The sequence below is a fragment of the Eubacterium sp. AF17-7 genome (assembly GCF_003461285.1).
Lineage (GTDB): Bacteria > Bacillota > Clostridia > Lachnospirales > Lachnospiraceae > Eubacterium_U > Eubacterium_U album.
In genome coordinates this window covers 1-57,671 of sequence record NZ_QTWU01000010.1, presented here as the reverse complement: position 1 = coordinate 57,671, position 57,671 = coordinate 1, and the positions used below count along the sequence as shown (strand labels likewise).

The 57,671-nt window shown below is 39.2% G+C and carries 56 protein-coding genes (1 of these 56 running past the window's edge); 37 read left to right on the top strand and 19 right to left on the bottom strand.

The features are described 5' to 3' along the window. The 4 genes from DWW96_RS09515 to DWW96_RS09500 form a co-directional block, all read right to left on the bottom strand. A protein-coding gene (locus DWW96_RS09515; RefSeq protein ID WP_147339821.1) for a hypothetical protein crosses the window boundary here: on the bottom strand, nt 1-679 show its 5' portion. It extends 371 nt beyond the left edge of the window; 679 of the gene's 1,050 nt are visible here — the first part of the coding sequence; its start codon is at nt 677-679; its stop codon lies off the left edge, out of view. Next, a complete protein-coding gene (locus DWW96_RS09510; RefSeq protein ID WP_117910223.1) occupies nt 669-4,979 on the bottom strand; it encodes a SpaA isopeptide-forming pilin-related protein in 4,311 nt (1,436 codons plus the stop codon). The genes DWW96_RS09515 and DWW96_RS09510 overlap by 11 nt, the downstream gene beginning before the upstream one ends. A 173-nt stretch (nt 4,980-5,152) precedes the next feature. Then, nucleotides 5,153-6,322, bottom strand: coding sequence for a CAP domain-containing protein (locus DWW96_RS09505; protein ID WP_117910222.1), 1,170 nt, complete (start codon nt 6,320-6,322; stop codon nt 5,153-5,155). A gap of 549 nt (nt 6,323-6,871) precedes the next feature. Then, entirely contained in the window at nt 6,872-7,063 is a 192-nt protein-coding gene (locus tag DWW96_RS09500) for a hypothetical protein (RefSeq protein ID WP_117910221.1), read from the bottom strand. A gap of 461 nt (nt 7,064-7,524) precedes the next feature. Between DWW96_RS09500 and DWW96_RS09495 the strand changes: the two genes are divergently transcribed. The 18 genes from DWW96_RS09495 to DWW96_RS09415 all read left to right on the top strand — a co-directional run bounded on the left by DWW96_RS09495 (nt 7,525) and on the right by DWW96_RS09415 (nt 26,217). Next, nucleotides 7,525-8,493, top strand: coding sequence for a DUF6017 domain-containing protein (locus DWW96_RS09495; protein WP_015529214.1), 969 nt, complete (start codon nt 7,525-7,527; stop codon nt 8,491-8,493). A 24-nt stretch (nt 8,494-8,517) separates the two neighbouring features. After that, a complete protein-coding gene (locus tag DWW96_RS09490; RefSeq protein WP_015529213.1) occupies nt 8,518-8,736 on the top strand; it encodes a DUF5348 domain-containing protein in 219 nt (72 codons plus the stop codon). 94 nt (nt 8,737-8,830) lie between these two features. Next, nucleotides 8,831-9,313: a PcfB family protein gene (locus tag DWW96_RS09485; protein WP_107572487.1), complete on the top strand. Its 483-nt coding sequence runs from the start codon at nt 8,831-8,833 to the stop codon at nt 9,311-9,313. After that, nucleotides 9,310-11,100: a VirD4-like conjugal transfer protein, CD1115 family gene (locus DWW96_RS09480; RefSeq protein ID WP_117443085.1), complete on the top strand. Its 1,791-nt coding sequence runs from the start codon at nt 9,310-9,312 to the stop codon at nt 11,098-11,100. Before DWW96_RS09485 ends, DWW96_RS09480 begins: the two co-directional genes overlap by 4 nt. Then, complete coding sequence (locus tag DWW96_RS14270; RefSeq protein ID WP_164468384.1) at nt 11,093-11,263, top strand: hypothetical protein; 171 nt, start codon at nt 11,093-11,095, stop codon at nt 11,261-11,263. The genes DWW96_RS09480 and DWW96_RS14270 overlap by 8 nt, the downstream gene beginning before the upstream one ends. A gap of 194 nt (nt 11,264-11,457) precedes the next feature. Then, complete coding sequence (locus DWW96_RS09475) at nt 11,458-11,673, top strand: Maff2 family protein (RefSeq protein WP_009906233.1); 216 nt, start codon at nt 11,458-11,460, stop codon at nt 11,671-11,673. 18 nt (nt 11,674-11,691) lie between these two features. After that, on the top strand, nt 11,692-12,561 hold the full coding sequence (locus tag DWW96_RS09470; RefSeq protein ID WP_015529210.1) for a VirB6/TrbL-like conjugal transfer protein, CD1112 family: 870 nt from the start codon (nt 11,692-11,694) through the stop codon (nt 12,559-12,561). A 21-nt stretch (nt 12,562-12,582) separates the two neighbouring features. After that, complete coding sequence (locus DWW96_RS09465) at nt 12,583-12,987, top strand: PrgI family protein (RefSeq protein WP_035394369.1); 405 nt, start codon at nt 12,583-12,585, stop codon at nt 12,985-12,987. Next, nucleotides 12,935-15,364, top strand: a complete 2,430-nt coding sequence (locus tag DWW96_RS09460; protein ID WP_054344400.1) for a VirB4-like conjugal transfer ATPase, CD1110 family — start codon at nt 12,935-12,937, stop codon at nt 15,362-15,364. Before DWW96_RS09465 ends, DWW96_RS09460 begins: the two co-directional genes overlap by 53 nt. 35 nt (nt 15,365-15,399) lie before the next feature. Next, nucleotides 15,400-17,304, top strand: a complete 1,905-nt coding sequence (locus DWW96_RS09455; RefSeq protein WP_117626719.1) for a CHAP domain-containing protein — start codon at nt 15,400-15,402, stop codon at nt 17,302-17,304. A gap of 31 nt (nt 17,305-17,335) precedes the next feature. Further along, nucleotides 17,336-17,605 (top strand): DUF4315 family protein, encoded by a 270-nt coding sequence (locus DWW96_RS09450; RefSeq protein WP_005933780.1) that lies wholly within the window; start codon nt 17,336-17,338, stop codon nt 17,603-17,605. Beyond that, entirely contained in the window at nt 17,595-18,320 is a 726-nt protein-coding gene (locus tag DWW96_RS09445) for a DUF4366 domain-containing protein (RefSeq protein ID WP_015529207.1), read from the top strand. The genes DWW96_RS09450 and DWW96_RS09445 overlap by 11 nt, the downstream gene beginning before the upstream one ends. Beyond that, complete coding sequence (locus DWW96_RS14450) at nt 18,317-18,502, top strand: hypothetical protein (protein ID WP_015529206.1); 186 nt, start codon at nt 18,317-18,319, stop codon at nt 18,500-18,502. The genes DWW96_RS09445 and DWW96_RS14450 overlap by 4 nt, the downstream gene beginning before the upstream one ends. A 15-nt stretch (nt 18,503-18,517) precedes the next feature. Continuing rightward, nucleotides 18,518-20,608, top strand: coding sequence for a DNA topoisomerase 3 (locus DWW96_RS09435; RefSeq protein ID WP_117910220.1), 2,091 nt, complete (start codon nt 18,518-18,520; stop codon nt 20,606-20,608). A 217-nt stretch (nt 20,609-20,825) separates the two neighbouring features. After that, entirely contained in the window at nt 20,826-24,698 is a 3,873-nt protein-coding gene (locus tag DWW96_RS09430) for an antirestriction protein ArdA (RefSeq protein ID WP_117910219.1), read from the top strand. A 3-nt stretch (nt 24,699-24,701) separates the two neighbouring features. Beyond that, entirely contained in the window at nt 24,702-25,646 is a 945-nt protein-coding gene (locus DWW96_RS09425; protein ID WP_117767613.1) for a hypothetical protein, read from the top strand. A gap of 2 nt (nt 25,647-25,648) precedes the next feature. Then, nucleotides 25,649-25,855 (top strand): transposon-transfer assisting family protein, encoded by a 207-nt coding sequence (locus tag DWW96_RS09420; protein ID WP_015529203.1) that lies wholly within the window; start codon nt 25,649-25,651, stop codon nt 25,853-25,855. After that, nucleotides 25,852-26,217 (top strand): cysteine-rich VLP domain-containing protein, encoded by a 366-nt coding sequence (locus DWW96_RS09415; protein ID WP_005933796.1) that lies wholly within the window; start codon nt 25,852-25,854, stop codon nt 26,215-26,217. The genes DWW96_RS09420 and DWW96_RS09415 overlap by 4 nt, the downstream gene beginning before the upstream one ends. Nucleotides 26,218-26,363: 146 nt before the next feature. Here DWW96_RS09415 and DWW96_RS09410 read toward each other — a convergent pair whose 3' ends face one another. The 5 genes from DWW96_RS09410 to DWW96_RS09390 all read right to left on the bottom strand — a co-directional run bounded on the left by DWW96_RS09410 (nt 26,364) and on the right by DWW96_RS09390 (nt 29,276). Next, complete coding sequence (locus DWW96_RS09410; protein ID WP_025579757.1) at nt 26,364-26,657, bottom strand: hypothetical protein; 294 nt, start codon at nt 26,655-26,657, stop codon at nt 26,364-26,366. Nucleotides 26,658-26,703: 46 nt separating this feature from the next. Further along, nucleotides 26,704-26,973 carry a helix-turn-helix domain-containing protein gene (locus DWW96_RS09405; RefSeq protein WP_015529202.1) on the bottom strand — a complete coding sequence of 90 codons (270 nt, stop codon included), beginning with the start codon at nt 26,971-26,973 and terminating at the stop codon, nt 26,704-26,706. Nucleotides 26,974-27,033: 60 nt separating this feature from the next. Next, on the bottom strand, nt 27,034-28,383 hold the full coding sequence (locus tag DWW96_RS09400) for a relaxase/mobilization nuclease domain-containing protein (protein WP_117910218.1): 1,350 nt from the start codon (nt 28,381-28,383) through the stop codon (nt 27,034-27,036). After that, nucleotides 28,344-28,673, bottom strand: a complete 330-nt coding sequence (gene mobC / locus DWW96_RS09395) for a plasmid mobilization relaxosome protein MobC (protein ID WP_015529200.1) — start codon at nt 28,671-28,673, stop codon at nt 28,344-28,346. The genes DWW96_RS09400 and mobC overlap by 40 nt, the downstream gene beginning before the upstream one ends. A 243-nt stretch (nt 28,674-28,916) precedes the next feature. Continuing rightward, nucleotides 28,917-29,276, bottom strand: coding sequence for a helix-turn-helix transcriptional regulator (locus DWW96_RS09390; protein WP_015529199.1), 360 nt, complete (start codon nt 29,274-29,276; stop codon nt 28,917-28,919). A gap of 160 nt (nt 29,277-29,436) precedes the next feature. Between DWW96_RS09390 and DWW96_RS09385 the strand changes: the two genes are divergently transcribed. From DWW96_RS09385 to DWW96_RS09335, 10 genes are all read left to right on the top strand, one after another. Further along, a complete protein-coding gene (locus DWW96_RS09385) occupies nt 29,437-29,616 on the top strand; it encodes a helix-turn-helix domain-containing protein (RefSeq protein WP_117626626.1) in 180 nt (59 codons plus the stop codon). A gap of 105 nt (nt 29,617-29,721) precedes the next feature. After that, complete coding sequence (locus tag DWW96_RS09380; RefSeq protein WP_015529197.1) at nt 29,722-30,504, top strand: ABC transporter ATP-binding protein; 783 nt, start codon at nt 29,722-29,724, stop codon at nt 30,502-30,504. Further along, nucleotides 30,494-32,644 (top strand): FtsX-like permease family protein, encoded by a 2,151-nt coding sequence (locus tag DWW96_RS09375; RefSeq protein ID WP_117626627.1) that lies wholly within the window; start codon nt 30,494-30,496, stop codon nt 32,642-32,644. The genes DWW96_RS09380 and DWW96_RS09375 overlap by 11 nt, the downstream gene beginning before the upstream one ends. A 16-nt stretch (nt 32,645-32,660) precedes the next feature. Further along, the gene (locus DWW96_RS09370) at nt 32,661-33,365 is read left to right on the top strand and encodes a response regulator transcription factor (RefSeq protein ID WP_054344404.1); all 705 of its coding nucleotides are present in this window, start codon (nt 32,661-32,663) and stop codon (nt 33,363-33,365) included. Beyond that, nucleotides 33,362-34,414, top strand: coding sequence for a sensor histidine kinase (locus tag DWW96_RS09365; protein WP_015529195.1), 1,053 nt, complete (start codon nt 33,362-33,364; stop codon nt 34,412-34,414). Before DWW96_RS09370 ends, DWW96_RS09365 begins: the two co-directional genes overlap by 4 nt. Before the next feature lie 2 nt (nt 34,415-34,416). Next, nucleotides 34,417-34,905: a hypothetical protein gene (locus DWW96_RS09360; RefSeq protein ID WP_015529194.1), complete on the top strand. Its 489-nt coding sequence runs from the start codon at nt 34,417-34,419 to the stop codon at nt 34,903-34,905. Nucleotides 34,906-35,428: 523 nt separating this feature from the next. Continuing rightward, nucleotides 35,429-35,869 carry a sigma-70 family RNA polymerase sigma factor gene (locus tag DWW96_RS09350; RefSeq protein ID WP_015529193.1) on the top strand — a complete coding sequence of 147 codons (441 nt, stop codon included), beginning with the start codon at nt 35,429-35,431 and terminating at the stop codon, nt 35,867-35,869. Then, nucleotides 35,850-36,107 (top strand): helix-turn-helix domain-containing protein, encoded by a 258-nt coding sequence (locus tag DWW96_RS09345; protein WP_006858660.1) that lies wholly within the window; start codon nt 35,850-35,852, stop codon nt 36,105-36,107. The genes DWW96_RS09350 and DWW96_RS09345 overlap by 20 nt, the downstream gene beginning before the upstream one ends. Before the next feature lie 418 nt (nt 36,108-36,525). Continuing rightward, nucleotides 36,526-36,729, top strand: a complete 204-nt coding sequence (locus DWW96_RS09340) for an excisionase (protein ID WP_009905235.1) — start codon at nt 36,526-36,528, stop codon at nt 36,727-36,729. A gap of 79 nt (nt 36,730-36,808) precedes the next feature. Further along, nucleotides 36,809-38,002, top strand: a complete 1,194-nt coding sequence (locus tag DWW96_RS09335) for a site-specific integrase (protein ID WP_107571888.1) — start codon at nt 36,809-36,811, stop codon at nt 38,000-38,002. A 122-nt stretch (nt 38,003-38,124) separates the two neighbouring features. On the opposite strand, the gene DWW96_RS14020 is transcribed toward DWW96_RS09335, so the two are convergent. From DWW96_RS14020 to dnaA, 10 genes are all read right to left on the bottom strand, one after another. Beyond that, nucleotides 38,125-38,316 (bottom strand): hypothetical protein, encoded by a 192-nt coding sequence (locus DWW96_RS14020; RefSeq protein ID WP_158562678.1) that lies wholly within the window; start codon nt 38,314-38,316, stop codon nt 38,125-38,127. Between the two features lie 142 nt (nt 38,317-38,458). Next, a complete protein-coding gene (locus DWW96_RS09330) occupies nt 38,459-39,208 on the bottom strand; it encodes a lysophospholipid acyltransferase family protein (RefSeq protein WP_243003059.1) in 750 nt (249 codons plus the stop codon). Next, entirely contained in the window at nt 39,195-39,752 is a 558-nt protein-coding gene (locus tag DWW96_RS09325; protein WP_117910217.1) for a Fe-S-containing hydro-lyase, read from the bottom strand. The genes DWW96_RS09330 and DWW96_RS09325 overlap by 14 nt, the downstream gene beginning before the upstream one ends. 117 nt (nt 39,753-39,869) lie before the next feature. Next, the gene (locus DWW96_RS09320; protein ID WP_117910216.1) at nt 39,870-40,712 is read right to left on the bottom strand and encodes a fumarate hydratase; all 843 of its coding nucleotides are present in this window, start codon (nt 40,710-40,712) and stop codon (nt 39,870-39,872) included. Nucleotides 40,713-40,866: 154 nt separating this feature from the next. Further along, nucleotides 40,867-43,416, bottom strand: coding sequence for a DNA gyrase subunit A (gyrA, locus tag DWW96_RS09315; protein ID WP_117910215.1), 2,550 nt, complete (start codon nt 43,414-43,416; stop codon nt 40,867-40,869). 16 nt (nt 43,417-43,432) lie between these two features. Beyond that, nucleotides 43,433-45,367, bottom strand: coding sequence for a DNA topoisomerase (ATP-hydrolyzing) subunit B (gene gyrB, locus DWW96_RS09310; protein WP_117910214.1), 1,935 nt, complete (start codon nt 45,365-45,367; stop codon nt 43,433-43,435). A 16-nt stretch (nt 45,368-45,383) separates the two neighbouring features. Beyond that, on the bottom strand, nt 45,384-46,472 hold the full coding sequence (gene recF / locus DWW96_RS09305) for a DNA replication/repair protein RecF (RefSeq protein WP_117910213.1): 1,089 nt from the start codon (nt 46,470-46,472) through the stop codon (nt 45,384-45,386). Beyond that, a complete protein-coding gene (locus DWW96_RS09300; protein ID WP_022089472.1) occupies nt 46,472-46,678 on the bottom strand; it encodes an RNA-binding S4 domain-containing protein in 207 nt (68 codons plus the stop codon). The genes recF and DWW96_RS09300 overlap by 1 nt, the downstream gene beginning before the upstream one ends. A 17-nt stretch (nt 46,679-46,695) precedes the next feature. Beyond that, complete coding sequence (gene dnaN / locus DWW96_RS09295; protein ID WP_117910212.1) at nt 46,696-47,808, bottom strand: DNA polymerase III subunit beta; 1,113 nt, start codon at nt 47,806-47,808, stop codon at nt 46,696-46,698. 325 nt (nt 47,809-48,133) lie between these two features. Further along, complete coding sequence (dnaA, locus tag DWW96_RS09290) at nt 48,134-49,516, bottom strand: chromosomal replication initiator protein DnaA (protein WP_117910211.1); 1,383 nt, start codon at nt 49,514-49,516, stop codon at nt 48,134-48,136. 516 nt (nt 49,517-50,032) lie between these two features. On the opposite strand from dnaA, the gene rpmH reads away from it, so the two are divergent. The 9 genes from rpmH (at nt 50,033) to DWW96_RS09245 (ending at nt 57,402) form a co-directional block, all read left to right on the top strand. Next, nucleotides 50,033-50,176, top strand: coding sequence for a 50S ribosomal protein L34 (rpmH, locus tag DWW96_RS09285; RefSeq protein ID WP_022089469.1), 144 nt, complete (start codon nt 50,033-50,035; stop codon nt 50,174-50,176). 49 nt (nt 50,177-50,225) lie between these two features. Continuing rightward, nucleotides 50,226-50,573: a ribonuclease P protein component gene (gene rnpA / locus DWW96_RS09280; protein WP_022089468.1), complete on the top strand. Its 348-nt coding sequence runs from the start codon at nt 50,226-50,228 to the stop codon at nt 50,571-50,573. 88 nt (nt 50,574-50,661) lie between these two features. Beyond that, a complete protein-coding gene (gene yidD / locus DWW96_RS09275) occupies nt 50,662-50,898 on the top strand; it encodes a membrane protein insertion efficiency factor YidD (protein WP_022089467.1) in 237 nt (78 codons plus the stop codon). A 10-nt stretch (nt 50,899-50,908) separates the two neighbouring features. Continuing rightward, nucleotides 50,909-52,165, top strand: coding sequence for a YidC/Oxa1 family membrane protein insertase (locus tag DWW96_RS09270; RefSeq protein WP_022089466.1), 1,257 nt, complete (start codon nt 50,909-50,911; stop codon nt 52,163-52,165). Between the two features lie 11 nt (nt 52,166-52,176). Beyond that, nucleotides 52,177-52,800: an RNA-binding cell elongation regulator Jag/EloR gene (jag, locus tag DWW96_RS09265; protein ID WP_117910210.1), complete on the top strand. Its 624-nt coding sequence runs from the start codon at nt 52,177-52,179 to the stop codon at nt 52,798-52,800. A gap of 169 nt (nt 52,801-52,969) precedes the next feature. Beyond that, on the top strand, nt 52,970-54,349 hold the full coding sequence (mnmE, locus tag DWW96_RS09260) for a tRNA uridine-5-carboxymethylaminomethyl(34) synthesis GTPase MnmE (RefSeq protein WP_117910209.1): 1,380 nt from the start codon (nt 52,970-52,972) through the stop codon (nt 54,347-54,349). A gap of 29 nt (nt 54,350-54,378) precedes the next feature. After that, nucleotides 54,379-56,259 (top strand): tRNA uridine-5-carboxymethylaminomethyl(34) synthesis enzyme MnmG, encoded by a 1,881-nt coding sequence (gene mnmG, locus DWW96_RS09255; RefSeq protein WP_117910208.1) that lies wholly within the window; start codon nt 54,379-54,381, stop codon nt 56,257-56,259. Between the two features lie 13 nt (nt 56,260-56,272). Next, the gene (gene rsmG / locus DWW96_RS09250; RefSeq protein ID WP_117910207.1) at nt 56,273-56,992 is read left to right on the top strand and encodes a 16S rRNA (guanine(527)-N(7))-methyltransferase RsmG; all 720 of its coding nucleotides are present in this window, start codon (nt 56,273-56,275) and stop codon (nt 56,990-56,992) included. Nucleotides 56,993-57,072: 80 nt separating this feature from the next. Further along, nucleotides 57,073-57,402, top strand: coding sequence for a hypothetical protein (locus tag DWW96_RS09245; RefSeq protein ID WP_022089461.1), 330 nt, complete (start codon nt 57,073-57,075; stop codon nt 57,400-57,402). Nucleotides 57,403-57,671: the final 269 nt, after the last annotated feature.

Here is a 57,671-nt window from a genome sequence, read left to right as displayed (position 1 = left end):
TGTCTCCAACTTTGTAATTTTCTTCATCTACGCCAATACTCTTTAGTATTTCACTCTCATATCCTTTTAAAGGATTATCTGAATTACCATCTATTTCATTTCCATTCCACTCATAGTAATTCTTATTTGATGATGTAAATGCGAAATCAATGTAACTTTTCTGCCAGCTGCTTGCTTTCAATTTTTTCATTCCTGTCTTTTTACAAACTGCTGTTACTCCGTTCGCACTAAATGATTTACTTGTTGGTGCACTCAATGCCTCATTCTTATTGTCAAAATCAAGATACCCTGTTACAAGTCTTCCTTTTTTTTCACTTACAGTTTCTTCATTTCTTTGTGTATCAATGAGCTGATATGTAACATCATCCTTTACAATTTCTTTCCGTGGTTCATATTCTTCATTATCCGTTTTCTTTGTTAATGTAATTTTTTTCTTTGTTTCCTCTTCTATTGCTTTCTTATCAATAACTTCATATATAATGTCTTGTAATTCATATTCTTTTCCATTTTCAGCAATCTTTTCTTCAGGATTGTTTCCCTTATCGTTTTCGTCATTGCTTGTATATGAATATTGTCTTGTAATTGTTTCAGCCTCACTGCCATAGGTGCCGATGGCACCCATGACAAATGTGGCAAATATTAAAAGGGGAAAAATTGAAACCTTTACATTATTTAACATTTCTTTCCTTTCTTAATTTGATTCCTGTATAGCCTGCACATGCTGCTGAGCCCATGAAACTCATAAGCCAGAACCATATATTACTCATGTCTCCGGTCTTTGGTGCTTTAGCTCCCGAATCACTCCAAGTTGGCGTTGATGGTGTTGCATCACCGCTTCTTTTATCTTTGATTTTGATAATCTGCTCTTTATCTGTGTCTTTTACCGTAAATTTAATTTTCTTAGCCTTGTCATATCCTTTAGGGGCTTTTGTTTCTTCAACTACATATGTTTTTCCGGCAATAAGTTTTCCTTTAATTGTCGCCTCGCCTTTTTTATTTGTTGTTACCTTTGCAACGATTTTGCCTTTAAGTTTAAATACAAACTCTGCTCCGGAAAGTCGTTTCTTTGATTTACTGTCAATCTTAATCAGCTTAACCTTTATCTGCTGATCAACCATATGCACCTGTTGAACAACACCTGTATCTGCAATGGTAAATTCAATGCTGTTTGCTGTAGCGAATCCATTAGCCGGAATTCTTTCTGTTAATATGTATGTTTTTCCAACAATTAATTTACCTTCAATCATGTGCTGTTCCTTACCTGAAGTCCATTCATCTATGACCATTCCTGTTTCCTTATCCTTAACATTAAGAATTGCTCCGACAAGTTCCTTTTTGCCTGTTACTCCGGTTTTAGAAATACTAACCTTAGTTGTATCATCAGCCATGATTATCTTATTTTCCTGATTTGTTCCATAACTTCCATCTGCATTTTTAATTACTGCGTCTGTCTTAATGTTACCTTCTGCGTCTTTACCTTCAACGAGCTTAAATGTAATACTTTCAGCTGTAACAAACCCATCAGCCGGTTTTGTTTCTGATAATGTATACTCTTCATCATGAAGTAAACCACGTACCACAAGATATCCTTCTGAATTAATTTCAGTTCTAAGATTTGAATAACCTAATTCATCTGCTTTATCAGTAACAACAATGCTTGTACTGTCTCCGGTAATCCAACTTATAATTACATTACCCTGCTTATCTGTAATATTCATTGTTGCACCGGGAAGTAAGCCACTGTCTGCAAGTTTAACTTTAAGGAACTCTGCTTCTGTAGATAGGTTTTCTTTTACCTTCTCTACAGTAATTTCCTTTGTGTTTTGATCCTTGTATTCCAAATGAACCGGTATCGGTTCTTCATCTATGTAATAACTGTTAGAAATCTTACTTTCCAAGAAATAATAATCTCCACTGTTAAGCCCCTTGTTATCCTTAGAGTCCTTATCGTATTTTTCACTCATAAGTGGAAGATCCATAGTAACCTTAGCAATGCCGTCCTTATCAGTCTTTACTGTTGTAAGAAGTGTATCTGCCTTTACAATCACTTCTCCATCAGCATTGTATATGTCATCTTTTGTGTATAAGTTAAACATTGTATTTGGAACTGCAATATTTGCTTTTGCATCTTTCTTTACAACCTTAAGTGCCGGTTTTGCTCTGTCATTTTTAACATTAAGTACACTGTCTTCGTCTGTATCTTTAGTGCTGTTGTAAACTACGTCTTTAGTTGAATCGTCCCACTTAAATTCAATGTCCCATGAATTTTTATCAGGTATAACAAGACCATAGAGTGTTTCTTCTTCCTTTACTGTATACTTGCCAAGTGGAAGATATATGGTTACTGCTCCATTTTCAGAATCAACTGTTGCAGTTGTGATGTCACTGCAGGTTTTGGTAAATTCTGCTCCCTCTCCGGTTACTATTGATGCTACTTTTTCTCCTTTATCAAACCAGTTAGTTCCCTGATTATCCTGAGTTACTATGTCCTCTGCGGCGTAAATGACAAACTTTTGTCCTTTGACATAATCAGTTTTAAAATTAAATTTGTTGTTTTCAGGTTCTGAAACATCATGACTAAAACTCTTTAATACTTCTCCTGACTTAGTTAAGGTAAATCTTCCTTTAGCTTCCTTATTAACGTACTCAATCGTAATTAACGCATGACTGTTTCCTTCGGAATCGGTATAACTTGTATAATTACTGTTCTTACTGTTAATTTCTACTTCAATATACTTATCCTTAATGTATAATCCTGAAGCAGAATCAACTTCATATATTTTGTATTTTCCTGGCTTTAATGCCTTAACAGTCATTACTTCACCGGATTCATCAGTCACATATGTATCTACATCAACAAGCTTGTTTCCATTTGAATACTGCTGAATTATCTGTGTTTCACTTCCATCTTCTCCAACCTTAAATATCTGATACTTTGTATTTGGTTTCAAAACTGTTTCAGAAGTATCTCCGTCTTTTTTAATAATCTTAATAAATGCCTCAAACGGCTTATTGTTATAAAGTTTTACATATGTCTTTCCGTTTAAATTTAAATCAGTAATGTCTTTAGCAATTTCAATTTCCTGATCGTCTATCATTTCCGTATCATTTCCACCTGTGGAGGTCTGATGAATAACATATGTTCCATAATAAAGATATCCGTCATGTGCATTAACTGATGTTCCACTTCCATCCTTACCAATTGTCAGAGTAGCTCTTTCATATTCATCACACGCTTCATAACTTCCTTTGCTTTTTAGATAAATCTGAAATTCTGCACCCTCTTCAAACTGTGCAGGTCCGGTCGAACCGTCTGTTGTTGTTTTAAATATCTGAACTTTTCCAAATGTAGGCTGTTCATATGCTTCAACCGTCTGTGTATTTGCTGTATACTCCTGAACATACTGTGTTGCATCTGCCTTAATTTCAAAAATCTGTCCTGATACAAAATAACCTTCAGGATTTTTTATTTCTTTTAAATAATATGTTTTTCCTGACTGAAGGTAATCTGTTTCGAAATGACCATTAACCACTGTGTAAGGTGATGCTACTTTCGTAGTTCCGTCTGCATTATATACAGTAGCTTCATAACTGCATGTCGGATTTCCATACAACTGATATACGGCACCATCTAATACAGCATCTCCATGAGCCTTTCCATCAGATGAATAATTATCCTTCTTAACTACATTTACAGATACTTTTTTGTAATTGTTTCTGATTTCAAGTCTTGCCTGAAACTGATCTTCAATGGCTCCCTCATCGTCTGCCCACCAACTGTTATTTCCGTTTATGCTAAGTGTAACCTTTTTGCCTGCAACATTAATACTGTCACCTGAAAGAGATGTTGCAGTAAAATATCCGTCATATATATTTGCATTATTAGCAGATATTTCTTCAATTTCATATGAACAGTTTGCCGCAGCCTTTTGGTCAATTGCATCGGCATATGCCAAATCCCACGCACTGTTTTCAGTCAAATCAGATGCAAACAGATATCCATTCTCTTTCAATTCAGCCTTAGCTGCTTTTTTGTCATCTGCACTCATTTTTTTCAAATCATCTGCACTGTAATAGTAGTAATCTTTTGACTGAATGTTATAAGTGAAGTAGCAGCTGATGTTACCGGATGAATCTGTATTTAATGTCATTTCCGTTACAGCATCTTCTCCGTTTTCTGCACCGTCCGTCATTCCATAGCCCTCAAATTTTTCTAATTCCTTTGTATTGAGTGCTGTAATTTTAAATGTCGCATTAGCTAAAGGAACCCTCGTTTCAGAATATTTTGTAAAATTAATTTTCTGCTTGTACTGTTCCTTAACATTTAATGGTATCGGTTCATAAGTTGGTTTATTTGTTGCCTTAATATAGAGTAACCTCTGTATGCTGTCCTTTTTGGAACTGGTTCCCGAATAAGTCCATGTTTTTATGGTTGCTGTAACTTCCCCACTGCCTCCAAAAATTTCACTGTATAATTGTTTTGCAGTATTACTGTCATAATATCCTGTATTGGTTCTCACCTGTTTGATAACACCTGTTAATTGTTCTTCTGAAGTCTGTCCTTCTTCAATAGCCCATATGAGTGTTTGAGAATAAACATATGCTTTATCAGATCGTTTTTTCGTCTGGTCAAACCAATATGCAACTCTTGCTTTCAGTGCTCTTCCTGTATTATTGCTTGAACTTGAAATTGTTTCTTCTTCGGATGATGTATATGAATATCCTGTATAACAAGATTTTCCAAGATCCATGCAAAATACTGCATCATTTCCAATTTTAATTTTATGCCACTGTCCGGACTCGCTTTTACTTCCAATATTAACGGTTCCCAGATTTCCAAGATTTGCAAATGCAGCCGTGCCTGTATCAGCTGCTTTAACATTCTTTAAATCCAAACTTCCTGCCGGAACAACTCCAATGATCAGCATTATTGCTAAAATCATCGCTATCGTTTTTCTTAACTTCCTTATGCATTTCATTTTCAACTCTTTCCTTTCTCGTATGATTATTGTTTTGTGACTTAGCAAAGGAGAGTCTCTCCCCTTTATCAGATATCGTTTTTCTTTCTTCATTTCTTACTCCTTTTATGCAATAAAAAAGCAGTCCATTTCTGAACTGCTTAAACTCTCTTTATTAACTTCTTATTATATAATTAATACAGAAAACTGTAATCTACTGTATAGCATTCTCCATCATTAGATTTATGAGTGCTTGCATTTTGTCGTGTATCGATAAAGATTGAACTCCATATTCTTCCTGAATCACTGTTACAAATACAAGCTATTGCACCAATCGTATAATCAGCATCAATAATATTACTATAATGCCCTGCCGATGATTTCCATGCCTTCATCACTTTCTTTGGTGTATTAAATGAACCAGCTATATTTTCTCCTGATGACAAACTTAACAATTTTGCACTTTTATCATCTGCTTTATTTTGTATAAATACATCATAAATATTATCTCTGAAATTCTCATGTGAAAAATATTCTTTTGTATACATATCATAGCATCTTCTTTTTGCTGCTTCATATATAACATCATTCCACTTTAGTTCTGGAACGCCTGCTAACTTTCTATAATTATTTTGAATTATAAAAGTCTCTTCAGATGCATATTTATCGTAAAATTCTTTATAATCTCCACCAATTTTTTTCTTACCATATGTATCTTTAACCGTAATGTTATACACTTTTGAATACTTTCCATACTCTTTTTCGACAGATACATTTTTATAAGTTCTCACTTTTAATTTTACATGTGAACCGCTTAATAATCCTGTAAGTATACACGAATTCTTCTTTGTTGTCTTAATTTTCGTCCAACATTTCTTTGCGACTTCATATCGATACACTTCATAACCTGTAACATTAGATAATTTTTTCCATGATATTTTTAAACCGTATTTGTATAGAATTTTTTCTTTACTATTCTTAAATGGTCTATACTTTTTAAAAACTGTTTTCTTTTTTAATCCAGTTACTTTTTTAAGTGTTACATTCTCAGAAAATTTTGTTGTTGATTCTTCTGTTGCCTTTTCACTTACAGTATTTTCATTATCTATAATAATTTCCTTTGTAGCTCTGTTTACAAGTCGTATCAAATTTCCATTATTATCAAAATAAGCTATTGTACCCGATTCCTCTGAACTGATGAATCTGTACCCTGTTGTTTTTTCATATCCACCTGCATATGTTATTACGTCTACCTTATTTCCATTTAAATCATATGTCTCTTGTGCTTTTACCTGACAGTTTAATATTAAACTAATTACAAAAATAAATGTAATTCCTGTTAGTATTTGTTTTAACTTATTCATGTAAATCCCTCCCTCACAATCGGTTGAAAATTCATATCGATGTGTTATAATGAACTTAAACAGAGAACTGAAAGCTGGGTGAAAACCTAGCCGCCGGTTGATTGTTAGTTACAAAAAATAACGTCCCACATCATTGCCGAGACAGGGGCGTTATTTTTTTGCATTAATGACAGCTAATACAAGTGTAATAACAGTGCAAATCATAATTACAAAGTTGAATAAATCTCCATATGTAACCATTGGCATCAGCTCCCTTCATATGTATTCCGGCAGCCGATATATCGCCCCTTCAGTTCCCCATCTAAGTTCACTATTGTTTCAATCTGAATCTTATCTAATTTCTGTTATCCAATTATAATATATTTTGGTGTTAAATAATAGGTATAGATTATCAGTTTAAACAATTCATTCTATTCTGTTTTCAATGTGCATTTATGTTAATTATTTCTTTGGCTTATCGTTTGTTACTTTCACTTCTTTATTATTACTTAAAAGTGCATCTATAACTTCCTGTTTTGTTAATTTACTGTTTCTCATTGCTTACTCCTTTTATTTCAACGAAAACTGCGCCTTCTCTGCGCTATATCGTTTTTCATTTTTTATCCACCCAAGATTGTACTCTTGTTGCAGTTCAAGAGATGTTATACCCACTGCTTCACATATTTCTTTTCTCGAAGCTCCAGTGCGTTGCATGTCTTCAATCAGAACTCTTTCGTCATATGATAATTTTGCTCTGGACATTGCTATCTCCTTCCAAATTTATATTTCTATTACATTACCGGAAATTAACGTATTCATTTTGTTTTAAATTAGTTGATTGTCTTGAAAAATGCTTGATTTGCAGGCATATTCGCAGGTTTGCAGATTGATTTTACTACTCATTTACTACTTTTAACGAATTGAGCCTTGATATGCAAAAAGCACCTGCGGACTGCCGGATAGACCGCTGCACCACCTTACGCGGCACGTCGAAAAGAAAAAATAAAATAAGCACCACCTATAAGGCGGCGTTTCTCACTCCTACACAGGAGAACAGGAACGCTGCTTTTTTTATGCCCTCGTGTTACGCAGTAAGGGCAAACAAAGCCTTGATTTATGCGGCTCTTAGAGCGTGGAAATGAGAAAGACAAGGGTTGATACCTTTTCCCTCAAAACCGCGTTTCTACTGCGTAACAAATCCAACGAAAAGGAGTGACGAAGCTATGGCAGTTTTCCGCGTGGAAAAGAACAAAGGTTATACCGTTATGAGCAACCACCATTTACGCAACAAGGAGCTTTCCTTAAAGGCAAAGGGCTTGTTGTCGCAAATGCTCTCACTTCCCGAAGATTGGGACTACACCCTTGCAGGACTGTCCCTTATCAACCGGGAAAAGATTGACGCTATCCGGGAAGCAGTACGGGAACTGGAAAATGCCGGATATATACAGCGTTCAAGGGAACGTGATGAGAAAGGATGCTTACGCGGTACAACGTATGTTATCTATGAGCAGCCGCCTAAGTTGGATTTACCTACATTGGAAAAACCAACATTGGATAATCCAACATTGGAAAAGCCTATGTTGGAAAAACCTACGTTGGAAAATCCAACGCAATTAAATAAAGAACTATTAAAGACTAACTTACCAACAAAAGAAAAATTAAATACAGATATATTAAGTACCCATTCCATTCCTTTCCATTCCCTAAATCCCTTTCCCTTAGAGGACGCGGCACAGCCGCCGGAACGGAAGCGAAAGGAAACGACAGACGCATATCGCGTGTATGAGGAAATCATCAAGGACAATATCGAGTACGACTATCTGATACAGGACAGATACCTTGACCGGGACAGGATAGAGGAAATCCTTGCCCTTATTCTTGAAACCGTCTGCACCAAACGAAGAACAATCCGTATCGCCGGGGACGACCACCCGGCAGAGCTTGTAAAAGCAAAATTTATGAAACTGAACAGCGAACATATCCGCTTTGTACTGGACTGTATGCAGGAAAACACCACCAAAATCCGCAACATCAAGCAGTACATGAAAGCTGCCCTTTTCAATGCCCCGTCTACGATTGGCAGCTATTACACGTCCCTTGTATCTCACGATATGTACGGCGGGCGCACTATCCAGTCGGCAAGAAGCAAGGGCATACCCGATTACACCTGCAACGAGGGCGAAAGCCTGTAAACCAACCTAAAGGAGGATTTTATGATGACACAGAGAACAGGAGCTTTGATTTTTGATGAAACCGCTGACCGCTACGACATTCGCTTTGACGTAAACGACTATTACGGGGGTTTGCATTGCGGCGACTGCATGGAGGTCTTTGTGCGGGGCAAATGGAAGCCTACCCGTATGGAGTACGGGGACAACTGGTATCTTGTAGGTATTCGGGCGGCAGACCTTTCCGGGCTGCGGGTACGGATTTAACAGGGCGGCGTGAAAGCGGACGCTCTTTTTTTCATGCCCGCCCCGCTTCCCGGCGGCGGGCATACCACCATAGAACACGAAAGGAGGACACCCATTGCAGGAGGAAACCAACGAAAAGACCATAGCCCTTTACATCAAGACCGGGAAGCTGACGGCGCAGCAGCTCCAAAAGGCTATGAAAGCCCTGCTTGCACAGATGAAAAAGCAGCATGACAGACAGAAAATCCCGCATGGAAAGCAGACCCTAAAGCAGCTTATGAAGCAGAACGCGGGCGTTTCCAACATTGAAATCACAAAGGACAATATCAAAGCCTTTGAGAGTACGGCGAAAAAATACGGGATTGACTTTGCCCTAAAGAAAGACAGCACCGAAACCCCGCCCCGCTATCTTGTGTTTTTCAAGGGACGGGACGCGGACGCACTGACCGCAGCTTTCAAGGAGTTTTCCGCAAAGAAACTGACGCAGGAACAAAAGCCCCCTATCCGAAAGCTGATTGTTTCCCTCAAAGAAAAGGCGGCGGCTCTGAACACACAGCGGGACAAAGTAAAAAACAAAGACAGGGGGATTGCAAGATGAACGCTATCAACTGGAAAAAACTGCTGCTTCCCAACATTCCCTATCTGTTCTTTGTGTATCTTTTTGATAAAGTCGGGCAGGCGGTACGCCTTTCGCCGGGGGCTGACCTGTCCGGCAAGGTGTTGTCGCTTGGGGAGGGATTTTCTATGGCTTTTGCAAACCCGCTTCCGAGTTTTGCCCCTATGGATTTGCTTATCGGTATTGCGGGGGCTGTCCTTATCCGGCTTATGGTGTACTTCAAAGGCAAGAACGCGAAGAAATACCGGAAAGGTATCGAATACGGCTCTGCCCGTTGGGGGACTGCCGAAGATATTAAGCCCTACACCGACCCGGTATTTCAGAATAACGTGCTGCTGACGCAGACGGAACGGCTTACCATGAACAGCCGCCCGAAGCAGCCGAAGTATGCAAGGAATAAAAATATCCTTGTTATCGGGGGAAGCGGCAGCGGAAAGACGAGATTTTTCGTGAAGCCCAACTTAATGCAAATGCACAGCAGCTACGTTGTAACCGACCCGAAAGGAACGGTTTTAGTCGAGTGCGGGAAGCTCTTACAGCGGGGCGGCTACCGGATAAAAGTGCTGAACACGATTAACTTCAAAAAAAGCATGAAATACAATCCCTTTGCCTATCTCCGCAGCGAAAAAGACATTTTGAAACTGGTAAATACCTTGATTGCCAACACCAAAGGGGACGGGGAAAAAGCCGGGGAGGATTTTTGGGTAAAATCGGAACGGCTCTTTTACTGCGCCCTTATCGGCTACATTTGGTACGAAGCCCCGGAGGAAGAAAAGAACTTCACGACGCTGCTTGAAATGATAAATGCGTCGGAAGCCCGCGAGGACGACCCGGAATTTCAGTCCCCCGTTGACCTTATGTTTGAACGGTTGGAGGAAAAAGACCCGGAACACTTTGCCGTCCGGCAGTATAAGAAATTCCTGTTATCTGCGGGAAAGACACGAAGCTCTATCCTCATTTCCTGCGGTGCGCGGCTTTCCCCTTTTGACATTAAGGAACTGCGCGACCTTATGGAAACTGATGAAATGGAGCTTGACACCATAGGCGACCGTAAGACCGCTCTGTTTGTCATTATCAGCGACACCGACGATACTTTTAACTTTGTGGTATCAATCCTTTACACACAGCTTTTCAATCTCCTTTGCGACAAGGCAGATAATGAATACGGCGGCAGGCTGCCCGTCCATGTGCGCTGTCTGTTAGACGAATTTGCAAATATCGGGCAGATACCGAAGTTTGAAAAGCTCATAGCCACCATACGAAGCCGGGAAATCTCCGCGTCGATTATCTTACAGTCGCAAAGCCAGTTAAAGGCAATCTATAAGGACAACGCCGATACCATAGCCGGCAACTGCGACACCACCCTTTTCTTGGGCGGCAAGGAGAAAACCACCCTCAAAGAAATGTCGGAAATCTTGGGGAAAGAAACCATTGACAGCTTCAACACTTCCGAGAACCGGGGGCGCGAGGTATCGCATGGGCTGAACTATCAGAAGTTAGGCAAGCAGCTTATGACGGAAGATGAAATTGCAGTCATGGACGGCGGGAAATGTATCTTGCAGCTACGAGGGGTGCGCCCGTTCTTCTCTGATAAGTATGATATTACAAAGCATCCCAACTATAAATACCTGTCCGACTATGACAAGAAAAATACCTTTGATATGGAAAAGCATTTAAGGCGCAGACCCGCCCTTGTGAAGCCGGACGAACCCTTTGACTATTACGAAATCAGTGAAGCAGATTTGCAGGAGGACACCGACCATGAATAGACGTATCCGAAAGAAAAAGGATAAGAAAATCACAGAAGCCATAAACGGGCTTATTTTCATTGCCGAGCGACGGGAGCAACAGCGACAGACAGCTATCCGGCAGTTTGTAAAACGGTGTGAAGCCCTGTATGAGCAGCAGCGAAAGGAGGAATTGACGCAGTAACAAAGAAACAGACAACTTACAGAATACGCGCCCCTACTGGAAAATCCATAACGCCCATACTTAAAAACTGAATACCGCCGCGCGGCAGACACATAGGCAGCGCGGGGACTTATGACCGCGGCAGTTACAAAACTGACCGCCGTTTTTTATGCCCTTTTATGGGGCAAGCCGCATTTGCGGCAGAAAGGAGCTTTATGGAATTTTTTAACTCTGCTATCGACGTATTACAGACCCTTGTTATCGCACTGGGCGCAGGCTTAGGCATTTGGGGCGTTATCAACCTCTTAGAGGGATATGGAAACGACAATCCGGGTGCAAAATCACAGGGCATTAAGCAGCTTATGGCGGGCGGCGGTGTTGCCCTTATCGGCACTATCCTTGTACCGCTTCTTTCCGGTCTGTTCGGATAAGTTTACGGAGGGTAGCCTATGGAGAGCATACTTGACGCGATTAACGAATGGATAAAAGAAATCCTTATCGGCGCGATAAACGGTAATCTGTCAACGATGTTCGGGGACGTAAACGAAAAAGTAGGCACCATTGCAGCGGAGGTAGGCAAGACCCCACAGGGGTGGAACGCGAACATTTTCAACATGATACAAAATCTGTCGGAAAATGTGATTGTACCCATTGCGGGGCTTGTCATTACCTATGTCCTCTGTTATGAGCTTATCAGCATGGTAACGGAAAAAAACAATATGCACGACGTTGACACGTTCATGTTCTTTAAGTGGTTTTTCAAAGCCTTTGTTGCCGTTTTCTTGGTAACGCACACCTTTGATATTACTATGGCGGTGTTTGATATGGCGCAGCATATTGTGTCCGGCGCGGCGGGGGTAATCGGCGGCGATACGAATATCGACGTAACCGAAGCCCTTGCCGCCATGCAGGAGGGACTAAAAGATATGGAAATCCCCGAACTACTGTTACTTGTCATGGAAACGAGCCTTGTAAGCCTTTGTATGAAAATCATGTCCGTACTGATAACCGTTATCCTCTACGGCAGAATGATTGAGATATACGCCTACTGTTCCGTTTCCCCTATCCCTTTTGCCACCATGACAAACCGGGAATGGGGACAGATTGGGAACAACTACCTAAAGGGGCTGTTTGCACTTGGTTTTCAAGGCTTCCTCATTATGATATGCGTCGGCATTTATGCGGTTTTGGTAGGCGAAATGGTCTTAGCGGACAACCTGCACAGCGCGATTTTTTCCCTTGCAGCCTATACCGTTATCCTCTGTTTCTCCCTGTTCAAATCCGGCGCACTGGCAAAATCTATATTCAACGCCCACTAAGGGCAGAAAGGAGGTTTTTTCTTGGCGTATGTACCTGTACCCAAAGACTTATCCAAAGTCAAAACAAAAGTCGCTTTCAATCTGACAAAGCGGCAAATCCTTTGTTTTTCAGTGGCACTTCTTATGGGACTGCCACTTTTCTTTTTGTTCAAAGACAGCGCAGGGACGAGCCTTGCGGCAATGGCAATGATTGTCGTCATGCTTCCCTGCTTTTTGGTTGCCATGTATGAAAAGCATGGGCAGCCCCTTGAAGTGGTTGTAAAGAACATCATTCAGACAAAATTGACCCGCCCCAAAGTGCGACCGTATCAGACGGAAAACCTGTATGCACTCTTGGAGAAACAGCGGGCATTAGAAAAGGAGGTATCAGCGATTGTCAAAAGGACAGACAAAAAAGACGCGGGAAGCCGCAGGAAACAGGCGTAAGCTGACCCGCGCGGAAAAGAAACAGATAGCGGCGGTTATCCGGCAGGCAAAGGGGGACGGCAAAGCCCACACCGCACAGCAGACCATTCCCTACCTTGCCATGTACCCGGACGGTATCTGCAAAGTGGCACAGCGGAAATATTCAAAGAGCATTGCCTTTGAGGACATCAACTATCAGCTTGCACAGGCAGACGATAAGACCGCCATTTTTGAAAACTGGTGCGATTTTCTCAACTACTTTGACGCAAGCGTGAACGTGCAGCTTTCTTTCATCAATCAAGGCTCACAGCAGGAACAGGCAGCGCTGGCAATCCATATCCCGCTGCAAAATGACGATTTTAACTCTATCCGCACTGAGTATTCCGATATGCTGAAATCGCAGCTTGCCAAAGGGAACAACGGGCTTGTCAAGCATAAGTACATCACATTTTCCATTGAAGCGGACAATCCGGCGGCAGCAAGGGCGCGGCTTTCCCGTATTGAAACAGACGTACTCAATAATTTTAAGGTGCTTGGGGTATCGGCGCACCCCTTATCCGGCTATGAACGCCTAAAGGTGCTGCATGGGGTATTCCACCCGGCAGGCGAGCCGTTCTCATTCTCTTATGACTGGCTGACCCCGACGGGGCTTACCACAAAGGACTTTATCGCCCCGTCCTCTTTCAAGTTCGGGGAGGGACGCTACTTTGCTATGGGGAAAAAGACGGGGGCGGTATCGTTCCTTGAAATCCTTGCCCCGGAGTTAAACGACCGTATCTTAGCGGATATGTTGGACTTGGAAACAGGCGTTATTGTCAATCTCCACATTAAAAGTATCGACCAGTCGGAAGCAATCAAGACCATTAAGCGCAAAATCACTGACCTTGACAAGATGAAGATTGAGGAACAGAAAAAAGCGGTTAGAAGCGGTTACGATATGGATATAATCCCGTCCGACCTTGCCACCTTTGGAAATGAAGCAAAGAACCTGTTGCAGGATTTACAGAGCCGCAACGAGCGAATGTTTCTTCTCACGTTCCTTGTGGTAAACATGACAGACACGAAGCGGAAACTGGAAAATGACATTTTCGCGGCGGCGGGCATTGCACAGAAATACAACTGCGCCCTGACCCGTCTTGACTATCAGCAGGAAGCGGGGCTGATGTCCTCTATCCCTTTGGGGGAGAACCTTATCCCGATACAACGGGGACTTACCACATCAAGCACCGCTATTTTTATCCCGTTCATCACGCAGGAGCTATTTCAGACCGGGTCTGCCCTGTATTATGGGCTGAACGCTTTAAGCAACAACATGATACTCTGCGACCGCAAGCAGCTTAAAAACCCGAATGGGCTTATCTTGGGAACACCGGGCAGCGGAAAATCCTTTGCGGCAAAGCGGGAAATCACAAACGCCTTTCTCATTACTGACGATGATATTTTTATCTGCGACCCGGAAGCCGAGTATTTTGCCCTTGTCAAGCGGCTTGGCGGGCAAGTGATACGCTTATCCCCGACCGGGAAAGGCATGGACGGCAAGCCCCAGTATGTGAACCCTATGGATATGAACCTTAATTACAGCGAGGACGACAGCCCCCTTGCACTGAAAAGTGATTTTATCCTGTCCCTCTGCGAGCTTGTCATTGGCGGCAAGGAGGGCTTGCAGCCCGTTGATAAGACCGTCATTGACCGCGCCGTAAGGAATGTGTACCGGGACTACCTTGCTGACCCCGACCCGGCAAAAATGCCTATCTTGGGCGACCTTTACGACGAGCTGTTAAAACAGCCGGAGCCGGAAGCTGCCCGCATTGCAGCGGCATTGGAGCTGTATGTTTCCGGCAGTCTTAACGTATTCAACCACAGAACGAATGTGGAGCTTTCTAACCGCCTTGTCTGCTTTGACATTAAGCAGCTTGGGAAGCAGCTCAAAAAGTTAGGTATGCTCATTGTGCAAGACCAGATATGGAACCGCGTTACCATTAACCGGGCAGAAAAGAAATCTACCCGCTACTATATGGACGAATTTCACTTGCTCTTAAAAGAGGAACAGACCGCCGCTTACAGTGTGGAGATTTGGAAGCGTTTTAGAAAATGGGGAGGCATACCCACAGCTATCACGCAGAACATTAAGGACTTGCTTGCTTCCCGCGAGGTGGAAAATATCTTTGAAAACTCTGATTTTGTCCTCATGCTCAATCAGGCACAGGGCGACCGGGCTATCCTTGCAAAGCAGTTAAATATCAGCCCACAGCAGATGAAGTATGTAACCCACACCGAAGCAGGCGAGGGACTTATCTTTTATGGGAATGTGGTGCTTCCCTTTGTAGACCATTTCCCGAAAGATACCGAGCTTTACCGCATTATGACGACGAAGCCGGAGGAAGTGAGCAGCCTATGAAACAGTTAAAACCACGCGATAAAATCACGCAGAAAATGACCCGCGACGGTGCGGTGGAAATCAATGAAACACAGCAGACTGCCGAGCGTATCAGCAGCCGGGAAGCAGACAGCGACTTTTCACAGCCGGACACCGCTACCGCAGAGCGTGTCATGGAACACCTTGACGCAGCCCATACCCGAAAGGCAAGCAAAAAGGCAGTCAAGAAAGCACAGGAAGCGGCTGTTTTGCGTACTTCCACCTCACGCTTGCAGTTTACCGACGAGGAACGGGAAACGCCAAAACTGCAACCCTACATCAAAAAATCGGAAAAAGCAGCCGACAAACTGGACGCAGCAAAGGCAGCTCTCCCGAAGCAGAAGAAACTTGTAAAAGAGCGCACCTTTGAGGAAACCGCCGGAAAGGCAAAGACCCGTTTACGCTTTGAAGAACAGGAAAAGCCGATACCCGGCGGCAAAGCCCACAGTAACCCGTTATCCCACCCCGCGCAGGAAGCGGGTATTTTTGTTCACAACAAAATCCATAGCGTCGAGAAAGATAATTCCGGTGTGGAGGGCGCGCACAAATCGGAGGAACTTGCCGAGCGCGGCGCAAGGTACGGGACAAGAAAATTAAAACAGGGCTACCGCAGCCATAAGCTGAAACCCTACCGGGAAGCGGCAAAGGCAGAACAGGCAGCGTTTAAGGCAAACGTCAATTTTCAGTATCACAAAGCCTTGCAGGAGAACCCGCAGCTTACAAGCAATCCCTTTTCACGGTTCATGCAGAAACAGAAAATCAAACGCCAGTATGCAAAAACCGTAAAGAAAAGCGGCGCAGCCACCGCCAAAGCTGCCGCCGGAGCGTCCCAAACAGCAGCAAAGAAAGCGGCTGCCTTTGCAGGACGACACCCGGCAGGCGTGATAATCGCTATCGCCGCGCTGCTTCTGTTCATCATGGTATCCGTAGGGCTTTCCTCTTGTGGGGCAATGTTTTCCGGCAGCATGAACAGCGTGTTAGGGACTTCCTACACGTCCGAGGACAGCGACCTTGTGGCAACGGAACAGAGCTATGCTGCAATGGAAAATGAGCTGCAACAGGAAATTGACAATATCGAAAGCACCCACAGCGGCTATGATGAATACCGCTATGACCTTGATACTATCGGGCATAACCCCCACGAATTAGCGTCGTACTTGACTGCCCTTTTGCAGAGTTACACCCCGCAGAGCGCACAGGCAGAGCTAAAACGGCTGTTCGGCTTACAGTACACCTTGACGCTGACGGAAGAAATCGAGATACGCACCACCACCGACGAGGAGGGCAACGAGGAAGAATACGAATACCGTATCTTAAATGTGAAACTGACAAACAAGCCGATTGCTTCCCTTGCGGAAGAACTGCTGAACCCACAGCAGTTTGAAATGTTCAAGGTGTACTTACAGACACAGGGCAACAAACCGTTGATTTTTGGCGGCGGCTCTCCCGACGGAAGCCCGTCCGAGGATTTAAGCGGCGTGGAGTTTGTAAACGGCACACGTCCCGGAAACCCGGAGCTTATGGAGCTTGCAAAACAGCAGGTCGGAAACGTGGGCGGCTACCCTTACTGGTCTTGGTACGGCTTTAACAGCCGCGTGGAATGGTGCGCCTGCTTTGTGTCATGGTGCTACAATCAAGCCGGAAAAAGCGAACCCCGCTTTGCGGGCTGCGAATGGCAGGGCGTTCCTTGGTTCCAGTCAAGGGGACAATGGGGCGCACGCGGCTATGAGAATATCGCACCGGGCGACGCTATCTTTTTCGACTGGGATTTAGACGGCGTTGCCGACCATGTGGGGCTTGTGCTTGGCAGGGACGGAAGCCGCGTCTATACCGTTGAGGGCAATTCCGGCGACGCCTGCAAGATTAAAAGCTATGACCTCAACTATCAATGTATCAAAGGCTACGGGCTGATGAACTGGTAAGCAGCCCCGAAAAGAAAGGAGAATTTATTTTATGGCAAACAACAAAATCGACCGTATCAATAAGGAAATCGCAAAGACCCGCGAGAAAATCACAGAGTATCAGAACAAGTTAAAAGGACTGGAAGCGCAGAAAACCGAAGCGGAAAACCTTGAAATCGTGCAGCTTGTACGCGCTATGCGACTTACCCCGCAGGAATTAAATGCTATGCTGTCCGGCGGCGGTATTCCCGGCATGAACGCCGCACCCGCTACCGAAGCGGCAGACTACGAAGAACAGGAGGACAATGCAGATGAAAAATAAACTCAAACAGACCATGACTGCCCTTTGTGCCGCCCTTATCCTTATGGGCGGTTTTTCTGTCCCTGCCTATGCACAGGGAACAGCCGCAGAGCCACCCACAGAGGACGCGACCAACGACAGCAATGTAGTGGTGGAAGAACCGGAAACGCCGCCCCTTACCCCAAAGGGCAACGCAACACTGGTGGACGATTTCGGCGGCAATAAGCAGCTTATCACTGTTACCACCAAAGGCGGCAACTACTTTTATATCCTCATTGACCGGGCAGCCGAGGGGGAACAGACCGTACATTTCCTTAATCAAGTGGACGAAGCCGACCTTATGGCACTGACCGAAACCGGGGAAGCCACGAAAAAGCCGGAAGTCTGCAACTGTACGGAAAAATGCGAAGTCGGAAAGGTAAATACGTCCTGCCCGGTATGTGCAACTACTCTGACAGGCTGCACAGGCAAGGAACCCACGCCAACACCCACCGAGCAGCCGGAAGAACCCAAAGAAAAAGACGGCAATCCCGGCGCGGTGCTTGCCTTAGTCCTCTTTGTGCTGCTTGGTGGCGGCGCGGCGTTCTACTACTTTAAGTTTGTAAAACCGAAGCATAACGTGAAAGGAAGCACCGACCTTGAAGATTTTGACTTTGAGGATTACGACGAGGACGAGCCGGAAGCAGATACCGGGGAAGTTTCCAAAGAGGAAGAAACGGAGGACGAGGAAGTATGACCCTGTTTACCGACAATCCCTTTGAAAAGATGATGATACAGAAGCCGGACTATGGCAAACGGGAAAAATCCCCGCCGGAGCTTTCTTCCCCACGCTGCGCGGGCTGCCCTTACAAGGGGCAGTCCCCTTGTGTGGGGTACTGTATGAGAAAACTGGAAAACAAACGACAGACCGAACGATAAAAGGAGGAATTATCATTGATTTTAGTTATCGCAGAAAAGCCCAGTGTGGCACAGACAATCGCTGCCGTACTTGGGGCAAAGGAAAAGAAAGACGGATTTCTCACAGGAAGCGGCTATATCGTTTCTTGGTGCGTGGGACATTTGGTAGGGCTTTCCGAAGCTGCCGCCTACGGGGAGCAGTATAAAAAGTGGAGCTATGACAGCTTACCGATTTTGCCGCAGGAATGGAAGTACACCGTTGCTTCTGACAAGGAAAAGCAATTCAAGACCTTAAAGGAACTTATGCACCGGGCAGACGTTTCCGAAGTCGTCAATGCCTGCGACGCGGGGCGCGAGGGAGAACTCATTTTCCGTTTTGTCTACGAAGTTGCCGGGTGCAGGAAGCCCACGCGCCGCTTGTGGATTTCCTCAATGGAAGAAGCTGCTATCAAAGAGGGCTTTTCTCATCTGAAGAACGGCGAAGCATACGACGCGCTCTTTGCTTCCGCATTATGCAGGGCAAAGGCTGACTGGCTAATCGGTATCAACGCCACCCGTCTTTTTTCTGTCCTTTACAACCATACCTTGAATGTGGGACGCGTACAGACCCCGACCTTAAAAATGCTTGTTGACCGGGACGCGGCGATTACCACGTTCAAGAAAGAAAAATACTATCATGTGCGCCTGTCCTTATCCGGCGCGGAAGCTGCAAGCGAAAAACTGTCTGACCGTTCCGAAGCTGACAGGCTGAAAGCTGCTTGTGAAGCGTCAAAAGCAGTCTGTACTTCCCTTGTGAAAGAGAAAAAGACCGCAGCCCCGCCGAAGCTCTTTGACCTTACTTCTTTGCAGAGGGAAGCAAACCGCCTGTTCGGATATACCGCAAAGCAGACCCTTGACCTTGCACAAGCCCTGTATGAAAAGCGTTTGCTTACTTATCCGAGAACCGACAGCGCATTTCTGACCGACGACATGGGCGACACAGCGGCGGGCATTATCAAGCTGCTTTGTGGGAAATTTTCTTTTATGGCGGGCATGGACTTTGCGCCGGAGCTTGCAAAAGTGCTGAACAGTAAAAAGGTATCAGACCACCATGCCATTATCCCGACTATGGAGCTTGCAAAGACCGACCTTGCCGCGCTGCCGGAAAGCGAAAGGAATATCCTTACCCTTGCCGGGGCGCGTCTGCTCATGGCGACCGCCGCAGTACATACCTTTGAAGCGGTTACGGCTACATTTGAATGTGCCGGACAGTCCTTTACCGCAAAGGGAAAAACAGTGCTGTACGACGGTTGGAAAGAGATTGACCGCCGTTACCGGGCAGCCTTAAAGAACAAGCCCGAAAAGGACGACGCAGACAGCGACACAGAAAAGACCCTGCCGCCATTTACCGAGGGACAGACCTTTGAAAATCCGGCGGCAACGGTAACGGAACATGACACAACACCGCCAAAACCTCACAACGAAGCGTCGCTGCTCTCTGCTATGGAGCACGCCGGAAGCGAGGACACCGACCCGGACGCAGAACGCAAAGGGCTTGGAACTCCCGCCACCCGCGCCGCCGTCATTGAAAAACTGGTAAAGGGCGGTTTTGTGGAGCGAAAAGGCAAGCAGCTACTTCCCACAAAGGACGGTATCAACCTTGTGTGCGTCCTGCCGGACACCTTGACAAGCCCGCAGCTTACCGCAGAATGGGAAAACAATCTGACACAGATTGCAAAAGGCAAGGCAGACCCCGCCGCATTTATGGAGGGTATTGAGAATATGGCGCGGGAACTGGTAAAGACGTACCCGTTTCTTTCTGATGATAAAGCGCAGATGTTCAAGCCGGAACGGGAAGCGTTGGGAAGCTGCCCCCGCTGCGGTTCTCCTGTCTATGAGGGCAAGAAGAATTACTATTGCAGCAATAAGGAATGTATCTTTACCATGTGGAAAAATGACCGTTTCTTTGAAGAACGAAAAGTAACCTTTACCCCGAAGATTGCCGCCGCGCTCTTACAATCCGGCAAGGTAAATGTGAAAAAGCTCTATTCCCCAAAGACGGGCAAGACCTACGACGGAACTATCGTATTGGCTGATACGGGCGGGAAATATGTCAACTACCGGGTGGAGCTTCCGAAGAAAAAATAACTGAATAGCAAGCATAGGAAAAGAGTACCCTTTTCCGTAAAATTCCTGCTTTCTCTACCGAGAACGGCGGGGATTTTTGCTTGTTGGGAAGTTTCCCAAACCCTCTGAAATCTTGAAAAAATATCTAAACTCTTTGGCAAAAACGCGGGCGCGGGGTACTGAATGATGAAACTGGAAAGCGCAGCGTCCGCGCTGCCTTTGGGAAAGGAGGTTACACATGGCAAATTTACGGGACACCGTAAAAGACTATCAAGAAGAATTAAGGGACGGTATCGCTTGGGTGGCGTTTTGGAAAACGGGACGTTCTTGGAACGCGGAATATTTCCACCTTGAAATGGGCGATATTCTCTACCCGGAGGACAGAAGCCGCATGGAAGAAATCAAACAGGCTGACCCTGCCGCCGTTGTGGTAAACGGCTATTATTCCGGCTATCTTGGCGAGGACAGGAACCTTGACGAACTGACCGCCGGGGTGCGCCGCCACTACGAAAACGGATATAGCAATATCGGGGAATTTATCGAAGCCCACGACGACAGGCTGCCGCCGGAGCTTATCGAGGAAGCAAGAGCCGCCGCCCACGCTGCGGGGCTGCCTTTTTCTGAAAAAGCCTACCGGGGCGGCGAAGAACCCGACCCCTATCTATTTGACGGGAGCATGAGCATGGAGGACTACGAGCTTATGCACCGCATGATTGAGAAAGAAAGGAGTGAGCGCATGGAAGAAACGATTTTAAGCGGGTATCTTTCTAATCTTGGAAAGTACACCGAGGGCAGACCTGCGGGCGAATGGGTATCATTCCCCACGACTGCTGAACATTTGAAAGAAGTCTTTGACCGTATCGGGATAGACGGCAAAAACTACGGGGAGCTGCACATCACAGAATATCAGTCCTCTATTCCGGGACTGGCAGGGAAATTGACCGAGCTTGAAAGCCTTGACGAACTGAACTATTTGGGCGAGCTTTTGAAAATGCAGTTTGACGACGACCGGGAAAAATTTGCTGCGGCTATCACATACGGCGACCATACAAGGGACTTGCAGGACATTATAAACCTTGCACAAAATCTTGACTGTTACTGGATTTATTCGTCCGTAAAAACCGAGGAAGATTACGGGCATTATCTGATTGAAGAACTGGACGAGTTGGAGCTGCCGGAAGAAGCAAAAAACTATTTTCTCTATGAGGAATACGGGCGGGACGCTGCTATCAATGACGGGGGCAGATTTACCGAGCAGGGATATATCTACAACAACCGCAACACCTTTACACAGTGGTATGACGGACGGGACGTGCCGGAGGAATATCGGGTAACACCGCAGCCGCCAGTACAGGAAAAGGAACAGGCAGACCTTGACGCTGCCGCAGCCATACCGACCACTGCCACAGAGCAGCCCCCGGTTCTCCCGATTATCCTATCTTCCGAAAAGCCCGCCAACAAAATGAAAGAGATTACCGACCGACTGGAACAGGGCATTTTGGGGATTTATGAAAGCGACCGTTACGCCGACTATCTGCGTACTATGTCTAAATTCCATGATTACAGCCTAAACAATACAATCCTTATCGCCATGCAGGGCGGCAACCTTGTAAAAGGCTATAAACAATGGGAAAAGGAATTTGACCGCCATGTAAAGCCGGGGGAAAAAGCTATCAAGATAATTGCGCCCGCGCCCTTTACCGTTAAGAAACAGGTGGAAAAAATCGACCCGGACACGCAAAAGCCTGTTTTCGATAAGAACGGGAAAGCCGTTACCGAGGAAAAGGAAATCCAAATCCCCGCCTTTCGTGTGGTATCTGTTTTTGACGTGTCGCAGACCGAGGGTAAGGAGTTGCCCGACCTTGGGATAAAGGAGCTTACGGGCGACGTGGAACAGTATCAGGATTTTTTCGCTGCCCTTGAAAAAACTTCCCCCTTTGCTATGGGATTTGAAGCACTAAGCGGCAGTATAAAAGGACGCTGCAATTATGAGGAAAAGTGTATTCTCATCAACGAGGGCATGGATGAATTGCAGAATATCAAGACCGCTATCCATGAAATTGCCCATGCGACACTCCATGACATAGACAAAGACGCGCCGGAACGTCCCGACCGCCGCACCCGCGAGGTACAGGCAGAAAGCGTCGCCTATGCCGTTTGCCAACACTACGGGCTTGATACGTCGGACTATTCCTTTGGATATATCGCCGGGTGGAGCAGCGGAAAAGAACTTGCAGAACTGAAAGGCTCTCTTGAAACAATCCGCAGCACCGCCGCAAGTCTGATTGATACCATAGACGGACATTTTGCAGAAATCCAAAAGGCACAGGATAAGGAACAGACCACCGAACAGGCACAGACCCCACAGGAAGCTACCATACAGCCCGAAGCAGAAGCAGCCGCGCCGGAGCTTCCCGAAGAAACAGCCCCGGTACAGGAAAAAGAAGCACAGACCGAGCCGGAAGCTGATACAGGCGCAAGCAGCGAAGCACCACAGCCGGAACAAGCTGCACCCGCCGCACCTTATTACACAATCAACGAAGCTGCCGCCAAACGTGCAAAGGACGCAAACAGTTTTTCCGATTATAAGCAAGGCAGCGCGACGGCTGAATACAGGCACTATGTAGATGAAGCCGTACAGCTTGCAGAAAGGCAGAAACAGCGGGTAGACCCGATGTACCATGAGAAAATCGACAGCCTGCTTGACACCTACGCCCGGAAACTGGCGGCGAACATGAACAAAGGCTATGAGATTGACGCGCGTGTTCCCTCTATCCTCATTGCGGGCGGCTCTAACTTCCCCACAAGGAAGAAAGAAAAGCAGAACGCAGCCCGCGACAGCAATTACCGGGAATGGCAGGACATACAAGGACTTCTTGATAAAATCCGCAGTACCGGCATGGGCGGTATCAGTGCAGACGACCCACAGGCAGTACAGAAGTTAGAAAAGAAACTGGAAAGCCTTGAAAAATCACAGGAAACCATGAAAGCCGTAAACGCCTATTACCGTAAGCACAAGACCCTTGACGGCTGCCCGCATTTGTTGCCGGAACAGCTTGAAAAATTAAAAGCGGACATGGCGAGCAGTTGGCATTTGGGGGACAAGCCCTTTGCGACTTGGGCGTTATCCAACAACAGCGCGGAAATCCGGCGCGTGAAAGACCGTATCAAATCCCTTTCACAGCAAAAAGAAATCGGTTTTGTGGGTTGGGAATTCGACGGCGGCAAGGTGGAAGCAAACACCGAAGCGAACCGTCTGCAAATCTTCTTTGAGGATAAGCCGGACGAAGCTACGCGGGAAGCCTTAAAAAGCAACGGCTTCCGTTGGTCGCCAAAAGCCGGGGTATGGCAGCGGCAGCTTACCAGTAACGCCTATTATGCGGCTGATTATGTCAAGGCGATTGCACCTCTTACCGGGGAAAAGCCTACCGAGTTACAGCGGGCGCATATCCGGGCGCAAAAGGTAGCTGCACAGGAACAATTCGCACAAGGGCAGCCGGAGCAGGAAGCCCCACAGGATAAAGACACCTTTTCCATTTATCAGATAAAAGGCGGGGACGAAACAAGGGACTTGCGTTTTGAGCCTTACGACCGTCTGATTGCCGCCGGACACCGGGTAGACGCGAAAAACTATACACTTGTCTATTCCGCACCTCTTACGCCGGGGACTTCCCTTGAAGATATTTACACCCGCTTTAATATCGACCACCCGAAAGATTTTAAGGGACACAGCCTTTCCGTTTCCGACGTGGTGGTACTTCATCAGAACGGACAGGACACCGCCCACTATGTAGACAGCTTCGGTTATAAGGACGTGCCGGAGTTTTTGCAGCCGGAAAATTATCTGAAAGCTGCCGAACAGACCACCGAGCAGAATTACAACATGATTGACGGGCAGATAAACAACACCCCGACCGCTACGGAACTGGAAGAAAAAGCAAAAGCCGGAGGACAGATTTCCCTTGCAGAATACGCCGAAGCCCTCAAAGCAGAAAAGAAACAGGCAGAGCCGGAGAAAAAGTCCTCTATCCGGGCGCAGCTTAAAGCAGCGAAAGAACAGGCACAGAAGAAACAGGCAAGACAGAAAACACAGGATTTGGAAAGGAGCTGACCTATGAAGTTACAAAAATTTGAAAATGTGGACGTTATTGCTTCCCTTGAAGCCATAATGAAACAGAACACCGCTTTTTATCAGAGCGATTTTGACATAGACAAACAGATTTTGCGGAAAGCGGCGGTAAGCCTTATCCCGGAGGACAAACGGCTTTTGTGGTTTTCCCGCCCGTCCGGGACGTGCTGCTTCCGGGAACGGGACGTTTTTCTAAAGGACACAAGGCAGCATAATACATGGCGGTTTTACGGGGAACAGACCCGCGATACTATCCTTGCCTATGCGGTGGAACTGACAGGCACAGAGCAGGAAAAAATCAAGGGCAATCTTTATGAACTGGATTATTTGCAGCATTTCCGGGAAGTAATCGAAAAATCAATCCCTGCCGACAACTACACGCTGATTTATGAGCATGGGGAGCTGACAAAGCCTGCCGGACAATATTTTGACGGGGACACTGACCCGCAACTTGGAAAGTTTATACGTTTTGAAGCACAGCCAAACGACCCGGAAGCCTTAAAAAGCCTTTTGAGGGAACAGCAGAAAAAACGAACACCGCATACGCAGAGGGATTTTCAGTTACATATCGCCGCCCTGCATGATAGACAGATTGAAACAGAAGCCCGCCGGATTGTGGAAAATGTAAAAGGGCTTGGAGAACCGGACAGCCCCGAAAAGACCCATTGTGCGGTAGAACTTTCTCCCTACTTTGTTCCACTGGCAACGGATAAGGATATGGAACGGCTGCTTTCCATGCTCCCTTACAAAAGCCTTTCCTTATCTACGTTGGAGGGCAGGCATGGCGTTTATGCGCTGATAGATAAAAGCGAGAGGAAGAAAGAGATGAAACAGTCCCCTCCCTCTGTCCGGGCGCAGTTACAAACAGAAAAATCCCCAAAAGTCCCGAAAAAGACAGCAAAATCAAAACATCACGAATTGGAGGTATGAGCATGATTAGACTGACCGTTGAAGAAATGAACCTGTTGAGTATTTACCATGAGGGAAGCAAAGCACAGCTTATGGAAAATATGACGGCTGCGCTGCCGTTCATGGACGAGGATATGCGCCCCTTTGCAGAACGCACCTTACAGAAAATTTCCCCGCTAACAGAAAACGAGTATGCGGAGCTTGCCATTTTCGCCGCTGATGAAGTATGACCGGGGGTAAGCGGCTTACGCCGCCACAGAGCCGAAAAGTCAACAGCCTTGTAAAAAAGGAGTGCTGCAACTGCGAGCGCGGACACTGTATCTTACTGGACGACGGGGAGGAATGTGTCTGCCCGCAGCTCATTTCCTGTTCGCTTTTATGCAAGTGGTTTCAAATTGCCGTACTTCCTCTTGATAAGCTACTGTATGCAGAGCTTTTCAAGACAGAGGACAAAAAGCGTTGTACCGAGTGCGGCACGTTCTTTGTATCAAAATCGAACAGCGTCAAATACTGCCCGGACTGCCGGAAGCGGATTACCCGCAGACAGGCAGCCGAGCGCATGAGGAAACGGCGTGCGGCGGTTACGCGATAAGGGCAAAAAAAGCCTTGATTTACAGGGCATAAATGACGTGAAACTGGCATAGGCGATACAGAATACCTTTTCCCTTAAAATGGGGGTTCTACTGCGTAACATTTTAAAATCAGTACCTATATAAAAGAACAGGGTGCGGGAGGTCATTACTGGCTTCCTGCGCCCTGTTCTTTTTGTGTCTGACTGTCTTTATCCTGCATTTCCGGCTTCGGCTGTAATTCTTTTTCTATCCGGTTCCGGTAATGGGTTTTCCTGCGGTAAAAATATTTTGTTACTTCCTGTTCCGGCAGCCATATCCCCGCAGCTTCTATCCGTTCCATAACAGCGGCAACGATTTCCCGGTTGTTGTACTTATGCGGCTCCTGTCCCTTTTCTATCCAAAGACGGCGGTATTCCTCATAAAGCCATGTACTGATAGTTTCTTTCTGCCGTTGCTTCAAATGCCGGAACTGCTTATCTGTCCGCAGCAGCTTCCCGTCTACCTTTTTATGATTTTTTGTCCCGATTTCTTTTTTCCTCTCTTTCCATTTCTTCAAGGGGAAACTGGGGGAGGGCTTCTATCAGCTTCATTGTGATATACTGGCGCATATCTTCATCAATTTCCAGTTTGAATGTTCCGTCCGGCTGACGTTTCTTTACAGTTGCCTGCCTGTCGATTTCGTCCTTGTAGCACATAAGCACCTTTTCCACCGCCCATGTTTCTCCGGTAACGGCGGCGCTTATGGTTTCATAATCGGGTATCGTTTGGTCTGCCATGTTTTCACGCTCCTGTCTATATTGGAATACCTTTATCCTACCACGCTTTTATAGATATTTCTACTGTAAGCGTTCGGTTTCCCTGCCCCGTTCCGGTTCTTTTTCCAGTCTTAAAATACTGTCTATGTTCTGTTTGATAACGTCGTATTCCTTGACCTGTTTTTTCAGCTTGCCATAATCAGTGTAAAGGGCTTCTTTCTGCGCTTGGAGCTTCCCGTATTCTTCCTGCATGGCGGCAAGATTGGGGAGCTTGGTAACGCCCGCCGCTTTCAATGCCTTTGCCGCCGCTTCATGGAGTATCAGACTGCTTTCCTGCTTTGCCCGGTATGTGTCCTTATCCTTTGCCCTGCGGTATGCTTCATAGACGGTTTTTGTTTTTTGGTAGGTGGTAACGTGCTTCATCAGCACCGCCATGTCTGCAAGACGTTTCTCCACGCTCTTTAATGCGTCTGCTGTCTTTTCATTTTCCGCATTTATTTCTTCAATCCGGCTGACTAAATCCGCGTACTGCTCAATCTTGTGTTCTGTCAAGAAATTTATAGTTTTTGCAGCCAGTTTCAGATTATGGATTTTCGCCCACTGTTCATAGCCCCGGCTCTCTTGTGCCTTGATACTACTTTCAATGTCGATAAGCAGCGATACGCCGCGCTGCTCTTTGGGAGCTTTCGCTGCCTTTGTGCGCTTGCCTGCAATCCGTTCTTTGATTGCTTCCTCTGTATAATCTGCACCGAGGGTTTTTAAGCGGGTAAAGCGTTCCTGTCCGGGAGCGCGGCAGGAGATATATTTTCCCGGTTTTATCTCATAGCCCGCCGCCTGTAACCGCTGCAATAATTCTTCAAAACTTGCTACTTGGGGGATAAGTGTATCAACGGCAATTTTTAGCTTGCCTTTCCAACTTGTTCCCGTCTTTTCCGCTTGATATTCTGCATAGCTTTTTCCCTTACTGCCTTTACCCGGAATGACAACGGACAGCCCGTTTTCCCTGCACAGCTTATCACTTATGTTCCGTATGCCGTAGTAACTGCGCTTATTGGAATTGTACTTATGGTAGTCAACAAAGTTGACCGCACAAAAAATGATATGGTTATGGATATGCCCTTTGTCTATGTGGGTAGTCAAGACGTATTCATGCTGTCCCTTTGTTACCGCGTCGGCAAGCTGTTTTCCGATTGTGTGGGCTTTCTCACAGTCCACCTCTCCCGGTTCAAACGATTGTATCAGATGAAAGGCTAAGTTGTTCCCTTTCTGCCGAGCCTGCGACAAAGTATATTCAAACTCAATATCTGCCGTTTCATAGCTGCACCCAAAGGAGGACACAAGCGTTTTCCCGTCTGTCTTATCCGGGTTTTGGATATAATCAAGGGCTTTGCTCAACGTGCTTTTAATAGGCTTAATCTTTGTAACCGCCATATCTCCGCAAGCACCCCCTTTATTTCCTCTATGTCCTCTTGGTAGACGCTGCCTGTCGCATTGACACGCTTTGCAATCTGATTGACGTTGACCCCGATTTTCTGTATCTCCGCTGTCATGGCTTTTATGTCGCTATGGTCTGTCTGAATGATATACCCGTCAATGGCAATCTTGCGAAGATACGCCGCCATATTTTGGGTAGGGACGAGCTTCATTTTCTGTTCAATCAATGCCCGTTCTTCCTCTGTTACATAGAATTTGATTTGTACTTTTCTTTTGCGTCCGTTCATGCAATCGTTCCTTTCCATTCCGAGGGTTTGGGACACTTCCCAACAAGCAATTTTTAACCGACGCACCGCAGGGCGGGAGGGCGAAAATACGGAAAAGGGTACTCTTTTCCTATGCTTGCTAAGAAACTTTCTCCCTTTATCCCTACTACATGGAAAATTTGATTTTGCCAAAGCAGGACAAAAGAAAAACGTCGCAAACTGCGACGTTTCAAACTGCTTTCTCTATGAAGAAACGAGGGAACTTTATTCCCCCGTTGTTTCGTTGTTGGCTTCCTCAATCCCTTTTGCGGTAGCAGACAGGATTTTCAAATCCTTTTCGCTCATGCCGTCGAGCATGGTATCAAGCTGACGGCGGCGGGTGGACTTTTCCTGTTCCCGTTCCGGGAAAAAGAACTGGTCTACCGATACGTCAAGCAAGGTTACAAGCTCATACAAAATCTGCAAACTTGGGTGCTGTCCGCTGTTCTCAATGGACGCGATATATCGCGGCGCAATGTTCAGCTTATCCGCTAACTGATTGCGGGAAATCCCCTTTGCTTTTCTTGCCGCTTTTATAGCCTGTCCGAAAGCCTTAAAATCAAACTTTTCTTTGTTCTGCTTCATAATCATTTCACCCAACTACATTGTATATTTCATCTCTCTTTCGAGATATGATTACACACATCATAGTATGGATAGAAATAGAGCATATCATACACTTGCTATTATTCGGTTATCCGATTATAATTATATTGATAAAGTTTGAGGAAAGGGCGGTTGAACTATGGAATATATGTCTTGTCCAGAAGCAGCGGAAAAATGGGGCATTTCTGAACGGCGAGTACAGATACTTTGTAAACAGAACAGAATACCGGGAGTTTCAAAAATCGGTTATATGTGGTTGATACCCAAAGCGGCAGAGAAGCCTACTGATGGACGTAGGAAAGGGAATAAAAATAGATAATTCCTTACGTAAAACCTTACATCAAATGTAAGTGTTACATTGAGTTATTACGCAGTAAAATTATAACTGGTAAACAATCAACAATCCACAAGGCGAGGTGTAAAAATGAATTATACAGAAAAACTCTTGGAAGTGTGCGACTTGCATAAAGTTTACACAAAAGATGGTGTCCCCACAAAGGCTCTAAATGGGATTTCATTTAATGTTCTCAATGGTGAATATTTGGGTATTATGGGTGCAAGTGGTTCCGGTAAAACTACATTATTAAATTGTATTGCGACGGTAATTAAACCAACTTCAGGTCAAATTTTACTTTCAGGTGCCAATATAAGCTCTTTTGATGGCACGAAGTTGGCTGAATATCGTGGCAACAAGATTGGTTATCTATTTCAAGATTTTGCTTTACTTGATAATCTAACTGGTAAAGAAAATATTATATTGCCTTTATCAATTCATAATATTGACATTGTTACAGCGGAAAAAAAGCTAAAAGATATAGCAGATTTTCTTGGAATTACAGACGTTCTTTCTAAATTTCCGTCACAAATGTCGGGCGGTCAAAAACAACGCGTAGCTGCTGCACGTAGTTTGATTTCTGACCCCGATATTATTTTGGCTGATGAACCTACAGGTGCATTAGATACAAAATCAGCACGTTTACTCATGGAGAAGTTACAGGAAATCAATCTTAGGCGTGGACGCACAATCCTAATGGTCACGCATGACCCTAACGCCGCGAGTTTCTGTTCTCGTATTTTGTTCATTCAAGACGGTGTTATTTTCCATGAGTTACGTCGTAAAATTCCAAATGAAACACAGGAAGATTTTTATGCACGTATTTTACAAGTGATGGCTCAAATGGGGGGAGGAAGTGCAAATGTTCTTTAATCTCACATGGCGAAACGCCAAACGGAGCCGTAGCGAAAACCTAATTTATTTTCTGACAATGATAACAGCCGTAGCAATGTTTTATATAGTGCTTTCTCTTGGACAACAGGACGTAATACGTTTTTTAAGTGAAATTGAGAGCGACGCAGTAGAACGGTTGCTTACTAATCTTTTACCGACGGTTTATCTTTGTGCTTTATTATTTGTGTTCTTTCTCGTAGTATTTGCAAACAAATATCAACTTGAATGTCGTAGTCGAGAACTGGGGCTTTATTTGATGTTTGGAATGACAAAGATTAAATTATTTATTCAAATAATGACAGAGGGGCTAATCACGTCGTTTTTAGCTCTTTTAGGAGGGCTTGTATGCGGTGGCTTTTTATCCGAAGCTATAAGTCTTACAACCGCGCGTTTAGTAGGGCATGGTATCATTACACACCAATTAAGTTTTTCTGTAAGTGCCGCTATTTTCACATCGTTAGGCTTCTTGATTATTCAGTTTGTAGCATTGTTTGTTCTATGCGGAAAGCTGTTCCGTAAAGAGCTACATCAACTTGTTTATGGAGAGATGGCGAAAAAGCAACGCACAGGGAATCCATATGTAAGTTTCGTATCGTTTGCTATAGGCACCGTAATTTTGCTTGTCGCGTACTGGATTGTTGTAGAGCATTTTATGGCTGCGAGTGGGGCAATGCTGCTTATTGCCGTTTTACTTGGAATTATCGGAACAATTCTATTTATTCGAGGACTTGCAAGAATTTTGAGTATATGGGCAGCTTCTATAAAACACAAAGCCACAAGAGGACTTTATGTATTTACTTTACGGCAGTTGCATGAAAATGTCGTTAATAAATATATTTCAATCAGCGTAGCGTCCATTCTGATGATGCTTACTATTATGTTAATTACCGACGGCTCAGTGCGCATAATGTCATATGGAAGTGAATTGACACGAGGTACTTCTGTTTATGACTTTACTGTAATGGGCAACGACCAAATTGTTGAGAAGTATCTTTCCAACGAACAAATTCGTCCTTATGTATCAAATCTGAACCGTATGGAAATAGGAAATATAAAATCCACTGCTTCGGATGGGATAAGTTCTCCTGTTGATTGGTCGAAATTTAGGAAACAAATCGTGCAGCATTTACCTCAAGATGTAGTAGACCCTGCCACACAAGAAGATGGTATGTATAGTTTTGGCTCCGACCAACCTGCTGCCTTAAACCTTTTAGGTCTTATTGATACTGGTAGTTCTTCTCCTTATTTGCTTCCTGTATCTTCCTATAATCGGTTATTGGATGCCGCGGGAGAAGAACAGATTAGCCTTGGGAACAATGAAGTTGTCTATTATCTCAACCCAGATTTTTTAGGTAATGCTCAAGATGAAACGGTTACACTGTTAAATCAAATTGCAGCAGACGCACAGGCGAATAATGAAGCGTCGCTTTCTATCAACGAAAGACCATTTTATCTTGTTCCCTCCGTACCGATGAAAGGGTTGACCGCAGATGAAAATATCAAGATTATAACTGCATTGATTGTTTCAGATGAGATATATTCAGAATTTGTAAATTCAGACACTTGTATGGTTTATTGGAACTTTTGTATTCCTAATGAACTTGTTGAAACAAAAGGTTTAATGTTACCGATTATGGAAGCTCGTGATTTGTTAAAACCATCTGGTCTATATTACGAAAGCTATCTTAATAATTTTGGGCGACAATTATTTTATGTTATTTCCGGAAGTTATACAACACTATACATGGGATTTATGTTTTTGATTATTGCGTGTGCATTACTTGCCCTGCAATTCTTGACGCAAATGCAAACTACAAAATCAAGGTATCTAACACTCTCTATTTTAGGAGCACGACGTGAACAAATTAAGCGTTCTATCAACCAACAAGTATTATGGTATTTCCTGCTTCCTCTTATATTAGCGTGTATCAGCGGAGCAGTAGGGATATATGCCATGCAGCTATATTTATATTCAGGAGCGGCACACCTTGAACAGTCCTATCCTCTTTTAATTGCTATGACTGTTATTGTTGTTCTTGTTATGGTAATTTACGGTGTGGCTGTTGCTCGAACAGCTAATCGTGAAATAGGAAAGCTCAATTACAAGCCCAATTCTTAACAGGCTTATAAATATTATGGGAAAGGAGGCGGACATATTGGCAAAGATAGTTGTGGTTGAAGATGATGTTTATATGCGAGAAGAACTGTTGAACTTATTAGAAAAATCGGGATATGATACGATTGGATTATCGGATTTTGAAAACGCAGTATCAGAAATAGCAGCATATTTTCCCGACTTAATTTTGCTTGACATCAATCTTCCCTTTCGTTCGGGTTTTGAAATATGTAAAGAGTTGAAAGCTAAACAGATTGGTACGGTACTCGTATTGACTGCAAGAGATAAATTGCAGGACGAACTGCACGCATTAGACTTGGGGGCTGATGACTATTTAACAAAACCTTGTAATATGTCACGTTTACTTGCCCGAATTAAAAATCTTCTTCGACGTAAAGAAGAACAGGTACAGCAAGGGTTACTTGATGGAGGTGGTTTTTTACTTGACCCGAATACCTTTACAATTTATGTAGGGAATAGCTCTTACCTTATGCCACCGAACGAAGGAAAAATATTACTTGCTCTCTTGAAAAATAGCCCTAAGATTGTTTCTAAAAAAGAATTATGCATTAGACTATGGGGAACAGAAGAATTTATAGACGAAAATGCATTACAAGTAAATTTTACTCGGCTGCGAAAAACGCTTCGGGAGTTTGGGCTTGAAGAACGTATAGAAACGGTGCGAGGGCAAGGATACCGTTTGAAAGAGCAGGTGGACATATGAATAAATGGAAAAATCTTTTAATTGCTATTTCTTCTAATCGAATTTGGTTTATAACATTTATGTGTTTGGATTTGTTCTTTATATTCCTTGCTTGGTTGGCTTACCCGGAATATTTCACAAGCTATGTTGCCTTGATAATTTTTGTTTCATTGGCTGCACTTACTATACCGATTACTATATCAATCAAAAAAAGTAACAAAGCTGATGTTGTTTTTCATAGTTTTTTATTGGAACCAGATGATACTAATGAATACTTACTATGTGAAATTGTACCCGCGTTATTACGTCCCTATGTTCGTGAATTGGGACAGCATTTGAGAACACAGCAGGAATATGTGAACGAACAGAAAATAAAGATTTCGGACTATGAACAATATATTGAAAATTGGGCGCATGAAATTAAAAAGCCACTATCGCTTATGACATTGTTATTGGATAATCGAAAAAACGAAATGTCCCCTTTAGTGCATACTCGTATGCTTTACGTGCGTGACCATGCGCGGCAAGATGTTGAACAAATCCTTTATTTTTCTCGGCTTGGTGCTGTCCATAAAGATTATTATTTTGAACCACTATCTATTCTTAGGACTTGTCGAGAAGCAGTTGAGGATAATGTAACTCTGCTTGAAGAAGCCGGATTTTCTATTGAGTTTTTGGGGAATGAATATCAAATTATATCCGACAAAAAAGGGCTAATGTTTATTTTAGGACAGATTATTAGTAATAGTGTAAAATATGCTGAAAAAAAATCTTCTCCCTTTCTTCAATTCTCAATCAATGAAGCTTCACAAAGTGAAGAAATCATCTTATCTATTAACGATAATGGAATGAGCATACCCATATCGGATTTGCCATTTGTTTTTGATAAAGGTTTTACCGGCGATACAGGAAGTTATTTAAGCCGTTCTACAGGCATGGGGTTATACCTTGTTCAAAAAATGGCTAATGACCTAACTATAAAAGTGGAAATACAGACTAATTCTTATGGTGGAACAACCGTAACCTTGACGTTTCCAAAAGTGGAACGTCCTTTCTTTCGGGAGGTGTAGAAATGCAACAACAGAGTAACGTAACAAACGGACAAAAGCAAAATTCTATTTTGGTATTGTTACTGAACTGGATAATTATTTTAGGAGTGTACCTTTTAATTCGTATTGTATTTATTGTTTTAGGCTTTCATTTATATACACCCCTTTTAGGCGGTTTACTTGCTATTATACCGTATCTTTTAGGAACAATATATTTATGGAAATCCTGTAATCAATACAAAATTTGGTTTTATGTATTGGCTATTCTTCTACCATCTATCGTTGAAAAAATCACATTATATTTGTTTGGCTCGTTTTTATATAATTTAAGTCCGACAAACATTGTTGAAGTTATGGAAACTATTGGTAACAATATGCCATATGTTAACTTCATTAAAAGTCAATCTGCACAATATTTAATCAATATTTCATTTTTTAATTGGACGTACATTATATGTAGTATTGTATTTTCTCTTGCTTGTGTTTTGTTTTTGGTAAGGCGAAAAAAGTGACTGAATAACCACAGAGAATAAATTTAGATATTGCAAATATTATAACAAATGGATATAAAATAGACTAAATCTGCCGCGCGACGGCAAAAGAAAAAAAGCCGTCGTAAAGCAGACATATTTTCACGCGCCTTTGAAACGGTGGCTTATGGAAAAGCCGCCGTTTCTTTTTGCTTAAAGCACTTTGACACTCTCTATCCCATGCAATCAGCAGGGGCGGTATATTGGGAGGTTGTCATTGTGAAAAAAGGAAAGAATGAATACATACAGATAAGGAATACCTTATCAAAAAAAGCCCGCCTCCTACAAGGGGTTATTGCGGCTATATATATGAATTGTCAAATCATCTGAATACTTCTTTTAATTCCTCTGCGCCTGTCCGAGTTTTTTCGGGCGGGCGTATTTTGCGTTTACAGAAGATTTTTTCAAAAACTTTGTCCTCTTTTTGGCAAAGCAAAAAGTCGCCTGTATTATCCCGCGAAAAGGGGAGGTACTACCGCCTTTCGGCAGAAAGGAGGTGAACACCATGACACCTAATCGCAGGGAATTTGAAAAGCAATGTGCGTTTCAAAAGTTCTGTAAATCAGTGCTGCACAACGAAGCGTGCAACGCCCATGAAGAAATTCGTCGGCGCAGAGTTCGGGAGGTTACTTTTTCCAACCTTGCCTTGCATGAGGAACGGCAACTTTATACCGTCGATAAGTATTTTCAAGACGAAGAAGCAGAGCCGTCTTATCAAATGGCAGGAAAAGAAATAACCCCAAAACTGCTACTTGAAGCTATCCGGGCTTTGCCCGAAGAACGGCGCAAAATTATACTGCTGTATTACTTTGAGGGATTGACTGATATAGAAATCGGAAAGCAACTCAATATCTCAAGAAGTACGGTACAGTATCGCCGGACAAGCTCCTTTGAGCAGTTAAAAAAATATTTGGAGGAAAACGCTGATGAATGGATTGAATGGTAAACCGACCGAGTACCCGGAAAATGCCCTTGTTCCCTATCCCGTTATTTTGGCGGCGAGCAAAGGCGACCCGGACGCAATGAAGATTGTATTGCAGCATTTCAGCGGCTATATAGCAAGTCTTTCCATGCGGAAGCTCTATGATGAGCGAGGAAATGTTTATTTTGGAGTAGACGAAGAAATACGCGAAAGGCTGCAAGCAAAACTGATGAGGGCAATCCTCACATTTAGGGCTGAATAAACCAACGCGGTATTGGAACGCTTCTCCCTTTTCCGTTCCATATCGCAGAACAGCTCTCTGCTCTTTGACAAAGAAAGCGGCGCAATAGAACGGCGACGCAGTATAAGGCAAATCGGATACGTTCCTTTTGTGCCGAGCCATGCGGTGGGTACGCCATGACCTTTTTCTTAACCGAAAAGCGAGCGAGAAATACCACACCGTAAAGCAGGGATAGCACCCTGCGGGCGATAACGCACAGAATATATAATGATACTTCCTTACAGCCATAGTCCGAGCGTTAGAAGCGTCGCAGGCAATGGGTAGGGCTTCGGCAGACCGCCGGAGGGGTGCAAGTCCCATGAGGTTACGCTAATAGCCGTCCGATTAAAGCCTATGTTACACATTAACTTTTGACCCATTAAGAAAGGGGGACGACAAATTGAACAATAACGACGTGCCGATTTGGGAAAAGTACACTCTTACCATAGAAGAAGCGGCAAAATATTTCCGTATCGGAGAAAGCAAGCTGCGGAAACTGGCAGAAGAAAATCCCGTCCCGGACTGGGTAATGATGAACGGAAACCGTATTCAGATTAAGCGGAAGCAGTTTGAAAAAATGATTGATACGGTGGACGCAATCTGATAGTGAAATCGAGCCTTGAATGTGGTACAATGTAGTCAAGCATATCAAGGCTCTTTCCATTATGGAAAGGAGCATAACGATGTCGGAAAAAAGACGGGATAATAAAAATCGTATTCTCCGCACCGGAGAGAGCCAGAGAAAAGACGGGAGATATGCCTACAAATATATAGACACCTTTGGGAAACCGCAGTTTGTTTATTCTTGGAAGTTAGTGCCTACGGACAAAACCCCGGCAGGAAAGCGCGACGATATAGCGTTGAGGGAAAAAGAGAAAGAAATCCAAAAAGACCTTGACGACGGTATCGACCATATCGGAAAGAAAATGACTGTCTGCCAACTCTACGCAAAGCAGATACGCCACCGGGCAAATGTGCGGCATGGTACAAAGCAGGGGCGAAAACAGCTCATGCGGATTTTGCAGGAGGATAAACTTGGAGCCTGCCGGATTGAAAATGTGAAGCTCTCCGACGCAAAGGAATGGGCGTTACGCATGAAAGAAAAAGGTTACGGCTTCAAAACTATCAACAACCACAAGCGTTCCTTAAAGGCTGCCTTTTACACAGCCATACAGGACGATTGTATTCGTAAAAATCCGTTTGACTTCCAGTTGAACACAGTCCTTGAAGATGATACAGAACCAAAGGAACCTCTATCCCCTACGCAGGAAGCGGCTTTCTTGTCCTTTGTGCAGCATGATAAAGTCTATCAGAAATACTACGACGAGATTATCATACTGTTAGGGACAGGGCTTCGCATTTCGGAACTCTGCGGATTGACGGAAGCTGACATTGACTTAGACAAACAGCTTATCCATGTAGACCACCAACTTTTGAAGATTGCAGACGTGGGCTACTATGTGGAAACACCTAAGACGAAAAGCGGCAACCGGGTTATTCCTATGAGTGAAAAAGTGTTGGAAGCATTTCAGCGGGTGCTGAACAAACGGAAATATGCACAGCCTGTTATTTTGGAGGGCTACACAAAGTTTCTGTTCCTTAACCGGAACGGCTTGCCAAAAGTGGCGGTCAACTATGAAAGTATGTTCCGGGGGCTTGTAAGGAAATACAACAAAACGCAAAAGGTAGCATTGCCAAAGGTAATGACACCGCACACCTTACGCCACACATTCTGCACCACGTTAGCAAATGCAGGAATGAACCCAAAGGCATTACAGTACATCATGGGACATTCTAACATCAACATGACACTGAACTATTACGCGCATACGACTTCCGAAACGTCGATAACAGAAATGAAGCGGCTGATTGCATAAGTAGTAAACGGAGAATTTACTACTCCACATACTACTTTTGAACATCAAAACATACGGGGATATAAGAAGATTTGAGAATATCTTCCATAACGAAAAATGCCGGAAAAGCCTGTAACAATAGGCTATACCGGCATATAAGAACTTTTGAAAAGATAGTCAAAAATTACTTTGTGATTTATAATTAAATAAATTACAACTACCATAATCACCAGCATTATAACCATTATTGATATAACCACCATTATTGGTACACATTTTCTTTTCAATCTCATTAGTTGTTCTTCATCCTGTTGCATTTTATTTATCCCCTCCATTATTTCTTCATCCTATTATTTACTTTGTTACTACTCTTCTATATCTATTCGACCTTTAAGCATTTAAATTTTGTACAGTTTTTATCCTGTTTATAAATTTAAACGCAAAAAAAATAGTGCAAATAGCACTATTTTTTTAGTACTATTTGCACTTAATTATATAAGTCACGAATTTTACTTTTTCTTCTTTCTTTATTTTTTCTATTATTCTTGTTCTAACCATATCAGCTACCTGAGTTGTATTCATATCTTTGTATTCTTCATATTTTATTGGCTTTAAGTAATGAATTTGAACACATACTTCACTTGTTCCAGGAGTATCAAATGGTTTAAACGAATCTATTAATGCTACAGGTACTATTGGAGCTTTTGCTTTCATTGCACTTTTAAAAGTTCCTCCTTTAAACGGTCCCGGATTGTTTCCATCTTTACTTCTTGTTCCCTCTGGGAATATAACAAAATTTTTACCTTTAGAAACCTCATCTTTCATCTCATTTATTATTCCAATTGCCTGTCTTACATCATCTCTGTCAATTAATTTGCCATCTAATGCTTTTCTAACCTGTTTTAACAATATTACATTTTCTAAATTACTTCTCATTACAACTGACACTGGATTGTCATGTGTTTCTACTATTAATAAGAAGTCAAATAATCCTTGATGGTTTGGAAATAATATATAGCCATTTTCTTTAGGTATATTTTCAGTTCCTGTACATCTTATTTTTACATGACCAAATTTATTTACATTTTTGATTACATTTCTTACTTTATTATATCTTTCTTCAAATGTGTATTTTTTACTATTTTCTGCTGATACTATGTCATGCATCATTGAAGGTATATAATAAAATCTTCTCATAACCATATATGCAATTCTATTTATCTTCACTACAATACTCCTTTATTGCTATTTCATATAAATTATTTCCTTCACAATCAATTACAACTATAACCGGCAAATTTTCTACTTCAAGTTTTCTTATAGATTCTGTGCCTAAATCATCATATGCTATAACTTCACTTTTCTTTATGCATTTTGATAAAAGAGCTCCTGCACCACCTATTGCTGCAAAATATACTGCTTTATTTCTTACAATTGCTTCTTTTACTTCTTCTGTTCGTTTACCTTTACCAATCATTCCAATTAAACCTTTGTCTAAAAGTTTTGGTGCATATTTATCCATTCTGCTTGCTGTAGTTGGTCCTGCTGATCCAATTGGTCGTCCTTCTCTTGCTGGAGATGGTCCCATATAATAAATAACATTATTTTCTACATCAAACGGAAGTTTTTCTCCCTTTTTTAATGCTTCATCCATTCTTTTATGTGCTGCATCTCTGGCTGTATATATAGTTCCTGTAATATAAACATAATCTCCTGCTTTTAATTCCTGTGATATTTTTTTATCAAATGGGGCTGTTATTTTTCTATCCATGTTTTTCTCCTAATACAATAAATTTATTTTAGTAATAAATACGTGCTACAATGGCGTAAATAAAGATAAACTAGACCGTGATGTGGAACAATTATCTTTTTATTTAGTATTTTAATTTTAGATTGTTCTTGTTACGTGTCTGTTTACATGACAACATATATTTATAGCTACAGGTAATCCTGCTATATGGGTTGGGTATGTTTCCACATTTACTGCTAATGCTGTCTGTGTTCCTCCCAAACCTCCAGGTCCAATTCCCATTTTATTTATTTTGTCTAATAATTCATTTTCTAATTTGCTTACATATTCTATATCTGAACTACTATCTGCTTCTCTTGCCAATGCCTTTTTTGCAAGATATGCACATTTTTCGAATGTACCACCTATACCTACACCAACTACCATAGGTGGGCATGCATTTGGTCCTGCATCCCTTACTGCAGTTAACACTGCATTCTTTACTCCTTCTATTCCATCAGCTGGTTTAAGCATAAATACTCTGCTCATATTTTCGCTTCCAAATCCTTTTGGTGCAACTGTTATTGTTATATTTTCTCCCGGAACGATTTCATAATGAATTACAGCCGGTGTATTATCTTTTGTATTTTTTCTTATTATTGGGTCATTAACAACTGATTTTCTTAGATACCCTTCTACATAGCCCTGACGAACGCCTTCATTTATTGCATCTTCTATATTTGCTCCTGTTATATGTACATCTTGTCCAATTTTAACAAATACGACTGCCATCCCTGTGTCCTGACAAATTGGTATCTTATCTTCTCTTGCTATTTTTAAATTTTCATCTAACTGCTCTAATATTTGTTTTCCTAATGGTGATTTTTCATTATTACGGGCATTGTCAAATACCTTTTTCATATCATCTGATAGGTAATGATTTGCTTCTATACACATTTCCTTAATATTTTTTGTCAGTAACTGAGCATCTATTTCTCTCATTTATTAATAACCTCCCTGTTTATTTTAAAACTTATTAATAATTTATGTGTTTTATTAATCTTTACTGTGTTAATTTGTATTAGTATTTTTAGTTATTGTTAATACAGGTGAGAAAAACCTAGTTTCTCTCACCTGTCAATCACACTGTTCTTTATTATTCCTGTGTTTCTTCATCTATGCCTTCAGATTCTATTTCATCGCTTTCATTGTCTTCCTGCAATTCTTCTAATCTTCTTGCTTCTTCATCTGCTAAAGTAACACTTTCTTTTACTTTTGTTATACTTGCAACAATTATATCTTCTTGTTCACCTGTGTTCATTAATTTAACACCTGATGTAACTCTTCCAAGTACTGAAATGTCATCAACTTTTATTCTTATTATAATTCCCTGATTTGTAATAAGCATAATTTCATTTCCATCATTGACTGCTTTTACGCCCACTACTTCTCCTGTCTTATCAGTAATGTTATAACATTTTACACCTTTTCCACCACGGTTCTGTAGTTTAAAGTCTGTAAATCTGTTTCTCTTACCATATCCATTTGCTGAAACGAAAGTTATATATTCGCCCTGTGTTTCAAGTTGCATTGCTACAACTTCATCTCCATTTCTAAGTGTAATACCTTTTACACCCATTGCAGATCTTCCTGTTTCTCTTATATCCTTTTCAGCAAATTTTATTGCCTGACCTTTCTTTGTTAACATTAATACATTTTGTTCACAATCAGATACTTTTACTTCAATTAATTCATCATCATCTCTAAGTGTTATTGCCTGAATACCTGTTTTTCTTATATTCATATATGCACTTAACGGTGTCTTCTTAATTGTTCCCTTCTTTGTTGCCATAATGAGATTTCTATCTTCATCAAAATCAGCAAAATGAACCATTGTTGTTATTTTTTCACCTGGCTGAAGCTGTAGTAAATTAATTATAGCCATTCCTCTTGCTGTTCTACTTGCTTCCGGAATTTCATAACATTTTAATTTGTATACTCGTCCTGTATTTGTAAAGAACATAATATAATGGTGAGTATTTGTCATAAATAAATTCTTTATAAAGTCATTATCTATGGTATTCATACCCTTTATTCCTTTTCCGCCACGGTTTTGTGCTTTGAAGTTATCCGTTGTCATACGTTTGATGTATCCTAAATTTGTTATGGTTACAACAGTATCACGTCTTGGAATTAAATCTTCATCTGACAAATCTTCTAAGTCTATTCCAATTGTTGTTCTTCTTTCATCAGCATATTTTTCTTTTATTACTAAGATTTCATCCTTGATTACTCCTAATAATTTATTTTCGTCTTCAAGAATTCCTTTGTAGAATGCAATTTTCGCCATTAAATCATCATATTCAGCCTGTAAATCTTCTCTTGCTAAACCTGTTAACTGACGAAGTCTCATATCTACAATTGCCTGTGACTGTGCTTCAGACAATGTAAATCTTTCCATTAATGCTTTCTTTGCTTCTGCTGTATTTCTTGAAGCTCTTATTATTTTAATTACTTCATCAATATTATCTAATGCAATGAATAAACCTTTAATTATGTGAGCTCTTTCTTCAGCTTTATTAAGTTCATAACGTGTTCTTCTTGTAACTACATCTTTCTGATGATCTAAGTAGCATGTTAATACCTCTAATAAATTTAAGACTTTTGGTTCGCCATTTACTAAAGCAAGCATGATAACACCAAATGTATCCTGCATTTGTGTATGTTTATATAACTGATTTAATATTACATTTGCATTAGCATCTCTCTTAACTTCGATTACTACTCTTGTACCATCCTGGTCAGATTCATCTCTTAAGTCAGAAATTCCTTCTATTCTTTTTTCTTTATGTAATTCAGCTATTTTTTCTACTAATTTTGCTTTGTTTACCATATATGGAAGCTCAGTAACTATAATTCTGCTCTTTCCATTATCCAAAGTCTCAATTTCTGTAGTTGCTCTTACCTTTATTTTTCCTCTACCTGTACGATAGGCTTCGCTTATTCCTTTTGTTCCAAGTATATTTGCTCCAGTTGGAAAATCAGGTCCTTTTATAATTTCCATGATTTCATCCAAATCTGTTGCTCTATTTTCTTCTACCTGATTGTCAATTATTTTCACAATTGCATCAATCGATTCACCAAGATTGTGTGGTGGTATATTTGTAGCCATACCTACTGCAATACCGCTTGTACCATTTACTAATAAGTTAGGATATCTTGATGGTAAAACTGTAGGTTCTTTTTCTGTTTCATCAAAGTTTGGTACAAATTCTACTGTGTCTTTGTTAATATCTGCTATCATTTCTGTAGATATTTTGCTTAAACGTGCTTCTGTATAACGCATGGCAGCTGCGCCATCACCATCTTCTGAGCCAAAGTTTCCATGTCCATCAACTAATGGATATCTTGTATTCCATTCCTGGGCCATGTTTACTAAAGCTCCATAAATTGAGCTATCGCCGTGTGGATGGAATTTACCCATTGTATCACCAACAATACGGGCACATTTTCTATGTGGCTTATCAGGTCCATTATTTAATTCAACCATTGAATAAAGAACTCTTCTTTGTACCGGCTTAAGTCCATCTCTTACATCCGGTAATGCTCTTGCTGCAATTACGCTCATGGCATAATCAATATAAGAGGTCTCCATTGTACTTTTTAAATCTACTTCATGTATTCTGTCAAATATCTTGTCATCCATTATTTATAGCATCCTCCTATACATCTAAGTTCTGAACAAATTTTGCATTTGCTTCTATGAACTCTCTTCTTGGTTCTACTTCATCACCCATAAGAGTTGTAAATGTCTTATCTATTTCAGTTATTGTTTCATCGTCAATTTTAACCTGTTTCAATATTCTTGTGTTAGGATCCATTGTTGTTTCCCATAACTGGCTCGCATCCATTTCACCAAGACCTTTATAACGCTGAATTTTATTCTGATTATCACGACCTATTTCTGTAAGTATTTTATTTAACTCATCATCATTATAGGCATAATAATTTTTTTTGTTTCTTGTTACCTGATAAAGTGGTGGCATTGCTAAATATACATGTCCATCTTTTATTAACTCAGGCATAAATCTATAGAAAAATGTAAGCATGAGTGTATCAATATGAGCTCCGTCAACATCGGCATCAGTCATGATAATAATTTTGTCATATCTCAATTTTGATATATCAAAATCATCCTGAATTCCTGTTCCAAACGCTGTTATCATTGCTCTTATTTCTGCATTTGCCATAATTTTATCTATTCTGGCTTTTTCTACATTTAAAATCTTTCCTCTTAAAGGAAGAATAGCCTGTGTTGCTCTTGTTCTTGCTTTTTTAGCTGAACCACCGGCGGAATCTCCTTCGACTATGAAAATTTCACATTTCTTTGGATCTTTATCTGAACAATCAGCTAATTTTCCCGGTAAAGCAGCTACATCTAAAGCTGTTTTTCTTCTTGTAGCTTCTCTTGCATTTCTTGCTGCAAATCTTGCTCTTTGTGCTAAAACAGCCTTTTCGCATATAATCTTTCCTACATTTGGATTCTGTTCAAGGAAATATGTTAACTGTTCACTCATAACATTTTCCACAGCAGCACGTGCTTCACTATTTCCTAATTTTTGTTTTGTCTGTCCTTCAAACTGTGGATCCTCAATCTTAACACTAATTATAGCAGTAAGACCTTCTCTTATATCTTCACCTGAAAGATTTTCTTCATTATCTTTTAATACTTTTTTAGTTCTTGCATAACTATTAAAAGTTTTTGTAAGTGCTCTTTTAAAGCCTTCAACCTGTGTTCCACCTTCAGGAGTGTTAATGTTATTAACAAAACTTATTGTATTTTCGTTATATCCATCGTTGTGCTGAAGAGCAACTTCAACATAAACATTATTTACTGTTCCTTCACAATATAAAATGTCATCATATAAAGCAGTCTTTCCTTCATTAAGATAACTTACAAATTCTTTTATACCACCTTCATAATGGAATATTTCTTCTTTTGGTTCTTCTTCTCTTACATCTCTTAAAATAATTTTTAAATTCTTAGTAAGGAAAGCTGTCTCTCTTAATCTTTCCTCTAACACCTTAAACTGATAAACAGTATCTTCAAAAATTGTATTATCCGGTAAGAATGTAACTTCTGTTCCTGTAAAATCAGGATCACATTCACCTATAACTTTTAATTCACTTACAACATGTCCATATTCATATTTCTGATAATGGATTTTTCCTTCTCTACATACTTTAACTTCTAACCACTGTGATAAGGCGTTAACTACAGATGCACCTACACCATGTAATCCACCGGATACTTTGTATCCTCCACCACCGAATTTTCCTCCGGCATGAAGTACTGTAAATACAACCTGTACTGCAGGCAAACCTGTTTTTTCATTAATTCCAACAGGAATTCCTCGTCCATTATCCTTTACTGTAATAGAATTATCTTTGTTAATCTGTACATCAATTTCACTACAATAACCTGCTAAAGCTTCATCAACAGCATTATCAACTATTTCATAAACTAAATGATGAAGACCTCTTGTTGATGTTGTTCCAATATACATACCAGGTCTTTTACGTACCGCTTCAAGTCCTTCAAGAATCTGTATTTGGTCTGCACCATATTCATTTTCTACATTTGTATTGTTACCCATTAGTAACTCCTTTCAGTTAAATAGTTTTTTCAAAAACTTTTCCTTCTTTTACGTTAAATATTTTGTTAATTTTAAATCTGTTTTCTATAAATTCATCTAAACCCGTACAAGTTATAATTGTCTGTACGTTTTCTAAACTATTTAATAACTCATTCTGCCTTTTTGAATCTAATTCCGATAATACATCGTCTAACAACAATACCGGTGTATCATGTATTATGCTTTTTACTATTTCAATTTCAGCCAGTTTTAAAGATAAAGCTGCAGTTCTTTGTTGTCCCTGACTTCCGTAAGTTCTTACATTCATATCATCATAATAAAAACTTAGGTCATCCCTATGTGGTCCAACATTTGTATTCTTATACTTTTTATCTTTTTCTCTTGTTAAAACAAGTTGATTATATAACTCTAATTCATCGCAGTTTTTATCATATTTAACTATTATATTTTCTTTGTTATCTGTAATTTTTTTGTGAATTGGATTTATTATTTCGTTTATTTTTTTTACAAATTCACTTCGACGTTTAATAACTTCACTTCCATATTTAGCAAGTTGTAAATCCCATACGTCCAAAGTTTCCTCTAAATCAGGCTTAAAATATAAATCCTTTAATAGTTTATTTCTTTGATTTAATATCTTATTGTAATTTAGCAAATTATAAACATATAATTTATCTAGTTGACATAACTCCAAATCTATAAACCTTCTTCTCTCGGATGGACCATTTTTAATAATATTTAAATCCTCCGGTGAAAAGAATACAACATTAAATATCCCAAATAATTCACTTGCTTTTTTTATAGGAATTCCATTTATAGCAATTCCTTTAGACTTATTTTTTTTCAAATGAATATCAATTCGATATTCTTTATTCTTTTTGTTAATATATATTTTTATATGTGCATCATCACATCCAAATTTTATAACTTCTTTATCTTTCCCACCTCTGTGAGATTTCGTTGTGCTACATATATATATAGCTTCAAGAATATTTGTTTTTCCCTGTGCGTTGTCACCATATAAAATATTAGTTTTAGAATCAACGTTTAAATCTAATGTTTCATAGTTTCTATAATTACAAAGATTTAATTTTTCAATAACCATTATTCTACTTCTACAATTGTACCATCAAATTCAAAAGTATCTCCAGGTACAAGTTTCTTTCCTCTTCTGGTATCAACTTCTCCATTTACCTTTACTTGTCCATCCTGAACAACAAACTTTGCATCAATACCTGAACTAACAAGTCCTGCTAATTTTAATGCCTGACCTAACTTAATATAATCATCTTTTATTTTTATTTTTTCCATTTTTTTCTATTCCTAAACTAATTATTTGCTACTGAAAAGTTAACAGGAAGAATTAAGTAAATATATTTTCCTTCATCATCTCTTATAAAACATGGTGATTTAGGGTTTACATAATATATATTTATCTGTTCTTCATCTATAACCTTTAATGTATCTATTAAGAATCTTGGATTAAAACCAATCATCATATCTTTTCCTTCTTTTTGAATGTAAATTTCTTCATCCATAGAACCAATGAAAGAATTAATCTTAAATTCCATTATTCCATCCTTAATTGTAATAATAATAGGTTTCTTATCGCCTTCTTTAATAAGAAGTGTTGCTCTATCAATACAATCAAGCATTTCTCTTTTATTAATTACAACCTTAGTTTCATAATCACTTGAAAGCATCTGATTTATCTTAAAATATTCGCCTTCAATTAATCTTGAAACAACAAGTGTATTATCAAATTCAAATAATATATGGTTTGTTGTGAAATAAATATTAACAATATCATCAACTCCACCATTTAAAATTTTGCTTATTTCATTTAAAGTTTTTCCAGGAACAACAACTTTAATATCTTCATATTCAGCATTTAATTCAATATTTCTTATAGCTATTCTATGACCATCCAATGCAACAACTTTTAAATTATTACCTGATATTTCAAAAAGTTCTCCTGTCATAAGTTTATTATTATTTTTGTCATCAATTGAGAATATTGTCTGTCTTATAACTTCTTTTAATGAAAACTGTGAAATACTAATACTTTTTTCCTTTTTTATTTCAGGTAAATAAGAAAAATCATCTCCATCTCTACCTATAATGTTAAATTTGGCATTTTCACATGTAATGTTTGCTTTATATTCATTATCAACATCAATAACTACATCATTATCAGGAAGTTTTCTTATAATTTCTGAAAATAATTTAGCTTCTATAGCTACACTACCCGGTTCAATAATTTCACCTTGGACAACCGTTTCAATGCCAAGTTCCATATCATTAGCAGTCATTTTAATTTTTCCCTCAGTAGCGTCAATAAGAAAACATTCTAATATAGACATAGTAGTTTTTGAGGATACGGCTTTCATAGTAATGTTAACTCCTGAAAGTAAATCATTTTTTTTGCAAATAAGTTTCATTGTAAAATCTCCTTTATGTGTAAGTGTTGAAAAATGTATAAATTTATATAAATAAATAAATAATAATTAGTAGCAGTAGTATATAGGGGATGTTAATAAGTTAAAAACTAGTTCTAAGCCCCATGTATAAAAGAAAAGGCTGCATTAATAACAAATGAATAATTTTAAAAACTATTAACATTTTGAGGATATTGTTAATAAAAAAATGTTAATAGCTTAAAAATATAAAAGTAGGATATTAACAATATATTAATAACATTTTAATACTGAAAATATAGTTATTAACATCAAAATAGTAGTTATTAATACAAAAATGTTAATAACTTCACTTCGTATTAAGCTTTTTAATAATAACTTCCACCATATTTTTAGTATTTATGTCTCTTGCCATTTCTTCTTTTATCTGATTAACTCCATATATTACGGTAGATGGATTGTCTTTATGAAGAGCTAATCCAATTTTCTTATTTGTCTCATCGGTAAGCGTTTTACAAATGTACATGCATACCTGTCTGGCATATGCTATTTCTTTAGAACGCTTCTTAGAAGCTAAATCATTAGGTGAAATTCCAAAATGATCAGCAACTACTTCGATAATTTTTTTACATGTTATTGTGTTATCTTCTTCAGGTGAAATATAATCCTTAAGAACATCTTTAGCAAAATCTAAATCAATAGTCTGATTGCTGATTTTACTAAAAGCAATAATCTTAGTTAATGAGCCTTCAAGTTCACGAATATTGAAAATAACATTTGTTGAAATGTAATCTAATACGTCATTAGGTATATCTATACCTTCAACTTCAACTTTCTTTTTCAAAATTGCCATTCTTGTTTCATAATTAGGACTTTGGATATCTACTGTTAATCCAGATTCAAACCTGTTAACCAATCTGTCTTCAAGTCCTTCTAAGTCCTTAGGCTTTCTATCTGAACTAATAACAATGGCTTTTTTATGCATATACAAATACTGGAAAGTATGGAAAAATTCTTCCTGAGTACTTTCCTTTTTCTGAAGAAACTGTATATCATCAATAAGTAAAACATCTACATTTCGATATTTTGCTCTAAAATCAGACATTTCCTGTTGATTACCGCTTTTATTACGTAGTGTTTCAATAAGTTCATTAGTAAAAGATTCACTTGTAGTATATAAAACCTTAGCGTTAGGATTTTTATTTAATACAAAATGACCAATTGATTGCATAAGGTGGGTTTTACCAAGACCTACACCTCCATAGATAAATAAAGGATTGTAGATTCCACCTGGAGACTCAGCAACTGCAAGAGATGTGTCGTGGGCTAAAATATTGTTAGAGCCTACAACAAATGTATCAAAAGTATATTTACTATTTAAATTAGCTTCAGCAATTCTGCTTGTAAGTGAAGCTGATTCATTAATTGTAATATGTTCTTCGGTTTCACTTGGTTCATCTTTAATGTCAGATGGTAAAACAAACTGAAGTTCAAGTTCCATTTTCATAATTTCTTCAATAGTTACTTTTAATGGAATCTGGTATTTTTTCTTTATATATTGAAGACCAAGCATCTCAGTTTCACCCTGATAAACTAAAGTTACGACATTGTCTTCAAAAGATTTAACATGCAATGGTTTTATCCATGTTTTGAAGGAAACATCAGAAATATCGTAATCCTGTTTAAACGTATTGAGAATCTCAGGCCATTTTTCAATCAATGTAGAATACATAAATAATTCTCCTATTTTTTATAAAATAAACTTCTAAAAGTAAAAAAATGCGCAAAATTACACACATAATTATAATAGCAAAAAACAAAAATGTTTTCAACTTATATATAATAAAGAAGAAACTAATAAACGTGTAAAAATTTTGATGTAAAATAGAGAAAAAAGATTTTGTGGAAAAATAACGAAAAATTTTTGTGATAAGTTTACATAAAATAAAAAATAGGTTTACAAATAATTCGACAAAAAATAACAATAATTTTATTAATAAAAAAAGTTATTAATGTTAATAACTTATAAAAGTGTGAATAAATGGGAGGTAAAAGGAAAAAATAATGTGAGTTATTAACTTTTTATTAATAAAATGTTGATAACTGGTGTTAATTACCCGCAAATGTTATGTAAAGTAAATCAAAAAAATAATAAAAATTAACAAAAAATAAAATGCTTGACGTAAAATTAACTTGCCATTATAATTGAAATGATGTTTTATTATAGTGCGTAAGGAGGTGTATCGGAATGCATAAGGGTAAAATGACATATCAGCCAAAAAAGAGACAGAGATCAAAAGTTCATGGTTTTAGATCAAGAATGAGCACAGCAGGCGGAAGAAAAGTTCTTGCAGCTAGAAGAGCAAAAGGAAGAAAAGTATTGTCAGCATAGGCCGCAGTTTTGTGGCCTTTTTCTTTTCTTATTTTAAAGAGGTATTGTAATGAATAGTTATGACTCGCTAAAAAAGAATAGAGATTTTCAAAATGTTTATAAAAATGGAAAATCAAAGGCAAATAAATATTTAGTTATGTATGTACTTGAAAACCAATTAGATAGTAACAGATTAGGAATATCAGTAAGTAAAAAAGTAGGAAATAGTGTAATAAGACATCATCTGACACGTCTAATAAGGGAAAGCTACAGACTAAATAAAGAAATGTTCAATAGTGGTTTGGACATTGTCGTAATTGCACGTGAAAGTGCAAAGGACAGAAAATATAAAGAAATTGAAAGTGCATTGTTGCATTTAGGAAAAATCAATGGAATTCTAAATGAAAAAAGCATGTAAATAAGCTTTTTTATCATTTTAGAATATGTTTGTAACTTGAAAATGAAAAAAACTTCTATATGGTACATTTATGGGAGGGTATATGAAGATGATAAAGAAATTATCTAAAGGTATAAATTTTATTCTTATAGGATGTATAAAATTTTATAGAAAATTTATTTCACCTATGAAAATTACGCCTTGTTGCAGATTTATACCATCATGCTCTCAGTATGCCATAGAAGCTTTACAGAAATATGGACCTTTAAAAGGATCGTTTTTAGCCATAAAGAGAATTTTAAGGTGTAACCATTTCTCTAAAGGGGGCTATGATCCTGTGCCTTAAGGAGGAATAATTGGAATTATTATTAGCTACACAGCAGAGTGGTATATTAATGCCATTTGCTTGGATATTAGGAAAAATACTTGAAGCAATTTACTTTATTTTTTCTTCTATAGGAATTGAAAGTATTGGATTATGTATTATTGTTTTTACAGTAGTAATTAGAATGTTAATGCTTCCAAGTACAATTAAGCAACAGAAATTTTCAAAATTGAATTCAGTAATGAATCCGGAAATTCAGGCAATTCAGAAAAAATATAAAAATAAAGTTGATCAGGCATCACAGCTTGCACAGCAGGAAGAAATTAAGGCTGTATATGATAAGTATGGTGTTTCACCTACAGGAAGTTGTTTACAGTTACTTATTCAGATGCCTATTATCTTAGCTTTATATAGAGTTATTATGAATATTCCGGCATATGTAAGTTCTGTTAAAGATTATTATTTGACAATATTACAAAATATGAATGGAAGTCAGATTAAAGAATTCTTTACTTATAAAGTAGATTCATTTTCTGATTTAACAACACAGCAGGTTAATAATTGTATTGATGTTATGTCAGGATACAACAGAGCAACATTAAAAGTTGATGGATTTAGTTTAAGTAAATTAGTTGATACTATTGATAGTTCAGTAGTTGATAAAGCTTATGATCATATTCATAATATTAACAATTTCTTTTGTTATAACTTAAGTGATTCACCATCACAGATGCTTAAAGCAGGATTACCTATTATTTTAGTATTGTTAATTCCTGTATTAGCTGGTTTAACTCAGTTCTTAAGTGTTACATTATCAATGAAATTAAATAGTGCAGCAACAAATACACAGGATAATCCAATGGCCGGTTCAATGAAAATGATGAATATTATGATGCCATTGATGTCAGTTTATATGTGTTATATGTTTGCATCAGGTATTGGTATTTATTGGGTAACAAGTTCAGCAGCTATGATGATTCAGCAGATATTTATTAATATGCATTTAAAGAAAATGGATGTTAACGAAATTATTGAAAAGAATAAGGAAAAAGCTGAACAGAAGAGAATTGCTAGAAATGAGAAAAACGGTGTTTATAGAGAACAGGTATTAAAGGCTGCATCTACAAATACAAAGTCAGTTTCAAGCAAAGCGAATTCAACTAAATCTTTTGCAGAAAAAGAAAAGATAATTGAAGAAGCTAAAATGAAAAATATGAAGAAAAAGAACGGTAGCATTGGTTCTAGAGTAAATATGGTAAATGACTTTAATGAAAGAAACAAAAAATAGAGGTGAAAGTGTTGGATTTTAAGGAATATACAGGAAAGAATATCGATGATGCTTTAACTAATGCATGTGTTGATTTAGGAACAACAACTGATAAGTTAGAGTATGAAGTTATTAGCAAAGGCAGTAACGGAATCTTAGGAATAGGAAGTAAGCCTGCAGTCATTAAAGCTAGAAAAAATCAGTCAATTGAAGACATTGCAAGAGAATTTTTAGGAAAAGTTTTTGAAGCAATGGAATTAACTGTAAAAATTAATATGGATATCAACGAAGAAGATGGTGTTGTAAATATTGATTTAGTAGGAGATGATATGGGAATACTTATTGGAAAAAGAGGGCAGACTCTTGATTCATTACAGTATCTTGTAAGTCTCGTTATTAATAAAGAAAGCGAAAAATATTTAAGAGTAAAATTAGATACAGAAAACTACAGAGAACGTAGAAAAGCTACTCTTGAAAATCTTGCTAAAAACATTGCATTTAAGGTTAAGAGAATTAAGAAACCGGTATCTCTTGAGCCAATGAATCCATATGAAAGAAGAATTATTCATTCAGCATTACAGAATGATAAATATGTTACAACAAAGAGTGAAGGTGAAGAACCATACAGACATGTTGTTGTAATCTTAAAAAGATAATAAAATATAACATAGGTAAACGTAGCAGTTATAACTGCTACGTTTTCTTTTTGAAAAATATGTGTTATACTAAATTATTATGGCTTATTATGTGTAGTTAATTTGCACATCTTGAGTAAAGAAAAATTAATGACAAAAAGTTGATTAATTTGAAAGGCTTGGTAATGAGATGAAAGTGGTTGATACAATAGCAGCAATTGCAACAGCATCAGGTAATTCCGGAATAGGAATAATAAGAGTAAGTGGTGATGAAGCAATTGAAATTGTAGATAAAATATTTAAATCAGTAAATAGTGATAAAAAATTAGTTAATGTAAAATCACATACAATTAACTATGGGCATATAGTTGATAATGATAAAGTAATTGATGAAGTACTGGTTTCAGTTATGAATGGACCACATTCATATACAGGAGAAGATGTAGTTGAAATTAATTGTCATGGTGGAATGATAGTTATTAGAAAGATATTGGAAATTGTATTAAAAAATGGTGCAAGAACAGCTGAGCCGGGTGAATTTACAAAAAGAGCTTTCTTAAACGGAAGAATGGATTTGTCTCAGGCAGAGGCAGTCATGGATGTAATAAATGCAAAAAATGAATTTGCTTTATCAAGTTCAATAGAGCAGTTAAATGGAAGAGTTTCTGAAAAAATCAAAAGCTTAAGAAAAAAAATTATTTATAATATAGCTTTTATAGAATCAGCACTTGATGACCCTGAGCATATAAGCATTGATGGATATTCAGATAAATTAAGTAAGATTCTTGAAGAGGTTAATGGTGAACTTTCAAGATTAATTAACAATTTTGATAATGGAAGAATTGTTAAAGAAGGAGTTAAGACTGTAATTTTAGGCAAGCCAAATGCAGGAAAATCTTCTTTATTGAACTTACTTCTTGGGGAGGAAAGAGCGATTGTTACTGATATAGAAGGAACTACAAGAGATACTTTAGAAGAAAGCATTAATTTAAACGGTGTCTTTCTTAATTTAATTGATACTGCGGGCATTAGAGATTCTGAAGATGTAGTTGAGCAAATTGGTGTAAATAAGGCAAAAGAACTTGCTGAAAAAAGTGATTTAGTTATATTTGTAGCAGATGCATCGAAAGAATTAGATGAAAATGATAAAGAAATTATTAATTTGATAAAAGATAAACAGGCAATTGTTTTACTTAATAAATCTGATTTAGGAACAATTATAAACGAAAAGAATGTTTCTGAATTTGACAATAAACCTGTAATTACATTTTCTGCAAAAACAGGAGATGGGTTAGATGAATTAGAAAATAAAATAAGAAATTTATTTTATGAAGGAAAAGTTAAATATAATGATGAATTGTATATTACAAATGCAAGACAAAAAGAATCACTTATTAATGCAAAGAATAGTATTGAAGAGGTTATAAAATCAGTAGAGAATGATATGCCTGAAGATTTTTATTCTATTGATTTAATGGATGCATACACATATTTAGGACAAATTATTGGTGAGAGCGTAGAAGATGACCTTGTAAATGAGATATTTAGTAAGTTTTGTATGGGAAAATAATAAAAGTTCTATTTGGAGAGGAAAATAAAATGGCACATGTAGAAGAAAAATATGATGTAGTAATTATAGGAGCGGGACATGCAGGATGCGAGGCGGCACTTGCGTCTGCAAGATTAGGAAATAATACTATTGTATTTACAGTAAGCGTAGATAGCATAGCTTTAATGCCATGTAACCCTAATATAGGTGGAACTTCTAAAGGACATTTAGTAAGAGAAATAGATGCTCTTGGTGGAGAAATGGGAAAAAATATAGATAAAACATTTATCCAATCTAAGATGTTAAATAAATCCAAAGGACCTGCAGTTCATTCATTAAGAGCGCAGGCTGATAAACAGGAATATACAAGAGAAATGAGAAAAACTCTTGAAAATACAGATAATTTAACAATAAGACAGGCTGAAGTTGCAGAAATTTTAGTTGAAGATGGAAAAATAACAGGAGTAAAAACAGCATCAGGTGCAGTTTATTATGCAAAAGCAGTTGTTTTGGCTACAGGAGTTTATTTAAAAGCAAAATGTATATACGGAGATATTTGCCAATATACAGGACCAAACGGTCTTATGGCTGCAAATTTATTAACTGATTCTTTAATTAAGAATGGCATAAAAATGCGTAGATTTAAAACAGGTACTCCGGCAAGAGTGGATAAACGTTCTATAGATTTTAGTAAAATGGAAGAACAGTTTGGTGATAAAAAGGTAGTTCCTTTTTCATTCGAAACAGATTCTGAAAGTGTACAAAAAGAACAGATTTCATGCTGGCTAACATATACAAATGAAGAAACTCATAAGATTATAAGGGATAATATTAACAGATCCCCATTATTTTCAGGAATGATTGAAGGTACGGGACCTAGATATTGCCCTTCAATAGAAGATAAAGTTGTAAAATTTGCAGATAAAAACAGACATCAGGTTTTTATAGAACCGGAAGGAATGTATACAAATGAAATGTACTTAGGTGGAATGTCATCATCATTACCTGAGGATGTTCAGTATGCTATGTACAAAACAGTTCCGGGACTTGAAAATGTTAAAATTGTACGTAATGCATATGCAATAGAATATGATTGTATAGAATATGGACAATTATTGCCAAGTCTTGAGTTTAAGAATATTTCAGGATTATTTAGTGCAGGTCAGTTTAATGGAAGTTCAGGATATGAAGAAGCTGCAGCACAAGGAATAATTGCCGGAATTAATGCTGCAAGAAAAGTTCAGGGAAAAGAAATGCTGGTTCTTGATAGATCACAAGCATATATTGGAGTATTAATTGATGATTTAGTTACAAAGGAAAGTCACGAACCTTATAGAATGATGACTTCAAGAGCAGAATACAGATTATTATTAAGACAGGATAATGCCGATCTTAGATTATCAAAGATTGGATATGAAATTGGATTGATTTCAAAAGAAAGATATGATTATGTTTGCTATAAAGAGAAAGTAATTAAAGAAGAAATAGAGAGATTAAATAAATATGCGATAGGTGCTAACAAAAAAGTTCAGGAATTTTTAGTATCTGTTGGCAGTACTCCACTTAAGACAGGAACAACATTAGCTGAATTAATAAGAAGACCTGAATTGGATTATCAAAAAATAAGTCATTTTGACGATGAAAAGAAAGACTTACCTGAAGATATTGTTGAACAAATAAATATAAATATTAAATATGATGGTTATATTTCAAGACAAATGAAGCAGGTTGCTCAATTTAAAAAGTTGGAAAATAAAAAAATACCTGAAAATTTTGATTATACATTGGTATCAAGCTTAAGAAAAGAAGCAGTTCAGAAACTTACATTGTATAAACCTATAAACATAGGACAGGCGTCTAGAATATCAGGTGTTTCACCAGCTGATATTTCAGTTCTTCTTATATATATGGAACAGCATAAAAATAAATAAAAAGTAGGTATATATGGATAAAATTGAATTTATAAGAAATCATATTGAAAAATTAGATATAAATATTAGTGAAGAACAATGTTGTCAATTTCTTAAATATTATGAAATGTTGGTTGAAAAAAATAAGGTAATGAATTTAACAGGCATTACAGAGTTTGAAGAGGTTGTTGAAAAGCATTTTGTTGATAGTTTATCTTTAGTTAAAAGTATTAAATTAAATGGAGATGAAAGTCTGATTGATGTTGGAACCGGTGCAGGATTTCCCGGAATACCTATTAAAATTATGTTTCCAAATTTGAAAATTATTCTAATGGACTCTTTAAATAAAAGACTTCTCTTTTTGAATGAAGTGATAAATATACTTGGATTGGATAAAATTGAATTGGTTCATGGTAGAGCTGAAGATTTAGGAAAAAATTCTAATTACAGAGAAAAATATGATTTATGTGTATCAAGAGCAGTAGCTAATATATCAACACTTTCAGAATATTGTATTCCATTCATTAAATTAAATGGATACTTTATTTGTTACAAAGCTGATGGATGCATGAATGAAATTAATATTGGAAAAAATGCAATTAAAGTATTAGGTGGAGAAATAGAGGAAATTGTTGATTTTAATTTACCTGATACAGATATAAAGAGAAAAATTATTAATATCAAGAAAATAAAAAACACACCTAAAAAATATCCTAGAAAACCAGGGTTACCTTCAAAAGAACCTATAATATAAGTTTATGTATATTGGTTAAATGTATCTATGTAATTACAAATACAGATATAGGCTAATTATTTAGTTGTTAGGAGTAAAATATGAAAAAAACTAAAGAATATTTAGAAAACAGAATTAAAAAGCTGACAGATGAGAGAAAAAAATGCGTTTCTAAATATAATAGTAATAGGCAGAAAATAATAGAGACAAATATTATTATAGAGAGAATGAAAAGTATATCAGATGAAGCTTTAGAAATATTTTCACCTAAATTTAGAGAAACAAATACATTTAATCAGCATGAAATAAAGGAATTAGGAACCAAGATTGTTACTATAGCACAAATTAACAATGAATTAGCTGAAAATATAAAAAAAATAGATAAAGAAATATCAGAAATAAATGTTTGTTTAAAAGAAATAAGTAAGTAGTTAAAAGAAGGAATGTTTCACGTGAAACATTCCTCTTTTTATTGAAAACTAGATAAATTAACTTAAATAATCAATTAATTATAAATTGAAAATAATTAAAAACAATATATATTTACCTATATAAGTGCTTGCTTTTATGTAATTATAGAATATCATTATTAAAACAAATATTAATTTAGTAATTAAGTAATGTTTCACGTGAAACATTAGTAAAATATTAATAACATAATTCATATAAGATAAAAATAAAAGTAAATAAATATAAATAT

Bases quoted from the DNA above. Each gene is read 5' to 3' on its own strand.
- DWW96_RS09510 (WP_117910223.1), bottom strand. From the start codon at position 4,979: ATGAAATGCATAAGGAAGTTAAGAAAAACGATAGCGATGATTTTAGCA.
- DWW96_RS09505 (WP_117910222.1), bottom strand. From the start codon at position 6,322: ATGAATAAGTTAAAACAAATACTAACAGGAATTACATTTATTTTTGTA.
- DWW96_RS09500 (WP_117910221.1), bottom strand. From the start codon at position 7,063: ATGTCCAGAGCAAAATTATCATATGACGAAAGAGTTCTGATTGAAGAC.
- DWW96_RS09495 (WP_015529214.1), top strand. From the start codon at position 7,525: ATGGCAGTTTTCCGCGTGGAAAAGAACAAAGGTTATACCGTTATGAGC.
- DWW96_RS09490 (WP_015529213.1), top strand. From the start codon at position 8,518: ATGACACAGAGAACAGGAGCTTTGATTTTTGATGAAACCGCTGACCGC.
- DWW96_RS09480 (WP_117443085.1), top strand. From the start codon at position 9,310: ATGAACGCTATCAACTGGAAAAAACTGCTGCTTCCCAACATTCCCTAT.
- DWW96_RS14270 (WP_164468384.1), top strand. From the start codon at position 11,093: ATGAATAGACGTATCCGAAAGAAAAAGGATAAGAAAATCACAGAAGCC.
- DWW96_RS09475 (WP_009906233.1), top strand. From the start codon at position 11,458: ATGGAATTTTTTAACTCTGCTATCGACGTATTACAGACCCTTGTTATC.
- DWW96_RS09470 (WP_015529210.1), top strand. From the start codon at position 11,692: ATGGAGAGCATACTTGACGCGATTAACGAATGGATAAAAGAAATCCTT.
- DWW96_RS09455 (WP_117626719.1), top strand. From the start codon at position 15,400: ATGACCCGCGACGGTGCGGTGGAAATCAATGAAACACAGCAGACTGCC.
- DWW96_RS09450 (WP_005933780.1), top strand. From the start codon at position 17,336: ATGGCAAACAACAAAATCGACCGTATCAATAAGGAAATCGCAAAGACC.
- DWW96_RS09445 (WP_015529207.1), top strand. From the start codon at position 17,595: ATGAAAAATAAACTCAAACAGACCATGACTGCCCTTTGTGCCGCCCTT.
- DWW96_RS14450 (WP_015529206.1), top strand. From the start codon at position 18,317: ATGACCCTGTTTACCGACAATCCCTTTGAAAAGATGATGATACAGAAG.
- DWW96_RS09430 (WP_117910219.1), top strand. From the start codon at position 20,826: ATGGCAAATTTACGGGACACCGTAAAAGACTATCAAGAAGAATTAAGG.
- DWW96_RS09425 (WP_117767613.1), top strand. From the start codon at position 24,702: ATGAAGTTACAAAAATTTGAAAATGTGGACGTTATTGCTTCCCTTGAA.
- DWW96_RS09420 (WP_015529203.1), top strand. From the start codon at position 25,649: ATGATTAGACTGACCGTTGAAGAAATGAACCTGTTGAGTATTTACCAT.
- DWW96_RS09415 (WP_005933796.1), top strand. From the start codon at position 25,852: ATGACCGGGGGTAAGCGGCTTACGCCGCCACAGAGCCGAAAAGTCAAC.
- DWW96_RS09405 (WP_015529202.1), bottom strand. From the start codon at position 26,973: ATGGCAGACCAAACGATACCCGATTATGAAACCATAAGCGCCGCCGTT.
- DWW96_RS09400 (WP_117910218.1), bottom strand. From the start codon at position 28,383: ATGGCGGTTACAAAGATTAAGCCTATTAAAAGCACGTTGAGCAAAGCC.
- mobC (WP_015529200.1), bottom strand. From the start codon at position 28,673: ATGAACGGACGCAAAAGAAAAGTACAAATCAAATTCTATGTAACAGAG.
- DWW96_RS09390 (WP_015529199.1), bottom strand. From the start codon at position 29,276: ATGAAGCAGAACAAAGAAAAGTTTGATTTTAAGGCTTTCGGACAGGCT.
- DWW96_RS09385 (WP_117626626.1), top strand. From the start codon at position 29,437: ATGGAATATATGTCTTGTCCAGAAGCAGCGGAAAAATGGGGCATTTCT.
- DWW96_RS09380 (WP_015529197.1), top strand. From the start codon at position 29,722: ATGAATTATACAGAAAAACTCTTGGAAGTGTGCGACTTGCATAAAGTT.
- DWW96_RS09375 (WP_117626627.1), top strand. From the start codon at position 30,494: ATGTTCTTTAATCTCACATGGCGAAACGCCAAACGGAGCCGTAGCGAA.
- DWW96_RS09370 (WP_054344404.1), top strand. From the start codon at position 32,661: ATGGGAAAGGAGGCGGACATATTGGCAAAGATAGTTGTGGTTGAAGAT.
- DWW96_RS09365 (WP_015529195.1), top strand. From the start codon at position 33,362: ATGAATAAATGGAAAAATCTTTTAATTGCTATTTCTTCTAATCGAATT.
- DWW96_RS09360 (WP_015529194.1), top strand. From the start codon at position 34,417: ATGCAACAACAGAGTAACGTAACAAACGGACAAAAGCAAAATTCTATT.
- DWW96_RS09350 (WP_015529193.1), top strand. From the start codon at position 35,429: ATGACACCTAATCGCAGGGAATTTGAAAAGCAATGTGCGTTTCAAAAG.
- DWW96_RS09345 (WP_006858660.1), top strand. From the start codon at position 35,850: ATGAATGGATTGAATGGTAAACCGACCGAGTACCCGGAAAATGCCCTT.
- DWW96_RS09335 (WP_107571888.1), top strand. From the start codon at position 36,809: ATGTCGGAAAAAAGACGGGATAATAAAAATCGTATTCTCCGCACCGGA.
- DWW96_RS14020 (WP_158562678.1), bottom strand. From the start codon at position 38,316: ATGGAGGGGATAAATAAAATGCAACAGGATGAAGAACAACTAATGAGA.
- DWW96_RS09325 (WP_117910217.1), bottom strand. From the start codon at position 39,752: ATGGATAGAAAAATAACAGCCCCATTTGATAAAAAAATATCACAGGAA.
- DWW96_RS09320 (WP_117910216.1), bottom strand. From the start codon at position 40,712: ATGAGAGAAATAGATGCTCAGTTACTGACAAAAAATATTAAGGAAATG.
- gyrA (WP_117910215.1), bottom strand. From the start codon at position 43,416: ATGGATGACAAGATATTTGACAGAATACATGAAGTAGATTTAAAAAGT.
- gyrB (WP_117910214.1), bottom strand. From the start codon at position 45,367: ATGGGTAACAATACAAATGTAGAAAATGAATATGGTGCAGACCAAATA.
- recF (WP_117910213.1), bottom strand. From the start codon at position 46,472: ATGGTTATTGAAAAATTAAATCTTTGTAATTATAGAAACTATGAAACA.
- DWW96_RS09300 (WP_022089472.1), bottom strand. From the start codon at position 46,678: ATGGAAAAAATAAAAATAAAAGATGATTATATTAAGTTAGGTCAGGCA.
- dnaN (WP_117910212.1), bottom strand. From the start codon at position 47,808: ATGAAACTTATTTGCAAAAAAAATGATTTACTTTCAGGAGTTAACATT.
- dnaA (WP_117910211.1), bottom strand. From the start codon at position 49,516: ATGTATTCTACATTGATTGAAAAATGGCCTGAGATTCTCAATACGTTT.
- rpmH (WP_022089469.1), top strand. From the start codon at position 50,033: ATGCATAAGGGTAAAATGACATATCAGCCAAAAAAGAGACAGAGATCA.
- rnpA (WP_022089468.1), top strand. From the start codon at position 50,226: ATGAATAGTTATGACTCGCTAAAAAAGAATAGAGATTTTCAAAATGTT.
- yidD (WP_022089467.1), top strand. From the start codon at position 50,662: ATGATAAAGAAATTATCTAAAGGTATAAATTTTATTCTTATAGGATGT.
- mnmE (WP_117910209.1), top strand. From the start codon at position 52,970: ATGAAAGTGGTTGATACAATAGCAGCAATTGCAACAGCATCAGGTAAT.
- mnmG (WP_117910208.1), top strand. From the start codon at position 54,379: ATGGCACATGTAGAAGAAAAATATGATGTAGTAATTATAGGAGCGGGA.
- rsmG (WP_117910207.1), top strand. From the start codon at position 56,273: ATGGATAAAATTGAATTTATAAGAAATCATATTGAAAAATTAGATATA.
- DWW96_RS09245 (WP_022089461.1), top strand. From the start codon at position 57,073: ATGAAAAAAACTAAAGAATATTTAGAAAACAGAATTAAAAAGCTGACA.